Annotated in this window: 31 protein-coding genes and 2 tRNA genes; 15 read left to right on the top strand and 18 right to left on the bottom strand. The window is 52.5% G+C overall.

Features of this window, described 5'->3' with window-relative positions; translation table 11 throughout:
- The 3 genes from Q1Q75_RS04890 to Q1Q75_RS04880 all read left to right on the top strand — a co-directional run.
- Positions 1 to 1031 (top strand): efflux RND transporter permease subunit (locus Q1Q75_RS04890; RefSeq protein ID WP_300667998.1); only part of this gene is annotated, 1031 nt, incomplete at its 5' end.
- 683 nt (positions 1032 to 1714) lie between these two features.
- Complete coding sequence (locus Q1Q75_RS04885; RefSeq protein ID WP_300667996.1) at positions 1715 to 3529, top strand: U32 family peptidase; 1815 nt, start codon at positions 1715 to 1717, stop codon at positions 3527 to 3529.
- Between the two features lie 626 nt (positions 3530 to 4155).
- Positions 4156 to 4692 (top strand): outer membrane beta-barrel protein, encoded by a 537-nt coding sequence (locus Q1Q75_RS04880; RefSeq protein WP_300667994.1) that lies wholly within the window; start codon positions 4156 to 4158, stop codon positions 4690 to 4692.
- A gap of 267 nt (positions 4693 to 4959) precedes the next feature.
- Here Q1Q75_RS04880 and Q1Q75_RS04875 read toward each other — a convergent pair whose 3' ends face one another.
- From Q1Q75_RS04875 to Q1Q75_RS04865, 3 genes are all read right to left on the bottom strand, one after another.
- Positions 4960 to 7032: an IPT/TIG domain-containing protein gene (locus Q1Q75_RS04875; protein WP_300667992.1), complete on the bottom strand. Its 2073-nt coding sequence runs from the start codon at positions 7030 to 7032 to the stop codon at positions 4960 to 4962.
- 1168 nt (positions 7033 to 8200) lie between these two features.
- Positions 8201 to 9022 (bottom strand): HesA/MoeB/ThiF family protein, encoded by an 822-nt coding sequence (locus Q1Q75_RS04870; protein ID WP_300667990.1) that lies wholly within the window; start codon positions 9020 to 9022, stop codon positions 8201 to 8203.
- Positions 9023 to 9633: 611 nt separating this feature from the next.
- Positions 9634 to 10368 carry an alpha/beta hydrolase gene (locus tag Q1Q75_RS04865; protein ID WP_300667988.1) on the bottom strand — a complete coding sequence of 245 codons (735 nt, stop codon included), beginning with the start codon at positions 10366 to 10368 and terminating at the stop codon, positions 9634 to 9636.
- A gap of 436 nt (positions 10369 to 10804) precedes the next feature.
- Between Q1Q75_RS04865 and Q1Q75_RS04860 the strand changes: the two genes are divergently transcribed.
- The 4 genes from Q1Q75_RS04860 (at position 10805) to Q1Q75_RS04845 (ending at position 16015) form a co-directional block, all read left to right on the top strand.
- Positions 10805 to 12808, top strand: a complete 2004-nt coding sequence (locus Q1Q75_RS04860; RefSeq protein ID WP_300667986.1) for an LTA synthase family protein — start codon at positions 10805 to 10807, stop codon at positions 12806 to 12808.
- A gap of 2 nt (positions 12809 to 12810) precedes the next feature.
- Positions 12811 to 13524 carry a phosphatase PAP2 family protein gene (locus Q1Q75_RS04855; RefSeq protein ID WP_300667984.1) on the top strand — a complete coding sequence of 238 codons (714 nt, stop codon included), beginning with the start codon at positions 12811 to 12813 and terminating at the stop codon, positions 13522 to 13524.
- Positions 13525 to 13948: 424 nt separating this feature from the next.
- Complete coding sequence (locus Q1Q75_RS04850; protein ID WP_300667982.1) at positions 13949 to 14677, top strand: response regulator; 729 nt, start codon at positions 13949 to 13951, stop codon at positions 14675 to 14677.
- 36 nt (positions 14678 to 14713) lie between these two features.
- Positions 14714 to 16015, top strand: coding sequence for an ATP-binding protein (locus Q1Q75_RS04845; protein WP_300667980.1), 1302 nt, complete (start codon positions 14714 to 14716; stop codon positions 16013 to 16015).
- 698 nt (positions 16016 to 16713) lie between these two features.
- On the opposite strand, the gene Q1Q75_RS04840 is transcribed toward Q1Q75_RS04845, so the two are convergent.
- On the bottom strand, positions 16714 to 17553 hold the full coding sequence (locus Q1Q75_RS04840) for a pirin family protein (RefSeq protein ID WP_300667979.1): 840 nt from the start codon (positions 17551 to 17553) through the stop codon (positions 16714 to 16716).
- 333 nt (positions 17554 to 17886) lie between these two features.
- Here Q1Q75_RS04840 and Q1Q75_RS04835 point away from each other — a divergent pair, with 333 nt between their 5' ends.
- Complete coding sequence (locus Q1Q75_RS04835; RefSeq protein WP_300667977.1) at positions 17887 to 18537, top strand: LysE family translocator; 651 nt, start codon at positions 17887 to 17889, stop codon at positions 18535 to 18537.
- A 1056-nt stretch (positions 18538 to 19593) separates the two neighbouring features.
- On the opposite strand, the gene Q1Q75_RS04830 is transcribed toward Q1Q75_RS04835, so the two are convergent.
- Positions 19594 to 20640: a hypothetical protein gene (locus tag Q1Q75_RS04830; RefSeq protein WP_300667976.1), complete on the bottom strand. Its 1047-nt coding sequence runs from the start codon at positions 20638 to 20640 to the stop codon at positions 19594 to 19596.
- Positions 20641 to 22187: 1547 nt separating this feature from the next.
- Between Q1Q75_RS04830 and Q1Q75_RS04825 the strand changes: the two genes are divergently transcribed.
- Positions 22188 to 23240 carry a CsgG/HfaB family protein gene (locus Q1Q75_RS04825; protein WP_300667975.1) on the top strand — a complete coding sequence of 351 codons (1053 nt, stop codon included), beginning with the start codon at positions 22188 to 22190 and terminating at the stop codon, positions 23238 to 23240.
- A gap of 15 nt (positions 23241 to 23255) precedes the next feature.
- Positions 23256 to 24377 (top strand): hypothetical protein, encoded by a 1122-nt coding sequence (locus Q1Q75_RS04820; protein ID WP_300667973.1) that lies wholly within the window; start codon positions 23256 to 23258, stop codon positions 24375 to 24377.
- Between the two features lie 1006 nt (positions 24378 to 25383).
- Here Q1Q75_RS04820 and Q1Q75_RS04815 read toward each other — a convergent pair.
- The 10 genes from Q1Q75_RS04815 to Q1Q75_RS04765 all read right to left on the bottom strand — a co-directional run bounded on the left by Q1Q75_RS04815 (position 25384) and on the right by Q1Q75_RS04765 (position 34448).
- Positions 25384 to 25470: transfer RNA gene (locus tag Q1Q75_RS04815), tRNA-Leu, on the bottom strand.
- A gap of 51 nt (positions 25471 to 25521) precedes the next feature.
- Positions 25522 to 26157 (bottom strand): L-threonylcarbamoyladenylate synthase, encoded by a 636-nt coding sequence (locus Q1Q75_RS04810; RefSeq protein WP_300667971.1) that lies wholly within the window; start codon positions 26155 to 26157, stop codon positions 25522 to 25524.
- A gap of 125 nt (positions 26158 to 26282) precedes the next feature.
- Positions 26283 to 28064 (bottom strand): phosphoribosylamine--glycine ligase, encoded by a 1782-nt coding sequence (gene purD / locus Q1Q75_RS04800; RefSeq protein ID WP_366945157.1) that lies wholly within the window; start codon positions 28062 to 28064, stop codon positions 26283 to 26285.
- Positions 28065 to 28159: 95 nt separating this feature from the next.
- The gene (locus tag Q1Q75_RS04795; protein WP_300667969.1) at positions 28160 to 29095 is read right to left on the bottom strand and encodes a D-alanine--D-alanine ligase; all 936 of its coding nucleotides are present in this window, start codon (positions 29093 to 29095) and stop codon (positions 28160 to 28162) included.
- Between the two features lie 34 nt (positions 29096 to 29129).
- On the bottom strand, positions 29130 to 29513 hold the full coding sequence (locus Q1Q75_RS04790) for a DnaJ family domain-containing protein (RefSeq protein WP_300667967.1): 384 nt from the start codon (positions 29511 to 29513) through the stop codon (positions 29130 to 29132).
- Positions 29514 to 29901: 388 nt separating this feature from the next.
- Positions 29902 to 30384: a hypothetical protein gene (locus Q1Q75_RS04785; protein WP_300667966.1), complete on the bottom strand. Its 483-nt coding sequence runs from the start codon at positions 30382 to 30384 to the stop codon at positions 29902 to 29904.
- A 249-nt stretch (positions 30385 to 30633) separates the two neighbouring features.
- Positions 30634 to 30710, bottom strand: a tRNA-Met gene (locus Q1Q75_RS04780).
- Positions 30711 to 31161: 451 nt separating this feature from the next.
- Positions 31162 to 32487 (bottom strand): 4Fe-4S dicluster domain-containing protein, encoded by a 1326-nt coding sequence (locus Q1Q75_RS04775; protein WP_300667965.1) that lies wholly within the window; start codon positions 32485 to 32487, stop codon positions 31162 to 31164.
- Between the two features lie 567 nt (positions 32488 to 33054).
- Positions 33055 to 33414 (bottom strand): VanZ family protein, encoded by a 360-nt coding sequence (locus tag Q1Q75_RS04770; RefSeq protein WP_300667964.1) that lies wholly within the window; start codon positions 33412 to 33414, stop codon positions 33055 to 33057.
- A gap of 311 nt (positions 33415 to 33725) precedes the next feature.
- Positions 33726 to 34448 carry an enoyl-CoA hydratase/isomerase family protein gene (locus Q1Q75_RS04765; protein WP_300667963.1) on the bottom strand — a complete coding sequence of 241 codons (723 nt, stop codon included), beginning with the start codon at positions 34446 to 34448 and terminating at the stop codon, positions 33726 to 33728.
- A 671-nt stretch (positions 34449 to 35119) separates the two neighbouring features.
- Between Q1Q75_RS04765 and Q1Q75_RS04760 the strand changes: the two genes are divergently transcribed.
- The 5 genes from Q1Q75_RS04760 (at position 35120) to Q1Q75_RS04740 (ending at position 42254) form a co-directional block, all read left to right on the top strand.
- Positions 35120 to 36787: a hydantoinase/oxoprolinase family protein gene (locus Q1Q75_RS04760; protein ID WP_300667961.1), complete on the top strand. Its 1668-nt coding sequence runs from the start codon at positions 35120 to 35122 to the stop codon at positions 36785 to 36787.
- 15 nt (positions 36788 to 36802) lie between these two features.
- A complete protein-coding gene (locus Q1Q75_RS04755) occupies positions 36803 to 38113 on the top strand; it encodes a histone deacetylase (protein WP_300667959.1) in 1311 nt (436 codons plus the stop codon).
- A 445-nt stretch (positions 38114 to 38558) separates the two neighbouring features.
- Positions 38559 to 39464 (top strand): EF-P lysine aminoacylase EpmA, encoded by a 906-nt coding sequence (epmA, locus tag Q1Q75_RS04750; protein ID WP_300667957.1) that lies wholly within the window; start codon positions 38559 to 38561, stop codon positions 39462 to 39464.
- A gap of 459 nt (positions 39465 to 39923) precedes the next feature.
- The gene (locus Q1Q75_RS04745; protein ID WP_300667956.1) at positions 39924 to 41765 is read left to right on the top strand and encodes a glycerophosphodiester phosphodiesterase; all 1842 of its coding nucleotides are present in this window, start codon (positions 39924 to 39926) and stop codon (positions 41763 to 41765) included.
- 114 nt (positions 41766 to 41879) lie between these two features.
- Positions 41880 to 42254, top strand: a complete 375-nt coding sequence (locus tag Q1Q75_RS04740; protein WP_300667954.1) for a translation initiation factor Sui1 — start codon at positions 41880 to 41882, stop codon at positions 42252 to 42254.
- A 72-nt stretch (positions 42255 to 42326) separates the two neighbouring features.
- On the opposite strand, the gene Q1Q75_RS04735 is transcribed toward Q1Q75_RS04740, so the two are convergent.
- The 3 genes from Q1Q75_RS04735 to Q1Q75_RS04725 form a co-directional block, all read right to left on the bottom strand.
- Positions 42327 to 43178: a metal ABC transporter permease gene (locus Q1Q75_RS04735; protein WP_300667952.1), complete on the bottom strand. Its 852-nt coding sequence runs from the start codon at positions 43176 to 43178 to the stop codon at positions 42327 to 42329.
- On the bottom strand, positions 43175 to 43975 hold the full coding sequence (locus tag Q1Q75_RS04730; RefSeq protein WP_300667950.1) for an ABC transporter ATP-binding protein: 801 nt from the start codon (positions 43973 to 43975) through the stop codon (positions 43175 to 43177). Before Q1Q75_RS04730 ends, Q1Q75_RS04735 begins: the two co-directional genes overlap by 4 nt.
- A gap of 212 nt (positions 43976 to 44187) precedes the next feature.
- Complete coding sequence (locus Q1Q75_RS04725; protein WP_300667948.1) at positions 44188 to 44586, bottom strand: YkgJ family cysteine cluster protein; 399 nt, start codon at positions 44584 to 44586, stop codon at positions 44188 to 44190.
- Positions 44587 to 44612 lie beyond the last annotated feature (26 nt).

Raw genomic sequence — 44612 nt, 5'->3', positions numbered from 1 at the left:
AGGCCTTGTCCCGGATTGCCGAAGAGGTTAAGACACAGCTGGCCACCATCCCCGGGGCCACCAACATCTCCGACGACTGGGGCATGCTCTCCAAAAAAATCGTGGTGGAAATCGATCCCATCAAGGCGCAGCTGGCAGGGCTCACCAACCAGGACATTGCCGTGGCCCTGGAAGCAGAACTCTCGGGTTCCCGTACCGGCTCTTATCGCGAAGGGGTGGATGTGATTCCCATTGTCATGCGGGAGGTTCGATCCGGGGCACTCACGGTTGAGGAGCTGGAAGGGCTCTCCATCACCTCGCACAGTACCGGGCTCAGTATTCCCCTGACCCAGGTGGCGACCATTGTCATCGGGTGGCAGGCGGGCAAGGTGATACGTCGTGACCTGGATCTCACCTTGAGTATCACCAGTGATGTTCAGGCCAGTACAACCGCCAACCAGGTGTTTAAGGCCATTGTTCCCTGGCTGGATAAGGCCAGTCTTCAATGGCCCTCCGGCTACAGCTATGAGCTGGGTGGTGACGCGGAAGGCAGCTCCAAGGCCATGGGGGCGGTGGTGGAAAAATTGCCCTGGTCCGGGGTGATTATTCTTCTGCTCCTCATCTGGCAGTTCAATTCCCTGAAGAAGCCCCTGATTATTTTGTTGACCATTCCATTGGGTCTTATCGGGGTGATCATCGGGATGCTTATCACCGGGTCTTACTTCGGGTTTATGGCCTTTCTTGGGGTGATCTCCCTTGCGGGGATCGTCATTAACAATGCCATTGTGCTCCTCGATCGCATACGAATCGAAGAGGAAGAATTGAACAAAGAACCGGCTCAAGCCATCGTGGATGCGGCCTGCCAGAGGTTCCGGCCCATCCTGCTCACAACGGCCACCACCTCCTTTGGGCTTTTGCCCCTCTGGCTCGGTGGGGGGCTGATGTGGGAGCCCATGGCCATCTCGATCCTCTTCGGGCTGCTTTTCTCCACGGTGTTGACCCTGGTCTTCGTGCCCGTGGTCTACTCGCGGTTTTACGGGGTGCGGTTTTAACGCCTGGATTTGGTTTTATCCCTTGTTCTTCGGGGTGAGAACCTGTGGAAGGTTTGGGGATGCCCTTCTGACAGGATGGCGATAAAAGAATAAAAAAAGGCCCGCTGAAATAGCGGGCCTTTTTTGTTGGGTGAGAAAGGAGGTATGTGCCAGGCAATGGCTATAATCTATCGAAGAGTTAGGGGATCTTCGCTGGATTATTGTAAAACATGGTTTCCCCGGCCCCGTTTGGGTGACGACTCACGGATACCGGCGATACCAGCAGATGAACCAGGGTGAGTTGGCCATCTGTTAAAGACACTATAGCGATGAGTATTTATGGGGTCAAGGAAAAATATGGAATGCACAAATAAAGTTTGGCGACCCAAGAATTTGGTCGCGAAGCGCTCCGTGGATTTACGGCAGTGGAAAGGAGGGGAGGCATCTGATAACGTAGGGGGATGAAGGGATGGTAAGGAGAAAAATGCAATGGATGTGTCATCCGTGGGTTACAGGCGTGACTGTCGACAGGCAGAATCACGTGGATGAACCGGAGCTCTTTACTATTTGATACTTCCCGTTGTAAGTTACCCGGTTTACACCCTGAAAAACCGTTGTGCCAGGGTCGTTATTGTCCGGACGCACTGCGGATCACCCCCCATGTAATGATGAGAGACGAATCAGTGAGCATAAAAACGAGTCGAATGGAATTGTTGAGCCCCGCAAAGAACCTGGCCTGTGGCATGGAGGCCATCAATCACGGCGCTGACGCCGTTTATATTGGGGCCTCTCGGTTCGGGGCCAGAGCAGCGGCCGGCAATTCACTGGCAGATATAGAGGCCCTGTGCCGCCACGCCAGGCTTTATGGGGCAAGCGTGCACGTCACCATGAACACCCTGTTGTTCGATTCGGAGCTGGAGGAGGCCCGGGATCAGGTCGTGGCCCTCTGGAATGCCGGAGTGGATGCCCTGATCATTCAGGACATGGCTTTTTTGGAGATGGATTTGCCGCCGATTCCCCTCCATGCCTCCACCCAGACCGACAATTGCACCCCGGAAAGGGCGCAGTTTCTGGCAGGCTCCGGGTTTGAACGGGTGATTCTTGCCCGGGAGCTCTCCCTCGATCAGATTCGTGCCATCTCCGATGCCACCCCCATTCCGTTGGAGGCCTTTGTCCACGGGGCGCTCTGCGTGAGCTACAGCGGGAGGTGCTGGATGAGCGCGGCCCTGGGGGGACGAAGCGCCAACCGGGGTACCTGCGGTCAGCCCTGCCGACTTGCCTGGAACCTGAAGGAGGAGAGTGGAAAGGTGCTGTCTCAAGACCGGCATCTTCTCTCCCTGAAAGACATGAACCGCTCCGCTCATCTGGGGGCCATGATGGATGCCGGGATCTCCTCGTTTAAGATTGAAGGCCGACTCAAGTCCATGGACTACGTGAAAAACGTCACGGCGTTTTATCGTCAGGCCCTGGACCGGGAACTGGACCGTCGCGCCGGGGCCACCCGCGCCTCCTTTGGTGCGGTCACGCATCACTTTACCCCTCATCTGGAGAAGAGCTTTTTTCGGGGTGGTACGGACTATTATTTATCGGGGAAACGGGGGCGCGTCGCCTCAATCGATACCCCCAAGGCCATGGGCGAGCGCATGGGCACGGTGGTTCACCTGGAAAAGGATCACTTCACCCTTAAAGTGGAAAAGGGCCGCACACCCATTGTAAATGGCGACGGCTTTTGCTTTCTGGATGAACAGAAGACTTTGAAAGGGGTCAAGGCGAATCGTGTGGAGGGCGGGCTGATCCGACCCAATGTGCCGGTATTTAAAACCGGGCTGTTCAAGGGCGCGGTGCTCTATCGAAATCACGATCATGCCTTTGCCAAGCAGCTGGAAAAGGAGAGCTCCGAGAGGCGCCTTGCCCTGGATCTCAACATTAAAGAGGTTCACGACGGCCTCTGGATTGCGGCCACCGATGAAACCGGCCGCTCCATTACCCATTGGTTCGGCGTGGACCCCATGCCCGCCCGGGACAAAGAGAAGGCTCGAAAAACCCTGGAAACCCAGCTCGCCAAGTTAGGGGGAACCCCCTTTTATCTGAATAACCTGACTCTCAAGATGTCGCCCCTCTTTGTTCCCGTCTCAGAGATCAACCGGCTGCGGCGTGAGGTGGTGGAGCTGCTTCTGGAGGTAGCGGAAGCGTTGCCTGAACGAGAGACCACACCCGTTGAACGGCCCGTGATTCCTTTTTATGAAACCCGCGTCAGCTATAAGGCCAATGTGGCCAATGCCCTGGCTGAGCGTTTTTACACACGGCGCGGCGTGACCACCATCGATCCCGCCTTTGAAACCAAAGAGCCGGAAGGGGACATCACCGTCATGGAGACCCGCCATTGCATCCGCGAAACCCTCGGGCTTTGTCCTGGTAAAACGAACCAGGCCGAGCCTCTGATTCTCGAAAACGAGAAGGGGCGCTTCACCGTGCATTTTCTCTGCGGGGCCTGCGGGATGCGGATTGAGCGCCAATAAGGACGAAAATTTGCCTCCGGTGGCAAGGTGGCGCCACCTTGAAAGCGGGTTTGCGGATGCGAGATGGCCGTCGGCATTTCAGGCTGAAAGGCGTCCGCATTCGCGTGAAGGGTAGGGCGTGCACGTGTCGCGGCGAAGCCGGAGGTGAAGAATGATCGTACGTCGCAAGTGCCTGAGCCGTAATAACATCTTATTGGCTTGGGCTGGTCGTTTTCTCATGAAACATCCGGGCTAAGTGGCTTCGCTGTCCTTGCCGCCGGAGGCCTTTTTTGGCTGTGCTCAATAGTATCCTGTCCCTTATATAATTCCCCCTCAAAAATATGTGACCCTTGTCTCCCATGCCTTAAGGGCGTGGGGTTATCTATACACCTCAAAGCGGGATCATTCTGTTCGGGATGTGTTGGATGTGAGGACAAAGGGGATCTGTGCAAGGTCCGGTACGGTGTTTTGGTATGCAGTACAGCGTATTGTTATTGCAGATGATTGTGCCCTGGTGTATGACTGCCTCCGTTTGATTTTATCAAGCCGATTGTCAGGCGAACCATGCTTGGATGTGTTGCCGATTGGCAGGGAAAAAAACCATAAAAAGGCCCATAGAAGGGCTTTTCATAGTTAAGGACAATGTAATGAAACGCGTTATTTTTGCAGTAACCGCCATTCTCATGATGCTGGGGCAGACCGCCCTGGCCAGTGAGGGAAATAATATCCGTATCGCCGCAGGCCCCAGCCTGTTTTACGATTCCATGAACCAGGAGGCCGGGGCCGGTGGTTACCTGGACCTGGGTTATCGATTGACCCCTTCGGTTGCGATTGAACTTCATGGCGCGATGAGCGACTCGTTTGGGGTGGATAACGATCTGACCCGCGGAGATGCCTCGGTCAGGCTGTTGACCCTGGGGGGGCGCTATATGTCCGATATGGGCGATGCGAGCTCCGGTTATATTTCGATGGGTGTCGGGGTCTTGGAGATTGAGGCGGAAGAGATGCCGTCAGGATCTGACGACACGCGTTCGGGGGGTGTGGCTCGGTTTGGTGTCGGGGTCGATTTTCCCATCACCTCTCAGTTCGGGGTGACCTGTGGAGCTGGTTTTAACCGAGGGTTCGGGGCCACAGATGAGGTGATTCTCTTTGATTTTACCACCGGACTTTTCTGCACGTTTTAACGTGGTTTAATGCCTGCCGCCGGTTTCACCGAGGGTTTATGCGTTGGCCGAGCTCAAATTTTACCCACAAAAAAGGGCCACATCTCTTTCGAGTTGAGGCCCTTTTTTCATTGCGCTTGCGTCCCCACCTGTCTTTTTCATCGGGTCGAGTCATTATCCGCATTTTTCCATGTGCAGCCAGGGCACATGAAAAAGGCAAGGTGCGCCATTTTTTAAAGATCGATCATGTTTGTGATGTCAAAAAAAAGACAGGTCAGATTGAGAGCATCAGCATCGGTCGCAGCGGGTATAATTTTTCCCCGTAATCCGCACCGCCATGAAAAAACAGAAGAGAGCGGCCAGGGTAGCCCAGAGTTTTCCCGCACCCCCTGATGCACTGGATGCACCAATAAAACAGGACCCATCGCTGTTATTGGACTCAGACTCTACACCCGCGGCATACGTGGACATATGATCGAGGAGTACACCGATGGTGTAGGTCGTATACCCCGCTTCAGGGACATCCTGTCGGGTATCCAGAACCGTCCCGCCTTTTTCGTAACTCTGGCCGTCTTTTTCTCCGTCGATACCCGCAAGTTCTGCCTCACCGGTGGGGGGGAGATAGTAAATGGACGGCTCTGAGGTTCCATTGGGCATCCGGACTTTAATTTTTACAAGAACGGTTTTACCATCCTTGAAACGAAGGAGATTTTTTCCCCCAAGGGTAAACACAACCGCCTCATCGCCCAGTGCTTCTGAGATATCATCCGGAGTAGGAACCTGCCTGGGCGGATTGATTGCCCCCGCATAATCATTCCAGGTGCCCTGGTTTTCTTCCATGCTCAATCCTTTTTCGAACAAGGCCTCTATATCAAGTACACAGTCATGGACAGCGTAATCCGTCGAATCATCGGTTGTCAGGGTCACATTCGTCGGAATCCTTGTGTCGGAAGGCAACTGGACAATGCCTGTGGAACTAAAATTTTCAATTATTCCCGTTAGGTCTTTTACCGGTAATACCTCGAAACGTACGGCACTGACATCATTAAAAAGGTCATCACCGTTTTTCACACGAATGCTATAAACACCTTTCGCGCAACCTGCTGGGATCTCTGCCGTTACCTCGGTGCTGCTGACAAAGGTCACCCCTGCCAGCTCAACCGTTTTTCCCGGTAAAAACAACTCAGCCCCGATGAGATCTGGGTTAAATCCCGTGCCTGTAATGGTAATGGTGGTGCTTTTACCCTGCTGCCCGGTAACAGGGGATACATCCGTTACTTCTGGAAGGGGGAGGGCCGATTGGCTTACCTCATAGGTGTCGTCACTCAACACGGAGGTTCCATTTACATTAATCACACGTAAATGGTAGACATCGATCGGAGCGCCCTTGGGAACCTCAACCACCATCTGAGTCTCACTGGCCCCAGCCAGGTTCCAGGTATCAAATACACGGTTGGTGCTTACAAATCGTACGGTATTGCCTTTGGCAGAGGGACTGAAATTTTCTCCAGAAAGGATCAGCTGGCGTTTCTGTCCGTTATCGCCTTCAGTCGCATCAATTCCTGTCAGAACCGGGTGCACCACGGGTGCCATGGTTATCTGAACATTATCCGAATTGCTTACCGTTGGCACTGCTGTGGACGTGGCGGTCAAGGTTAATGTATCGGTCTGGGCGGTCTCGTCGGCAGGCAATGCGACCGCCACAGTTACCCTCGCTGATGAGTTTCCGTCAATTTCAATGCTTTCTGGACACACCGTCTCCCATCCTTTGGCGGAGATCGCTTTCAGGGTAAAAGTACCGGCCTCCAGAAAATTCTGAACGTAAAAAGAACACTCCACCTCTTTACCGGGGTTGCTCGAAATATCTCCGGGGGCTATCACCTGAACATCGGCGGCCTCTGTCCATTTTTCGTAACTCTTTATTTCCCAGACTTCACCGGGACCCATCTCATTTCGATTCCACTGAAGATAATATCCCGCATCATCATACGCCGATGTGGTTTCATTAGGGAGTTGCCCGTATAACGAAAGCGTATCACCTCGGTCATAGTCCCCGGCGGCATATCCATCCGGTTTGTACCCGGGTGCCCCGTAAAAGCCCATGAGCCCGCTGATGCCATCATTCTTCAAATAGACCATGCCCAGATCCTGATTCCAGTAACTTCGTGCCTCGTCAGCACCCGCAAAATAGGTATCCCCACCATGCATGAATCGCATCTCGGTGAACGTTTTATCTTTCGTATTTTCAATACGCCAATTTTTGCTGATGTACCGCGCTCCATTGACGTAATGTATCGTCCGGGTAATCTGTAATCCACTGCCACCCGCATCAAAAACGGTCTTTATGGTCCAGTCATCCACTTTTTCGTGACTGACTGGCGTGAAAACAGTGCTTTTATAATTTGACGTTTCGTCTTTCAATCCAGGATAGAGGCATATCACAGCATCAATCACTTGCTGCTGTTCTTCAGGCGAACATGCATCAAACTCAAAATTATCAGCAGAAGCCTTTTCAGGGAATAGCTTTATTGCGTGAGATTCTAAAAGGTTCTTATAAATATGAGACGGATCCAGGCCATCCTCCCCCGCAGTATAGGCAAGATAAGGACCTGAAAATATGTTATGCGCGGCATGGTCTTTAAAGTGGAGCGCAGACCCCCAATAGTACCCACCGTAATATTGTTCTACCCAATATTGACCCGTAGACGCATCGGAGGGACTGTCAGAGTTATTACCCTCTTTCCAGTCCTCAGGGGGAACCATCGACACCCAAACCCCCATGAGGCCCTGTGCCCCCGCTTTGATTTTGAGGGGCATCCCCTCAATAACAAGCAGATCACTCATGACAAGGTCATCATCATCGTCCCCCATCACAGCGGGAACATTTACGGCTGCAAAAAAAAATAGCAAGAGCAAAAAACAAGCAACAGCTCGGGATTTCTCTCTCGGCACACGTTCACTACGGGGCAAACAACTTGATATATTTTTTACCACTCCACTCAAATCAACATCTCCTCTTTTTATTCAGGGGAATACGTATTCATGCAAGAAATAAACTAATAACTGTAAAAACAGTTATACTTATATTAAGTAAATTTAAATTCCTATGAAAAACAGGTTGATGGTGATACTTGGGATTGGTGTAACCTATTGAGGTTGGCTATTATATAGTGTAAAAACAATCTACTATGGCGTAGGTAAAAAAATAAATACACGAATTTCATGAAAATGCTGGTGTGCTTAGACGCGAGGAATCCGCCTTCGCCTTAACCCGGCTCGCCCGAAGGGTGAGAAAATCAAACAGAATACCGTGGATTACATTTTGCATTTTTGGAACGACTGAAAATATTACAGCAAAGAACTGTAATTACGAATTATTTCTTAGCCATGATTGTTTTCTCATGAAATATCCGGGTTAGAACGCTCATCATGACTCAACAACCTCGACGGGCTACGGTGCGATACGTGAGGGTGAAAGCTTTGCGGCAACAGGGGGTTAAGGTGGCTCCCTTGCCGCCGGGGGGTGCTTTTAGAAAAAGTAGGATTCCGTGCTCATCTCGGCAAGGTCCATATGAACCATCACCGAGTTTCCGAACCGGAGTCTGCCGGTCAGGACGCGCACAATCTGGGTGCACTGAAGCCCTGCAGCTACGGCCGGGGTGACCGCCGGTGTACCCAGGGTCTCTTCGGCGGTGGTTTCGGCCTCGGCTCCGAACAGTTCCCCGAAGGAGGGGCCGTCGGGCCAGAGCACCATCACCCGGGCTTCAAAACCCGAGAGCGCGGCGTGTACCATGGGAACCCCCAGCTCGCGAGACAGGTTGGAAAGCCTGGCCCGATCCTGGAGGGTGTCCAGGCCGTCGGCGATGAGGTCCACTCCCGCCAGATGGGTTTGGGCTTCTTTTCCGGTGACGTCCAGTTTGTAGGCCATGACCGAGGTGGAGGTGTTGATGACTTGGATCGCCTGCATCGTTGTTTCGGCTTTGGCCCTGCCGAGGGTTTTGCTTGAGGCGAACACCTGTCGGTTAAGATTGCTCGCCTCATACGTATCGGGGTCAAACAGGAGAAGATGGCCCACCCCCATCCGGGCAAGAAGCTGGGCAATGTATCCTCCCAGTCCTCCGCATCCCGCCACGCACACCTTTTTCCCCAGAAGCGCTCTCTGCTCAGCGCATGAAAAACTCCCGGCGTTTCTCACGTACCGCTCCGGCCAGGTCTCCAGGGCCAGGGTGGCCTTGTAAATCTCCCCTAATTGTTTCCCCTCCTTAATGGAAATCCTTTCCGCATCCACTTCGGAGAGCATGGGATGCCCCTTTGCGTTGGGCCGCATCGCCTGTTGAATCGATTTTTTCATTTTTTTCTCTTTTCTTCTTGCTGTGACCGTTTGGGTCAAAGGTGACTGTAGCTTGCAGTGTCGGGTGCAAGGCGGAGCCTTGCCGGTATGAAACCCCGTAGCGCAGGGGTTAAATTCACAGGCTGCGGGGTTTCAAGCTTGGAGGCAGAGCCTCCGTGAAGCATTCCCAGGCGGAGCCTGGGAACGAGAGACGTCGGTACACCTTACCACCGAAGTTATTCCGGTGAATGGCAACCCATGAATTCACACGGAAACACTGGCAGCCCATGCCCTTGCGACAACCGTGGCCACCCCTCAGCCGTCACGCGAATGCGGACGCAAGGTGCCTCGGGTACCCTCAGCTGCATAGCATTCGCCAACCCGCTTTCAAGGTGGCTCACCTTGCCGCCGGAGTTATTCCGGTGAATGGCAACCCATGAATTGACACGGAAACACCGGCAGCCCATGCCCTTGCGACAACCGTGTCCACCCCTCAGCCGTCACGCGAATGCGGACGCAAGGTGCCTCGGGTACCCTCAGCCGCATAGCATTCGCCAACCCGCTTTCAAGGTGGCGCCACCTTGCCGCCGGAGGCACGTTTTTGCCCCATACTTTAACCAGAGAAGGCTATTTTATTCCCCCAGGAGTGCCCTTTGCAGCCAGGCTGTGGCGCGGGTGAAGAAGCGGGCCTGGTGGGCGGGGTCGCTCATGCGGTGGTCGCCGCCTTCGTTGACGATGAGCTCTTTGGGGCCTTGGGCCAGCTCCATGATGTTGTGGGCGTTGTGAATGGGGACGATCTCATCGTTGTCTCCGTGGACCACGAGGATGTGGTGGATATCGGAGAGCTCCTCGGTGAGATCAAAGCCCATGTTCTTTTGGTAGTAGGAGAGGGGCACATCATGGAGCTCTTCCTGGGCGGCGATGGCCGCCTCGGTCATGCCTATGCCAGCCACGGGAGCGGCGAGGCTTACCATGGCTTTTAAGGGGAACCCTTCGGCCAGGAGGGGATTCCAGGCGGCGAGGCAGGTGGCGCCGCCCATGCTGCTGCCGAAGAGGGCGAGACCGTTTTTTGTGAGCCCGAATCCTTTTAGAACTCCTGCGGCGGCCAGAAGGTCTTCCACCCGGGTGGTCAGGGTGGTGTCGAGAAAATGGCCTTGGCTCTCTCCGCAGCCCCGGTGATCAAGTCTCAGGTAGGCGATGCCCAGGGCGTTGCAGCGCTTGGCCAGGGTAAGCTGTTTTCCGGACTCTTTGGTGGAGAGAAGGCCGTGGGAGCCGACAATTACCGGCGGGTTTGGCGTCTCTGGCAGGTGAAGCACAGCGCTGAGGTGAAGGCCGGAAACGGGGATGTCGAGTTTTTTCTGCGTCATGATATGCGCCTTTCTTAAAACCCTTTGAACAAGGGGGCGATTCGGGTTGGAAGAGAGTGACTTTTTGTGAATGTATCGTGTCAACCTGACGAATTCAAGGGGGCGTGGTCCCTGTGTACATTTTGCGACAAATAGAGAACCCCCTGTCACGATACGTCATCCCGTCGGGTTTTTGTCTTTTGTTCTCTTCCGCTTCAAGCCGCTTGCAACAGACCGTTACACTTACCCAACAGACAGTTTCAAGACGATCCGGCATCTTACTCAGGCAGCGAATGAGTCCGAATGGTTCGGACAGACTTTCCGATCCAGAGAGCGTTCCCCTGCTCAGGCGCTCACACGTATGTGACGCCTGACGTATTGAAGGCGGCAGGGGCTCTTTGGTGTCGAGGTTCGCGCTGAGATGAATCATCCTGACTCTTTTTATTTGGGTATTATTATGACAGACCAATCTCTGGCTTTGCCTCAGCCTTCCCGCCTTTCTCCTTTTCCTCTCCGATGGTTTCGCGTCGTGTTTGCTTCTCTGTTCACCGGTCGGTTCTCCATCATCGGTCTTTTTGTTCTCACCTTTCTCGGGGTGAATGCCGTCACCCGGACCCTTCTCATGATTCAATCCATCTCCCAGGTGGACCTGGGGCTGGTGCAGATCGGCGCCATTTATGGTATGGGCCTCTTTTATGACACGGTGACGGCATTGTATTTTATTATCCCGGCGGTCCTTTACTTCACCCTGGTGCCGGATCGCATCTTTCGGCACCGTTTTCACAGGCCGTTGGTGTACAGTTTTTTATTTATCGGTATTTATATCCTCTGTTACGGGGTGGTGGCCGAGTGGCTTTTCTGGGATGAGTTCGGCAAGCGGTTTAACTTTATCGCGGTCGATTATCTTGTGTATACCACCGAGGTGATCGGAAATATCATGGAGTCTTATCCGGTCTATCCTCTTCTGGCCTTTCTCCTGCTGCCGACAGCCCTTTTGTTTTTCTTATCCATTCGAATGCCGAGTTTTAAACTTGCTCTGGAGATTCCTTGTCGACTCAAGGCTCGGGCCATTTCGGGATTTATGTTTTTGATGTTCCCCGTGGTCTTCTTTTTCGGTGTGAACAGCTCCATGGTGCGGGTTTCGGAGAATACCTTTAATAATGAGCTGGCTAAAAACGGGTTGTATGAGCTGTTTGCCGCTTTTCGGAACAACGACCTGGATTATGCCACCTTTTACGAGCAGCGGGACACGATCGAGATGTTTGGGCGATTGCGTGACCTGGTTACGTCAGATGACGCCACTTTTTTAAGCGAGGATCCCACGGATATTACCCGCAAAATCGTCAACCCGGGTGATGAAAAACGCCTGAATGTGATGATCGTGACCATCGAGAGCATGAGCGCTCAGTACATGGGGATCTTCGGCAACAGGGCGGGGCTGACACCCAACCTGGATAAGATGGCCGGTGAGGGGCTCTTTTTTGATAACCTTTATGCCACCGGTACCCGGTCGGTGAGAGGTCTTGAGGCCGTGACCCTCTCCACGGTTCCCACTGCGGGACGCAGCATTGTGAAACGCCCCGGTAATGAGGAAATGTTCTCCCTGGGGTATCTCTTTAAGGATCGGGGCTATGACACCAAGTGGGTCTACGGGGGGTACGGCTATTTCGATAACATGAACGACTACTACGCACATAACGGGTTCTCGGTGGTGGACCGAACGGATATGGCGGCAGAAGAGAAAACTTTTGCCAATGTCTGGGGGGTGTGCGACGGAGATCTTTTTTCCCGGACCCTGAAAGAGGCCGATGCCTCCTTTGCCGCGGGAAAGCCGTTTATGAACTTTGCCTTTACCACCTCCAACCACCGCCCGTACACCTATCCGGATGGGCAGATCGATATTCCTCCCAAGACGGGTCGGAACGGGGGCGTGAAATACACCGATCATGCCATTGGCGAGTTCATGAAATCCGCCCGAAAGAGGCCCTGGTTTGACGATACCCTCTTCGTGTTTGTGGCGGATCATTGCGGAAGCAGCGCCGGTCGCACCAGCCTGCCCGTGAAAAAATATGAAATCCCTTTGATCATCTACAGCCCCAAACAGATCCACCCGGAGCGCATCAGCAAGCTCAGCTCTCAGATCGATGTGGCACCCACCCTTCTGGCGCTTCTGAACTGGAATTATGAGAGCAAGTTCCTGGGCCGGAATATTTTGACCATGAAGCCCGAAGAGGAGCGCGCCTTTGTGGGGACCTATCAGAAGCTGGGGTACCTGAAAGGGGACCGGTTGACCGTGCTTAGTCCCGGTGGGAACGAGGAATCATTTCTCTATGACCGGGTGACCAAGGATCAGGTAAAGGTGGAGATTGAGCCGGAGGCTTTGACCGATACCATCGCCTTTTATCAGTCGGCCTCCTGGCTTTATAAACAGGGCCTTATGCGTCGTATTAACGAGGATTAGGGATGGGACGCACCAAACAGTTGGCTTTTTGGGCATTGGTCCTGGTGGCCCTCACGGCCTTATTTGAACTGACTGACCTGGACCTTTCGGTCCAGGATCATCTGTTTCATTTTGAAACCGGACGATGGCTGGTGGATCGGAACGCGCCCGTCCTGAAATTTCTTTTTTATACCGGCATAAAAGGGGCGCTTATCGCCTTTGGGGTGAGCCTTCTCTGGCAGTATGGGCGCTCCCTGGTGACCCGGAACAGAGACGGGGCCGGGGAGCAACTCGCACGGCAGCGGTACCTGATGGTGATCCTCTCTCTGATGTTTATTCCCGGCACGATTGCCGGGCTGAAGGCGGTCACCCACATGTACTGTCCGTCTCAGATTGAGCGCTACGGCGGGGACAAGCCTTATATAAAACTCTTCGACGCGTATCCCGAAACCTGTGCACGGTGCAATTCAGGGCGTTGTTATCCCGCCGGGCATGCATCCGGGGGTTTTTCCCTTCTTGTGCTGGCCCATGTGTTTCGGAAGAGATCGTACAAACTCGCCGGCCTGGGTGTCGGCCTGGGACTGGGGTGGGCCATGGGGGGCTATCAGATGATGAAAGGGGCCCATTTCCTGAGTCACACCCTGGTGACCATGATCATCGCCTGGATGATGAGTTTATGCCTTGTTGAGGTGGCACGGAGGGTTCACCCGGCCCCTGACACAGGGGCGACACCTTAAACGCGCGCTTCTTCTTCCCTCCAAAGGCGGGGACCCATGGCCGATTTTACATGACCCTCCAAGGTCATTGTCGGTTCGTTGCCCTGTGTTTTCTCTGGCTCTGTGATATGAAAAGGAACAGACGATGATGCTAACCCGGATATTTCATGAGAAAACAATCAGGACAACGGAATAATTCCTAATTACAGTTCTTTGCAGTAATATTTTCAGCCGTTTCAAAAATGCAAAATGTAATCCACGGTATTCTGTTTGATTTTCTAACCCTTCGGGCGAGCCGGGTGCACTCATCTGCTGCGTTATCAGAGCCTTGAGGTAAACCACTACATCTTCAGCTCTGATGCCTTGCATATGAGTGCACCCAACTCGTGAAATATCCGGGCTAAGATCCACGCTTGCATTTCAAGGTGCATGGGAGAGATACAGGATGAAAACAAAAGAAATTTTGCTGGTGGAGGATGATCTTCCCCTGGCCGGGTTGATACGTGACTATCTGATACAGAACGGATTTGGTGTTGAGGTGGTGAGTGCCGGGGACGAGGCGGTCTCCGTGATTATAGAGTCTCGGCCGGACTTGGTGATTCTGGACCTGATGCTGCCCGGCTTGGATGGCCTGTCCGTCTGCCGCGAGGTGAGGCCCCATTATCCCGGCCCTATTTTAATGCTCACCGCTCGGGAAGACGACATGGATCAGGTGGCGGGACTTGAGATGGGGGCTGATGATTATGTGAAGAAGCCGGTGGAACCCAGGGTCCTGCTGGCTCGGATTCGGGCCCTTCTGCGGCGCACGGATGTTTCCGTTTCGAACTCGGAAGGTCATGCGTCGACGCGGGACCTTCGGTTCGGGGCCCTTGATATTAATTTTGCCACACGTTCGGTGACGTTTCATGAAAAAGAGGTCAATCTCTCCACGACTGAGTTCGATACCCTCTGGGTGCTGGCCTCCCAAAGCGGTGAGGTTCTCAGCCGGGATGCGTTGAGCCATGAAGTGAAGGGACGGGAATACGACGGGTTTGACCGTTCCATCGACATCTGCATCTCTCGGCTTCGCAGGAAACTGGAGGAGAACCCCGAAAAACCGGAGCGGATCAAGACGGTGTGGGGGAGCGGGTATCTTTTTGTTGCCGATGCCTGGGGGGGACCGAACCGTGGCTGATCAAGAAATCTGTCTGTGTGGAGGAGGCCTCCGCCCGTGAAACGTATTTTTTTTACTATTTATGTGCTGATTGCGTGTTTTGTGCTGTTTATCGCCCTTGGGGTGGTCCCCCTGGTGGATCATCTGATGATGGGGGTCGAGTTTGAAGAGGAGCGGTCTGAGTTTCGGGGGATTTTTACCTTGATTATTGAGGACCTCCAATCCATACCGGAGAGCTCCTGGAGCGGTTATCTGGAGGGGATCAACCACTCGTTTGATTACCCCATCAAGGTGGTGAGGAACAGCACCTTGGACCTGCCGGAGGTGTATCGAGGGCAATACCTCGATGGCTTCATCGTTCCAATCAGTGATGAGGTGGTGGTGCTGCTGCAGAAAATTCCAGGCACCGCCTACAGCCTGTCCCTGGGGCCTTTGCCGGAGATTAAGAATATTGCGGTCATCGAGTTCCTCATGGTGATTCTGGTCTTTGTGGTGCTGGCCATCCCTGTGTTTGCCTGGTCTTTTTTTCTCTGGCGGGACCTCCTGCGGATGGAGGAGGCCGCACGGAGTTTTGGGAAGGGCAACCTCACCATTCGGGCCAGCGTTTCCGGATTCTCGGGTATTGGGGACCTTAAAGGCACCTTTAACGCCATGGCGGATCGTATTGAAAAATTGATCGCCTCCCACAAAGAGCTGACCAACGCGGTCTCCCATGAACTGAGAACCCCCCTGTCCCGAATTCGCTTCGGCATGGAGATGGTGAAAACCGGAAAGACGAAAGATGATCAGGAACGCTATTTTCAGGGGATTGAGCGCGATGTCGGGGAGATTGAAGGCCTGGTGGATGAGATGCTCACCTATGCCCGATTCGATCGGGAGCCTGGCCAGGTGGAACCCGATGCCCATGAGGTGGTGGCCTGGCTTCGCTACCTTGTCTCCTGTGAAGGCCAGGATGAGGGGGCTCGGCTGGAGCTGACGACACCGGAAGAAACCTTCGAATCCTGGTTTGATCCTCAGTATATGTCTTGGGCGGTGAGGAACCTGATTCGAAACGCCTTGTGTCATGCCACCTCAAGGGTCTGTGTCTCCCTGGTCTGCCGGGAGAACAACATGATCCTTTATGTCGATGATGACGGCACGGGCATCCCCGAAGCCCACCGTGTCCGAATCTTTGAACCCTTTGCCCGCTTAGATGACAGCCGAAACCGAAAGTCCGGGGGGTATGGCCTGGGCCTATCCATCGTGAAGCGGATCGCCATCGCCCACAAGGGGACGGTTACCGTGGATGATTCGCCCCTGGGCGGTGCCCGTTTTGCCCTCACCTGGCCTAAAAACGTGTCTCCGGCGGGCAGGGGTTGAGCCCCTGGTCCCAGGTTACGAAGGTCCTCTTCCCTTGCTTGTCGCGCCGGAGGCTTTTGCAAAGGCGGATTCCTCGGGGAGAGGGCCTTTGCGAAGATTTTCATGAACAAAATTCAAGGCCTGTTTGTCAGATTCAGTTCATAGAACGAGGGGCTGCACGCTAACCCGGATATTTCATGAGAAAACAATCAGGACTAAGGAATAATTCGTAATGACAGGTCTTCGCAGTCATATTTTCAGTCGTTTCAAAACTGCAAAATGTAATCCACGGTATTCTGTCTGATTTTCTCACCCTTCGGGCGAGCCGGGTGCACTCATCTGCCGCGTTATCATAGCTTTGAGGTAAACCACTACATCTTCAGCTCTGATGCCTTGCATATGAGCACACCCAACTCGTGATATATCCGGGCTAAGGCGGCGAAATCAGTTTTTCAAAGCGAAGCTGAACGCGTAGACCGATCGTGCGTCATAAGCGCATGAGTCTTGCTTTTGACGAGAGTTGTTTTAAATGGTTGATCTTCATGGAAATCCATGAAATCCCTTGACACAGAAGTGCTCCCGTCGTTTGTTCCCTTTAGCCTTTAGCCTTTAGCCTTTAGCCTTTAGCCTTTAGCCTTTAGCCTTTAGCCTTTAGCCTTTAGCCTTTAGCCTTTAGCCTTTAGCCTTTAGCCTTTAGCCTTTAGCCTTTAGCCATCCCCTCATATTTTCACAAACTTTCCGCTTTGATACTCAATAAAAGCCAAGTCCAGCTCCTCCTGGGTGTTCATGACGATGGGACCTTTCCAGGCGATGGGCTCACCGATGGGCTTTCCCATGACAAGCAGAAAACGAAAGGGTATTTCCGTGGCTTCTACAGTGATCTCCGTCCCTTGTGAGAGGTGGGCGAGCTGTCCGTTTTCAATGACAGCGTCTCCAATGCGTCCCTTGCCCCCAATGCCATAGACAAGGGCCGTGTGATTGTCCGGGGAGGGGTGGTGAAAATGGGCCGTTGGGGGAAGGGTACAGTCGATGTAAACGGGGGCAATGACAACGTCGGTGACCGGGCCGGTGATCCCATTGATCGTTCCAGCAATGATTTTTATGCGGCAGCCATCGGGTGTCTGGACCTCTGGAATCCCGGACGCAGTGAACTCCTGATACCTTGGCGGCATCATCTTGTAGGAGGCAGGCAGGTTGGTCCAAAGCTGAAATCCGTGCATGGCCCCGTTTTTGTCCCCCTTGGGCATCTCCTGATGGATGATCCCGGACCCCGCCGTCATCCATTGCACCTCCCCATCTGAAATTACCCCGTTGTTGCCCAGGCTGTCGCCGTGCTCCACATCCCCTTTAAGAACATACGTGATCGTCTCGATGCCCCGGTGGGGATGCCAGGGGAACCCTTTCAAGTAATCCTCCGGCGTGTCGGACCGGAAATCATCCAAAAGCAGAAAGGGATCAAAGGCCGGTGCTTCATGAAATCCAAAGACTCGGTGAAGAAGGACACCTGCGCCTTCGGTGACGGTATTGCCTTTAATCAGAGTGTCTACGATGCGTTGCATGGTTCTCCTCCAGTAAAAAGGTCTGTGGGTGTTTTTTCTTTTTTTGTGCGTGTGGCGTGAAGGGGGGCGAACAGGCGTGTCGCCCGTGAGACGGGATGAGCGGGGCCGCGGAAAAGGGGAATGTCGTCAGTATAGCCAATCCCCACGAAAAGGGGAATAAAAGGACGAGGTGGAAAGGGGGGCGGCTTTTGCGTGATGCAATGGCAAGGAAGGGATGGTAAAGAGGTCCAGTGAATCAAGCGCGAGTGTTAGGGTGGTCCATGGATTGCTTTCATGTATTCTGTCCATGTCTGGATAGATACCTGCCCATCCATGTGTACAAAGGGAGAAAGTATGAATATGGAATTAATTCAAGCTCTGCCATATTTACCGGAATTGATGTCTGTCAGTGTCATCGCTCTGTTTATGGCCATCAGCCCTGGAGCGGATTTTGTCATGGTAACAAGAAACAGTATTTTCTTCAGTCGTTCCGCAGGTCTTTTCTCGGCCCTGGGGGTTGGGTGTGCCATCTGGATTCATGTGACGTATTCTATTGCCGGATTGGCGCTCATCATTTCACGATCCATCGTTTTGTTTTCAATCCTCAAGTACGTTGGCGCAGCCTATTTAATCTACATAGGTTGGAAGACGTTTACATCAAAAGAACTGATCGACATAGATGAGCCATCTGCGGGTCATGAATTATCTAACGGGGCTGCTTTTAAAGTCGGTTTTATGACAAATGCTTTAAATCCCAAGACAACCATTTTTTTCTTGAGTATTTTCACCCAGGTCGTAAACCCGGAAACGCCCCTATGGATGCAACTTATTTATGGGCTGATCATCTCCCTTTCTCATCTTGTGTGGTTCAGCAGCGTTGCGATTTTTCTAAGCCACCCCATCTTGTTGCAACGCTTCCAAAATTCGAAGAAAATCATCGAAAAAGTGGTTGGGGGTGTTTTGATTGGCTTTGGTTGCAAGGTTGCAGCACTGAGCCATAGCTGATGATTATCTGTGACCACTATTCAGCTTGCCTTCGCCAAGTCGTTCGAGGCAAATGACAGAAAGATTCAAATGCCAATACGTCACGTTTTTTCATCACCGCGTAGGGTGCGGCTCCCGCACCTTCTACCGTAGAGAGGACCATCGGCCTCGCAAGTTAACGATGACCACGAGTCTTAGTTCAACATGCGGTGTTTCCGGTTTACGATACGCCTGACGGTGCGCACGGCGCACCCTACGCATCCACCCGGTACTTCATTGTAAAAATGAGGACGATACGGATTTTCATACATGGATTCCCGCCTGCGCGGGGAAGACGAAAAGCGCAGGGTACCGTCAAACCGGCCGGGCCCACAAAGACAGATACAGGTGCGTATCAAAAAGGCCGCTATGCTCCATGGAATCGTCTTCCCCGGCTCTCCGGGGAGTCGTTGCATACGGCCTGATCGAAATCTGAAACACCCTGCAACGCAGGATCAACCGGATGACCGGGGATCCATGCTCGGGTCAGGTCACCATAAAAAGACACAACGCATACGCTTTCTCACAACTACCATGGGTCCCCGCCTGCGCGGGGAAGACGAAAAGCGTAAGGTGCTGTCAGACCGGGGCATAAAGAAAAAATGGGTAGCTGAATAGTTACCAATTTTTATTGACAGCCTGAACGGCTATTGGTGACATATATGTCACTAATTAAAAGGAGGGTGTGTTGGTTATAAAAGTATACTTAACTGACACAGGTAAAAGTCTTATTAGAGACTATCTTAATGCCACAGAGGCCTTTCCAGTCGTTGCGGCCCAGTTACAAAAAGACGAAAAGAGCATTCGACGTATGCTTGGCCCGAGCGGCAACCCAACCCTCAAAAATTTCATTGGAATATTAAACGCTTGCAGTGTCGCGGAACACCTGTCTCTGAGAATATGCCAACAACAGGAGGCCTGTTAACAAAAAAAGCCCGCCCCCATTTAAAAAAAGTAAAACGACTATCTCCAAAACCTATAAGTTCAAAGTCCCCATGGTTCTTAATACCGTGGGGACTTTTTTGTTCATATTCACTGTTAAAAGATATTATCCAGTATCCCTTTGATGACCTGTTTGCCTACTTCCTGCCCGAGTTCACTGGCAAGTGTTTTTCCAGGGCTGGAAGAGGATGTTGCAGAGGCTTGCTGCTCGTTTTGCGCAAAGGCTCGTTGGGATACGAGAAACTTCCGCTGCTTTTCATCGCGTGCCATCTCTTTTTCTATCTCTGTGGTGACCTCTAACATCGCTGCAATCAGGGTATCACTGATGTTGTACTCTTGAAGCATGACAATCTCTTCCATGCTGAACTGCCTGTACGGTGTCTTAGAGCTTCTGATTTTCGCAGCAAGAAGCAGGTCACTCATATTTTTCTTTTTATAGTTGATGATATCACCGACCTGGAATTTTTCGGGGCCGATAAAGAGAAGGCGCAACTTATAATCGGGGATGTAGCGGGATGCACCGGGGGTTTGGTTCACGTACGTTTTAAGGCCGGCGTAGTCTTTTTTATTGATGTAGCCTGCAATGGTTTCTTGATACTTTAAAATCACGGCCTGCTCTTCCATCTCTTGCTTTTTGTTTTCAACCACCTCGGTATGATGAACTTCCGCTGTATGAACGGTTCTAATCAGCGGGTTCTTCGGTTCATAAGCGGTCATGGCATGAAGTGGGAACCCAGGATCCGCTTCCTTCAGCTTGCCTTTGGGTGCATCAAACAAAACAATCGTCTGACGCTTTTTTTGGGTGTCTACAATAAGCTCGTTTCCATGCCGTCCCCACGCATTTCCGTCATAATCGGTTATTTTTACCTTGATGAGGTGCTTGCCTGATTTGACATTGAAATAAGCACATCCGCTTCTGAAGACGACGGCGGGGGTGTCATTGATAAGGAATGCAGAATAAACACCGCCACTCGTAAATTTCCATGGTCGGCAGATGACCAATCGGTCAAACCCATCCGGGGGTGGGTTCAGATGAAGGGCCTGGGCACCTTGCATGACTGTACCTGAAGGAGACTTGGGGCCGCATCCGGAGAATACAACTGCCATAACCAATGCAATACAGACGACAACACCTTTTTTCATACATTCCCCCATCAGTAAAAAAACGCAGATTGCTGATCCCGATTGACGTAAAAAATTAGGATCAAAATAATCAGTCCTTGTTTGTCAGTCAATCTATTTCTTGCTGGGGAAACAAACCATCTATCATGGATTAATAGAGATAGTGCTTTTCCTTGATGTCTCGTTGATTTTTTGAGACGGGTTTCTGCTCACGCGTGACCTCCGGTGTGGGGGATGTGAGGTAGGGTGTGCTTGCGCACCGCAGAAGCGCGGCAGCGATTGTCAAAGCCGATGAGGTTGGACGTATAAAGAAGGAGAAGACTTTTGGGCGGGATGGAAGGGTTTTTGTTTATAAAAAAGGCGAAAAGGATGAGAGTCATCCCACGCCCTAAAACGCAAAAATCCACAACACCCTGAGATTCTGCGGATCGTATTGGCTTTTGGGCCGCTGGCAAAGGGCCTGAGGCAACGGAAGTCGAGCAGGTGCAATACGTGGGGCAAAAAAAACGTGTCTACCCAGCAAGGGGAAGCACGGCGTTAAAAGCAAACGATGGCGGACAAAGAGAGATTCGAGCTCTCGATGGGCGTTACCCCATACACCCTTAGCAGGGGCGCGCCTCTCCGCAACCTGACTGTGTTTTTTCTTTTGCTTGGAAACACTCCGTTTTTGTACAAAGAGTTGTGCCATCCGTCAAGCAGGGGGCTCCTGCGTTGGGCCCAAGCTTTTGGCATAAAAATTTGAAAGGGTATTAAGGTCTTCCTCCCCCTTCAGCCAGCCCTTCACCTCAGAATTCAGTTTCCTTCCGGCTTCTTCCTATGTCTGCATCATCATAACACTCTTTTAATGTATCCCCAGTTGAATAGTTCATTGAAAAGTCTGTCTGCCTTAAAATCGGGGTAGCCCTGTCTTGAGGGGCGACCGTTGTGCTGGGTGAACTGCTCTGAAAAACAGGGGTTTAAAAATGTGAGAGAGACACTCGGGTATGTGATTATTAAGTTTATTGAGAAGGGGAGGGGTTTCATACTAAACTTAGATGTGTCGAGTTTTTCAATGACGCTATGAAGGGCGATGCTATTCTTTCTGAAACCCCAGAAGTATTGATCGCCCGTAGTAAACCGAAATATTCTGTCAAGCTTGTAGACTATTATTACTATAATTCTTTGAACCGGATCATATTTGGGGTCGTCAGAATTTAAGGATAGTTCATGTTCTTATCAGATAATCTATTGTCGGTAATTATATTAGAATTAAATAAACTAAGAGAACACAAAGCTACCTCTATATTGTTATGAATAGTTAGGCATGCATATAATACTTTTTGCAAATTTCAACTGTTGACAAAGAGAATATTTCCATGCAATTAATGTAATTATTTAATCGTAATTTATAGTATTGTTAATGTTACTACAAGGCTCACCTTGATTTCTAAAGTCGTTAGAAATCATCAGCGGCGCTTTTTATAACATTTTTTAAGTAAACAGAGCTTTTTCTCTCTCAGCTCAAAAGCAATAATACTGTTCTGTAATATTGTGACTTTTCAACTTTTAACAACTATGTTGGGGCTAAAATGAAAAATCTGAAAATTCCGAATCTACTGCCTTTATCTTTTATTTTTTTAATTCTTTTATCAGGATGTTCAACAGTAAAGGTTCCAATTACTGTTACGCATCCTGCAGAAATCAATATGAAAGGCTATGAGCAAATTGCGATAGCTGAAATCAGCGGTAACTTAGGTAATGATTTCGCTAATAATTTAAAGCATATGCTTGTTGAAAGTGGACGATTTAAAGTTGTTGATCGCAACAGAATGAAAACTATCTTAAGAGAATTGAAGCTTTCTCAATCTGATTTAATGAACCCTAAAAAGAGAGCTAAATTAGGGAAATTAATGAATGCTTCCGCACTTATTACTGGACGTACAGATGGGAAGTACAGGGAAGATGTATCTTCCGAAAAAAAATATTATAAAGATAAACATGGGAATACGTATGAGTCCACTATTTATACAAGAAAAGGCATTTATTCGACAACAGGCGGCATAGATGTAATAGATGTTCAAACAGGAGAACTGATACGAAGTAAATCATTAAAAGCATCTCGAATAGCTCTTAAAAGTGAATCGAACGCTAAGCCGGAAATGATAGACAAAGAAGCTATGCTCGCATCAGCAGTTAACGAGAATGCCAGTGATATTATCAAAGCCATTACTCCATGGAACGAAACTATAGATGCAGAATTTATAAAAGTTAAAGAAATTCCTGCATTAGAAAAAGGGATCAATTGTGCCAGATTGGGAAAAATGGACAGAGCTATAAACATATTCAGAACTGCCTGTAAAGATTCTGAAATGAATAGTGAACTTAAACCTAAAGAAATTTCAGAGACATATTGGAATTTAGGGGTAGCCTTGGAGTATACAGAACAATTTGATGAGGCTATCATGTGTTTTGAAAAAGGTTTCGAAATTTATCCAAACAAGCCTCTAATAACTGCAAATGCTATTAGTTCTGTCATAAATTTAAGAGATATGGGCTTGAATTCTGAAAGCAAATTCATCACACAAATAGTACATGTTAAGTTGCTGAAGAAAGAAAAAAGTAAACTTGAAGAGCAATTATAAGGGATAGTACTATATATGCTGAAAACAAAGCAAAAGTCGGAAGTATTATTTGCCTTCGGCTTTTCCTTCAAAATATTGTTACAATTGGTATGCATACTTTTGGTTATATGCATTTTATCTTGTATTTCTAAAAAAGCGAAAATATTTACGGTTGCTTCTACAGAGAAGAGCCCTAATTGGATCCTAAACCTGCCTCATAATCCTGACAAATTATATTTTTTAGGGTTGGCATCACATGCTGACAGTTTAAATAAAGGTTCTGAGATTGCCCGAAAAGATGCACTTTCTCAAATAGCTGACTATTTAGGGGTTTCTATAACATCCTCATTTAGTAGCCGTACTACTAATTCAGGATGCTCTTCGGAATTAAATCTCAAATCTAATAGCTCTTCGAACATTATTGGCGCAGAACTGGAGGATACATATTATGTGAAAAAGGTTCGCCAAAGCGAGGTTTTAACAATAGAAAAGTTTGACGTATATTGTCTTTTTAGCTTCTCCAAAAAGCGTGCTGATTCAGAGATAGAACGCAAAAAGCTGGAAAAAATAAACAAGCTGTCATTAGCTTATAGCTATTATAAAAATGGTGAAGCGGCAAAAAGCAAATCAGAGTATAATTTAGCTGTTGTTAACTTCAAAAAGGTCGGCTCTCTGTTACGAAACATTGATGCTGTTTCAACAAGAATCGGAACTAAAAACATTAACAGCACAACCCTTAAGACTGATGCCAGGACTCAAGTCTCTGATGTAAAAAACATCCTTTCGAGAGTTAGCATCACTGCTCATATTAACGGGAGCGGCAAAAAGGAAAATGCATTTTTATCCAACTTTATTTCAACATTGAACTCAGAGAATTTTTCTATTGGAACGAAAAAACCCTACTATAAAATTAGCGCCAATATCAATACTGTACAAGTTGGTTACACGCTGAACAATTATGTCTATAAAGCCTCAGGTAAAGTATGTGTCACAGACTGTAGAACCGGTTTAATTGTGGCCTCTGTAACTGTTTCCAATAAAGGTTTTCATTTAAATCAAAACCAATCCGATCTTAATGCGCTTGAGGAAGCAGGTATTATTTCAGCTAAAGAAATCGTACAGAGAATAAAAAACATAGATCCGTGGCCATTATTTTGATTAGGGTGAATGTTTGCATTTAGATAAGACACAACATTCGCAAATCGGCGGTAACCTGGTGGTGACAACAACCCTGACACAGGGGGCTATGCCGAAACCGCCGGGTTTAAGTTAAGCCTGCAGACCACCCCATTTAAGTTACGCACCAAACGACAAAGGCCCGCCTGCTATTTAGAGCAAGCGGGCCTTTTGTTTTTGATGCTATTTTTGCCTTTATCGCCGAAAATGTCATATCTTGGATGCCGGAGATTTCACGAGTTGGCTGCGCTTATCTGCAAGGCGTCAGGGCTGCAGGTGTAGTGGCTTACCTCAAAGTTCTGATAAAGCAGCCGATGAGTGCGCCCGTTTCGTTCCTGTAGGCATTCAGGCTGGGGTGGCCCCCGACAAAAAAGCCGCGACAGAGCACTGTTTGTGCCAGAGGGTGTACGCTTGCCTCGTTGTCAAATCCTTGTGGGGGGGGGGGGGGGCTTTTAAATGGGGCTGACGCTTTTCAACGACTCGAAGGCAGTGATTTTTGGGCGCGCCGTGCTCCGTCGCGGCATTTACGTGATACCGATGGGAGGGCGTCTTCCCTTGGGATGTGATCACGCCCCTATAATCTGGATCCTGGAATTCAATTTGTCCTTATTCAGCGTCTGTGAAATCTCAAAAAGGTGCCGGTGGCAAGGGGGACAAGGGTGCAATCACCCCCTTACAGTGTGACGCGTGACTGTCGGTGTGGGGAACATGAGGTAGGGTGCGCTTGCGCACAGCAGAAGCGCCGCACCGGTTATCGAAGCCGATGAGGTTGGAGGCCGCTTACGCCGGATAAAAAGGGTGAAGACTTCTGGGCGAGATGGAAGGTTAAAGACGTCGAGTGAATAAAAAGCGAGCGTTATGATGATCCATGGATCGCTTTCAGGTGTTCTGCTTATAAAACAGGCGAAAAGGAGGAAATCCCTCCCACGCCCTGAAACGCAAAAATCCGCAGCATCCTGAGATACTGCGAATCGTATTGTTTTTTTAATGGTACCGGAGGTCGGAATCGAACCGACAAGGGGTCTCCCCCGGCGGATTTTGAGTCCGCTGCGTTTACCAATTTCACCACTCCGGCACACGAGAAGCGTTTTATGTAAATTTGATTCGGTTGTCAATCAAAATGACGTCATTTTTGAAGAATGTTGTGAATAAAGGCTGCGGGGGTGGACCCTTCCCTTAAAATTTTAAAGGGCGTGGTGGTGACATCCACCACGGTGGAGCCGGATCCGCCGTGGAGGGGGCCGGCATCCAGGACGAGATCTACGCCGTTTATAATGCGCGGATCCATCTTCTGGATGTCTGAGACACCGCCTTCACATGAAATATTGGCGCTGGTTCCTGTGATGGGAAAGGAGACGGCTTGTGTGAGGGCTCGGGCCACGGGATGGGAGGGGACGCGTAAGCCTACTTTTCCGGTTCCGGCGGTGATGTCGGTCGGGATGGAGGGGTGGGCGTTGAAGATAAGGGTCAGGTTCCCGGGCCAGAGGCTGTTCATCAGGGCGTCGGCCATTGGAGGAATCTCGGTGACCAGGGCATCCACGGCCTTTCGGTCTTTGATGAGCAGGAGGATGGGGTTGGTCAGGGGGCGCTCTTTAATGGCAAAGATCCGCTTGACGGCGGCTTCATCAAAGGCGTTGGCCGCCATGCCATAAAGGCAGAAGGTGGGGATGACCACGCAGCCGCCGGCGGTAAGAACGTTTGCTGCTCTGCTCAAGACATCAGGGTTTGGGGCATTCGTTTTAACGGGGCATAGGGTGCCCATAGGCTTGTACTTCCTGGTGGGGGCTGTGATTTACCCCTTATGGTTCCCGGGGTAAATCACAGCCACAACCTGCTTTAAAGGGGGCACACCGTGCCGCCTGTGGCTATTTCTTTGCGTTTGAGTCGTTACCCGAACTTCAGCTTCATCTTCAGCTTTTCGGCTTTGGCATCCACTTCGGCGGCCAGTTCCTTTTTGTAATCAGCCATAAGATCAGCCAGGGAGGAATCGGCGATGGAGAGGATCTGGACGGCCAGGATGCCGGCGTTTTTGGCACCAGGCTTGCCGATGGCCACGGTGGCCACAGGAACGCCTGGAGGCATCTGAACGGTGGAGAGCAGGGCGTCCATGCCGGAAAGGGCCGAAGAGTCCACAGGCACCCCGATAACCGGCAGGGTGGTGTGAGCGGCCATGACACCGGCCAGGTGAGCCGCATGGCCAGCTGCGGCGATGATCACCTGCAGTCCGCGTTCACGGGCCTTAATGGCGAAATCTGCCGCCACAAAGGGGGTGCGGTGGGCCGAGGCCACAGTGAATTCGTAAGGCACGCCAAATTTACGCAGAATTTCGGTGGCGACTTTCATGGTTTCGTAGTCGGAGTCGCTGCCCATGATGATGCCCACGCGGGGCTTGGTGGTCAGGTGGGCCAGGGCGCGTCCGCCGATGTCGTTGCGATGAAAGGCTTTGGTCCAGGAGATCTGGTCGACGGCTTTATACGCTTTGTTGATGGCACGCTTGATGTCGCTTCCCATGGCGGTGACGCCGAGGACGCGGCCGCCTGAGGAGACGACCTTGTTGCCTCTCAGGGCGGTGCCGGCGTGGAAGACCTCCAGGTCGTTGATGGTGGAGGTCTCTTCAAGCCCTTTGATCACGTTGCCCTTGCGGTAGCGGCCGGGATATCCGCCGGAGGCCATGACCACGCAGACGGCGGCGCGGTCATCGATCTCAATGGTATGCTGGTCCAGGGTGCCGTTGGTCGTGGCTTCCATGAGGTCGATGATGTCATTTTGGACGCGCATCATCAGGGGCTGGCACTCGGGGTCGCCGAAGCGGGCGTTGAATTCGAGTACTTTTATACGATCCCGGTCGATCATGAGTCCTGCGTAGAGCACCCCTTTAAACGGAATGCCCTCTTTGGCCATCCCTTCCACGGTGGGGAGCATCACCTCTTTCATGATCTTGTCGTGCATGTATTTATCGATGATCGGGGCCGGAGAGTAGGCACCCATCCCGCCGGTGTTGGGGCCCTGATCGCCGTCAAAGGCGCGTTTGTGGTCCTGGGAGGTGGGCAGGGGGAGAACGGTCTTTCCATCGGTGAGGGCGAGGAATGAGACCTCTTCTCCTTCGAGTCGCTCTTCGATGACCACGCGGGCGCCGGCATCGCCAAAGGCCTTGTCTTTCATGATCTCTTTGAGAGCGGCCTCTGCCTCTTTGGGGGTGGAGCAGACAATGACGCCTTTTCCTGCGGCCAGGCCGTCGGCTTTGACCACCACGTTGCCATTGAATTCGGCCATGTATTTAGCGGCCGTGTCATACGTCGTGAAGCTTCGTCCTGTGGCGGTGGGAACCCCGTAGCGGTTCATGATCTTTTTGGAGAAGGTTTTGCTGGCTTCAAGCTGGGCCGCCTTCTTGGAGGCGCCGAAGACCCTTAAGCCTTTCTTTTCAAAGATGTCCACGATGCCTTCGGCAAGGGGGGCCTCGGGACCGACCACGGTAAAATCGATGGCGTTTTCCTGGGCGAAGGCCAGGAGAGCGGGGATGTCATCGGATGCAATGTCTACGCAGGTGGCCAGATCGGCGATGCCTGCATTGCCCGGTGCGCAAAATACTTCATCCACTTTGACGCTTTGGGTGATCTTCCAGACCAGGGAGTGCTCACGGCCTCCGCTGCCTACAACCAGTACCTTCATGTCCATATCCTTTTGTTTCACGGGTTTACATAAATGACACGTCTTCTCTATGAAAGCCCTTTGGATTGAGGGCTGATTGGTGTGTCCCAGGGTGCTTATTGTTTCGACTCCAGGGCCAGCTCAATGAGTCGGTCCAGGAGGGCTGAAAAGGAGTAGCCAGCCACCTTGGCGGAGCGGGGCAGCAGGCTGGTCCGGGTCATGCCCGGAATGGTGTTGGTCTCAAGGAGAAAGACCTCTTCTCCCCTGATCATCATGTCGGTGCGGCTGTACCCTTTGAGGTGCAGAGCCCGGTGTGCTCTTTCAGCCAGGTCCATGACCCGGGTGGTGAGGGCGTCACTGATGCGGGCCGGGCAGATCTCGGTGGTGGCACCGGGGGTGTATTTGGCCTCGTAATCAAAATAAGCACGGTTCCCCTCGGGGATGATCTCAATGACGGGCAGGGCTTTGGGGGATTCGTTTCCAAGGACGGCGCAGGTGACCTCGGGGCCGTCGATGAAGGCTTCGATTACCACCTTCTCGTCGTAGGTCAGGCTTTGGGTCACCGCGGCGGCGAGGCTCTCTTCTTCGGAAACCCGGAACATGCCGAGGCTGGAGCCCCCGCAGGCGGGTTTGACAAAGAGAGGCAGCCCCAGCTTTGCCACGGTGGCTGCCGCGTCAAAGAGCTCTCCTCTTCGGACGTTTACGGCGTCTGGGGTGGGGAGGCCTGCGTCGGTGTAGAGCTGTTTGGAGAGATGTTTGTCCATGGCGATGGCACTTCCCAGGACGCCGGACCCCTGGTAGGGGATCTCAAGCAGGTCGAGAAGGCCCTGGATGGTGCCATCTTCGCCTGGGGATCCGTGAAGAAGGATCAGGGCGACATCGAGTTTTTCGGCGTCGTTGACCAGGGCGTTCAGGTCGGTCTTCGGGTCGTATTCAAACAGGGTGTATCGATCGGGGTCCAAGGCGGTCACGGCCTCTTTCCCGCTTATCAGGGAAACGTCTCGTTCGGGAGAGGTGCCTCCGTAGATTACTGCAAGGTTCAACTTCTTCATGGTGTATATGTCCTGACGGGGCGAAATTGCCGCGTTAACCGTTCTGTTTCTTGTCGAGTCTGTTGAGCACGCCCTCTTGATAGGCTTCCGGAATGTTGAAGATGGCGGAAGAGCGGCCATCACGGAGGAGTTTGGTCTTGAGAAATCGGATGCGTTTCATGGCGCGGTAGGTTCCGGTGAGGTCGTCGCTCTCCCGGAGCAGGTCTTCCGTGCGCCGGATCTCTGCATGCTCTGCAATTTCCTGTGGAACGCACCCGGCGTTTTTGAGGATTTTGTGGGCAAGACGCAGGTCTTCGGGGACCCGGCTGTCATCTTCAATCTCCAGGGGTTTTCCGTGGCCGGGAAGGTTGTCGAGCTTGCCTTCCTTGAGGGCGGTGAGAATCTTCTCTTCAATGATGCGATCAAATCCGATGCTCATGGTATTCCGGAATTCCTGAAAATAGTGAGGGCTGCGCTCCGAAGCGTCGGAGCAGGGCGGTTCAATAATGAGATAATGCACAAATCGCGTGCCATCTATGGTTAAAAATGTGTTCTGTTTAAACGTTAATACCCGCATCTCTATCATATTGCATGGATAAACTGAAGTGGGTTTACACCCGCCAGGCCCCATCTGCACCGTATTTATTCCCTCAGGGGGGAAGACCCTTGCTTTCTTTGCCCGGGCATGGATTGTCGAACGATGTCAGCGTGTAAGGCCTGGGGCACCTGCCAAGGGCTCTTCCCTGATAAAGGGTACAGCTGGTGTCAAGGCTGACGCAGGGAAAGCAAAAAACCTCGCCTGAAGTCGAGATTTTTCCCTTGAGACATTAGCGGATGGACGCTTTGGCGGCCTCTTGGCCGCTGGCGTAGAGTTCATCCAGTTCGGGCGAGTCTGTCTCGGTTCCGATTTTGGTCACATCGTCGATCGCCTGCTCCACGGCAGAGGCCTCATCCACCTGAAGATCCGTTGACTCCGGGTTGGCAAGGGTCTCTTCAATCCATTTTAACTCCTTGGCTTCGCGGGGAGGGACCTGGTCCTGAAACCGGTAAGAGAGGTCGTCTATGCTGTAAGAGAGGTCGATGCCCCGTTTTTTAGCCAACAGGTCTCCGTTGGTCAGGGGTTGCACTGTCAGGGCAATTTTTTTGATGGTCTCGGCGTGCTTCTTGAGTGCCTCGATGGGCGTGATGCGATGGTGCCTGGCAAGCTCGTCGATGATTCCTGTGAGGCAGGCTTCCACCATTCTTTTGGCGTACTTCCGTTCGTACGCGTCCTCTTCTATCTGGTCCAGATGCTCTTCGTAATCTTCCATGGGTGAACTCCCGTTATGGCTGATGTCATGTTGATTTCTTATATAAAAACCTGAATATTATCACAATTAAAAGAGAAGTATTCAGCTTTATTCGTGCAAAAGACAGTCGGCCGTCCGGGTGTGGGCGGGTGCACGGCCCTTTGTGTCTCTTTATTGTTGATTTTGCAGTTTGTGTAAAATGGAGGGGAGAGGCAGTAAAACACAAAAAGCCGCTGTATTCTGTAAAGAATCCAGCGGCTTCTATATGTGTGGTAGCGATGCACGGAATTGAACCGCGGACACTGCGGATATGAGCCGCATGCTCTAACCAACTGAGCTACATCGCCATAATTTTTCATTTGTTCGGCTCGCTGCGGTCGTTGTCCGTTCCGCGTTGAGACAAAAAGCTTTTAATCTATTTTGAGGCAGATGGTCAAGGGGTTTTTCAAGAAAATGTGGAAAAAAAAGGTGGGAGGGGGGACGCTGAAGGGCGTGGCTCCGGGATGGGTTGGAAATTAAACGAAATACGGTGATGAGCCTTGTGTCCAGGTTTCTTTGACGTTTTGGAAGGAGGGGGAACCTTTGGGTTGGTGACGGTGAGAGGAAGGATCGGTTCCCTCCGTGTTTTTTGGGGGGGCAAAGCGCATCCGTAACCTGCTTGCAAGGTGGCACACCTTGCAGCTGGAGGCTTGTTTTTGCTGAATAGTCAGGGGAAAAACCTTGAATAAAAAAAGGCCGCCCAAGTGGGCGGCCTTTTCTATCGATTCTGCGATGGTTCCCCCTTAAAGAGGGGTTCCATTAAAACTCGGGTTCGATGTATTCAGGAACGAGGACGTCCTGAAGCTCGGGGCCGAGGTAGGTTCTCTCGTTGGGGGCGAGAATGCCCATAGAGAGGCAGATCAGGCTCCAGAGGTGAACCACGTGGTAGTGGCCGCCGTAGTGCTCGCTCAGTTCATGGATCTGGGCGTGGCAGTTGTGACAGGCGGCGATGCAGTAAGTGGCGCCTGTTTTCTGGATCTGGTTGTCTTTAATCTTGCCGTAGGCGAGACGTTCTTCCTTGAAACCGGACTGAAGGAAGCCGCCGCCGCCGCCACAACAAAAGTTGTTGCTCTTGTTGGGGTACATGTCGACAAAGTTTTCTTTGCCGACAATTGACTCGACAACGAATCGCAGGTTGTCGGCCGTCTTGTCACCGTAAGATTTACGGATGATCTGGCAGGGATCCTGGACAGTAAACTTGAGGCCAAGTTCTTTGTTCCAGTCAGAGTTGACGGGAAGTTTGCCTTCCCTGATCCACTGTGCATAAAGGTTATAAATGCTCTCGACGTTGAAATCGTGTTCGATGTTGAATTTTTTCAGTCCTGCCAGGACTGAGAAGGTAACGTGCCCTCATTCGGTGTTGAGGAACGTCTTGCACCCCAACTCTGTACACTTTTCAGCGCTTGTTCGGGTGATCTTGTCCCATCCTTCATCATCGGAGAGGAACATGCAGTAGTTCTCACCGGTCCAGCCTTTGCTGCCGTAAGTCCAGTCGGCACCCACAATGTTGAGGATCTTCCAGAGGGGAACCATCTCCTCTGGCTCGGTCATGGGCTCGCGGGAGTTCTGGTTGAGGAAGAATTCGGCGCCCTGTTTGTCGATGGGGGCCTGAAGATCTTTCTCTTCCCACATGGGTTGGGATTCTTTCACTTCGTCAAGGACGTCCCCACAGACGAACTCAAAGTCTTCCTGGGTGCAACCCATGGCGCTGCAGGTGTCGTTTTTCAGAGCCAGGTCGCAGGAACCGATGAGGCCTTTGGGGCGCTCTTCTCTGGGAGTCAGCTGCCGGGCGTTGAACACCAGCTGGGGGATGTCGATCTCCATGGGGCAAATGCGCACGCAGCGTTGACACATGGTGCACATCCAAACCCAGTCATGTTTAGCGATCTCTTCGTCCATGCCCAGGGCGGCCATGCGTAGGAATTTTCGGGGGTCCATGTCGGCCAGTCCGGTCGCAGGACAGCCCGAGGCACAGAGCCCGCAGGTTAGACAGGCGTTGAGGTTCCCACCTTCGGGCAGAATCTCCATTACCTTGTCTTTGAAGGCGCTTTTAGTGCCTCCGCCGATTTTGATTGCCTCAGCCATACTACATTATCCTCCGTGTCATTTTCCCACCCTTAGATCGCGGTCGTTTTTTACCGTCACTTTAAGCAGAAAAGGATGATGTGCTCCCACAACACAAAAGAGCAAATCAGTCATTATATGAATGGTATAATCAGTGAAAACCTTATGCATACAACAATTACAAAAAAAAATTTATACCATAGTGTCCTTTACACGACAATAGTGTTTCTACTCTTAAAGATTAAGACGTGTCAATAAGAATAAACAAAACATATCGAGTAAATACCCCTCAGTACCCGGGGGATAGAGACCCTTATCCGACGGTGGTTCCGTAGGCCAGTCGGGGCAGTTTTTCACATGATTTCAGCCGGAAGAGGGGAGAAATCATTGGGCGTGTCTGATGTTGCAGGTTGCGCGCGACGGCGGGTGGCCGATGGGCTCTTTGGGCGGTCTGTCGAACGCGATTTTGAAAAGTCCAACGAAAGCGGTGGGTTGTATAACTTTTTCGCATCTCTGTTAAAACGCGATTATTGATCATAAGCATCAAAAATACTGATGGTCGATGGCGGTTGAGGGAGGCCGATATTCTCATTTTCTGTTCTTCAGTGATGCCATGCCCTGAAGGATGGCCCCTCCCATCGCAATTCCCGAGGCATTTGCCACCATATCCAAGAGGGAAAAGCTCCGCCAGGGAAGGCCGGCCTGGAGCACTTCGATTCCTATGCCGTAGACCATCAGCAGCAGGGCATGACGACCGGTGAGGCGCCGTGGTAAGGAGGCTCCCCAAACCAGCAGGGAGAGGTAGAGGTAGGCTCCGGCGTGTTGGGCTTTGTCCCAGATGTTGACGGCAAAGCTCTCTTGGATCGGAATCAGCGAGAGTATCGTGATGCCGCAAAAAGAGAAGACGAGAAGAACTCGGGTTGTCAGGGTGAAGCTGGGGGTTCGCATGATCGCTGTCCGGCCCCGAAGGGCCGGCTCCTGTCTGTGTGCCCCCTAACCCGGATATTTCATGAGAAAACAATCAGGACTAAGGAATAGTTCGTAATTACAATTTTTTGCGGTAATATTTTTAGTCGTTTCAAAAATGCAAAATTTAATCCACGTTATTCTGTTTGATTTTCTCACCCTTCGGGCGAGCCGGGTGCGCTCATCTGCTGCGTTATCAGAGCCTTGAGGCAAATCACTACATCTTCAGCTCTGATGCCTTGCATATGATCACACCCAACTCGTGAAATATCCGGGCTAAGGCGGGGGTGTGATCAGTCGGTGACGAAGAGGACCAGGGATTCGATGACCTCTTTGTCTTCGTTTTTCATGATGTCCAGGATGTGCTTGTGGTCACGTGCCTTGTGGATTCCAAAAATGCTGCGTTTTTTTGCAAAGGTAGCGGCAAAGGCCAGGGCGTCTTCCTGGAGGGCTTCAGGGCTATCGCTTGCCTTGACGAGCATCTTACGCTCTGCCAGTTCGGCGGCTCCTGCCCGGCGTCCGGTGAGATACAGATCATGGAATTGATCGTAGGCAAAGGCTTTTTTAACAAAAGCGAGCATGCCGGGAAGGAAGGGGATGCCCAGGTCTACTTCGGGGAAACAGAAATACCCCCGGTCGGCACGCATGAGCCGGAAGTCGCAGGCGCAGGAGAGGATGGCACCGTTGCCGAAGGCGTGGCCGTTGATGGCGGCGATGGTGGGGACGGGAAGGGTCAGCAGTTTGGTGAAGACCTCGTTCATGCCGTACATGAAGCCTTTGATATCATCTAATTTGCCGTCGGCAAAAGCGCCTCCCATCCACTGGACGTCGACCCCCTGGGAAAAGGATTTTGGGTCTGTGGAGGTGAGGATGATGGCTGTGACGTCGGCATCGGCCACGGCCTCATCAAGGCAACGGTTCAATTCTTGAGCAAAGATCAGGTTCTGGGTATTGGCCCCGTTGTCCATCCAGACAACAGCCGTACGGTCTTTTTTTTCCCATTTAACAACAGACATGATAACCCCCGTTATGCAGTGTAAGTTCATCAGAAAAAACCGATTCATTGTGCGCCGGAGCGTTTTTGTCAGCCCCGAAGGCCCTGGACGGAAGAGGTCGGAGGGGATGTAAGATCGGGTATGATTGTCTGCGCATCAATGATTGCGGGATAAAACTTAATTTATTATTTGATAATGGAAATGGTGGAAAAAAGAAAGAGAGAAAGTTCTTACGTGTACGAATAAAGGACGGGTTTCCTGTGGCGGCCTGAGCTGGGTTTGATGATAACTTATTGATAGTCAAATCAAAATATTGTGATGGTACCGCTGTGGGTACCTTGCTGTTGATATAGTTTGTGTTCATTGCAAAATAGGGGGGTTGGCCGGGGGCTCTGCTCTCTCGAGAGATATCCTGAGCTGCAAAGCCTTCCTGGGGTGTGGTCGGTTCCTCTGAGGGTGATGGCCTCGAAATGTTCCGTTATCAGTGGGTTATCGGCGATTGAGTCTGTGTTGACACCGTGATAATATTCCTATAGAAACTGAGTATTCAGTTTTAATTACAGGGAGCTTCATCATCACCACAGAGCAGGTAATTGTCTCTTTTTCAGGTGGGTGCTATCCTCCCATATTCTGATGAATCCGTTGAAAGTATAGGATATTTCAGATTAAATCTCCAAACGAACGAGGTAGTCATGATTATCGGCCTGGATGTGGGTGGAACCCACACGGATGTTGTGCTCATCGGGGAAGAGGGGCTGATGCGTCAAGCCAAAGTTCCTACCGATCCCGAGAATCTTTTTGAATCCATCCTTTCCGGCCTGGAGAGTGTGATCCGGGATATCGATACCGCTTTGGTGGAACGCATCGTACTCAGCACCACCCTGACCACCAATGCTGTGGTGACTGGCAAACTTGAGAAGGTGGGGATGGTGGTTGCGGGAGGGCCCGGGCTCAATCCCAAGCTCTTTGCCTGTGGAGAGGACTATCACACCGTGGCCGGTGCCGTGGATCATCGGGGCCGGGTGGTGGAGGGGCTTGATCGTGATGCCGTGGAGGCCCTGGCTGATTCGTTCCTGGCCAAAGGCATCCGTACCGTGGGGGTCGTGGGTAAGTTTTCTACCCGCAACCCGACCCATGAGCAGCGTATGGAAGAGATCCTTATAAAAAAGGGGATCGAACATGTGTTCACCGGGCACACCGTCTCCGGAAATCTCAATTTTCCCCGCCGGATTTATACCACTTTTATCAATGCCTCGGTCTATGCCATCCATCGCCATTTTTACGAGTCGGTACGTGATAGTCTCAAGCAACAAGGCATCGATATCCCCATTTACATCCTGAAGGCCGACGGCGGCACCATGGAGATGGTCACGTCCATGGCTTATCCGGGGGAGGCGGTGATGTCCGGTCCTTCGGCGAGTGTGATGGGGGCTATTCCATGGGCCCCTGAGTCGGTGGACAGCCTGGTTCTGGATGTGGGGGGCACCACCACCGATATTGCGGTTTTTGTGAAACGCGCTCCGGTGCTTGAGCCCCTGGGAATTACCATTGGCCCCTGGCAGACGTTGATCCGTTCGTTAAAGAGCTCCTCGGTGGGGCTTGGGGGCGACAGCCTGGTGCAGGTGACGGACGGGGTCGTGGTCATCGGCCCGCAGCGCTTGGGGCCGGCCATGGCCTTTGGCGGGTCAGAACCCACGCCCACCGATGCCATGGTGGTTCTGGATCCTGGGGAGCGTGATGGGGATCTTGCGCGGGCGGAAGAGGGCATGCGTCGTGTGGGGGATGCCTTGGGCCTTGATGCCCGGGAGGCGGCGCAAAAGGTCATGGAGACCATGTGCCTGGCTATTTTAGAGCACGCCCGCAAGGTGGTGGCGGAGATCAACGCCAAGCCAGTCTACACCATTCATGAAATGATGGACGGCTATCGCGTGGTCCCCGAAGAAATTCTCCTTTTGGGGGGGCCGGCCAATACCCTGGCAGGTTACCTTTCGGCATATACCTCACAAAAGGTTCGCCCCGTGCCCCATTGGGGCGTGGCCAATGCCATTGGAGCGGCCCTTGCCCGAACCACCTGCGAGGTGACCCTTTTTGCAGATACGGAAAAAGGGGTGATTCTGATTCCGGAGGAAAATTACTCCAAAACCATGGATCGCCACTATACCCTGGCCGATGCAGAAAAGATGGCTAAAAATTTCCTGGTTGAAAAAGCCAGGCAGGCCGGGAGCCGGACGGACAACCCGGAGACCGAAATTGTGGAGAGCATGGCCTTTAACATGGTTCGGGGCTTTCGCACCACCGGTAAGAACATCCGGGTGCGGGCTCAGATCAAGCCGGGGCTTATTGAAGGCTATAAACTATAATTAAGGACTTGCACGATGATCAAAGCGGACAGAAAAACAGGGCTGGTCTTTTTTCCGGCGTTTGACTGGGCCATCGATCCCACCCACCCAGAGCGAGAAGAACGCCTTCTTTATACCCAGGATCAGGTGTTTGAAGAGGGGCTCTTTGATATCGATGGCATCACCGAGTTCAAGCCCGATCTCGTGACTCATGAGGACATCCGGCGGGTTCACTTCTGCGCCCCGGATATCGAAAGTGTCACCACCGAGTCCCACCTCATCAGCGCGGGTGGAGCCGTTACCGTGGCCAAGGCTGTCATGGAAGGGACTGTGGAGAAGGGCTTTGCCCTGGTGCGTCCTCCCGGTCATCACGCCATGCGTGTGGTCCATGGGAACCGGGGCTTTTGCAATATCAACATCGAAGCCATCATGATTGAATACATCCGGGCCAAGCACGGGGTGCGTCGCGTGGCCGTCGTGGATACCGATTGCCATCACGGCGACGGCAGCCAGGATATCTTCTGGCACGATCCCGACACCCTGTTTATCTCCATCCACCAGGATGGCCGCACCCTCTATCCGGGAACCGGCTTCATCGAAGAGCTGGGTGGCCCCAACGCTCTGGGCACCACGGTGAACATCCCCTTGCCTCCCCTCACCTCGGATGAGGGGTATCTCTGGATTATTGAAAACGTGGTGATGCCGATCCTGAACGACTTTCAGCCAGAGATCATCGTCAACTCGGCAGGCCAGGACAACCACTTTTCGGATCCCTTGACCAATATGAACTTTTCGGCCCAGGGGTATGCTGACCTGACAACGATGTTGAATCCGGACATCGCCGTCCTCGAAGGAGGCTACTCCATCGAAGGCGCCCTGCCTTACGTGAATACCGGCATCATCCTCGCCCTGGCCGGTGTCGATTATTCCGGGATCAAAGAGCCCGGTTACGACGCCGCCCGCATCGCTCAGCCTGCCGAGGTGACCCGCGAGGTCCGACAGGTGGGGCAGGCTGTCCTCTCCACCTGGCGTGAAAGGGAAGCCCTTCAAGCCAAATTGGTGGGCGGGCACACCTCCGTCTCCAGGCGTCGAAATATCATGTACGATACCGACATGATCTACGAAATGCAGATCGATGAAATCACCGTCTGCAAGAACTGCAAAGGGGCCCTTAAAGTCGATTCATCTTCCGATACCGGTCACCATCTCTTTGGCGTTCATATCCCGCACGGCGTCTGCCCCTCCTGCAGAGCCAAAGCCGAACAATGGTTTGACGAGGCCAAAAAAGGACCGTATACCCTGCGCACCATGCAGGACCTGGATCGGCAGGAGTTTTTTGACGAGTAGGGAAAAGATAAAGATCAGGGCAAGGGAAAAGCGTTCTTCGTTCTTCGTTCGAGGAGTCGCTGCGCTCAATCAATGATGAAAAAAATGTAACTATTCAGCTTGTGCCCCCAGCGGCCCTGTCGGGGGCCAAACGTTTGCCTGATTAAATAAAGACGGGTTAACAAACAGGTTTTAAAAATTGTTTTTGATCAAATTTTATCTTAAAGGCGGATGTGTGATTTGACCCGACAAGTTCGCCTACGCCCATGTCTATGCGTCACCATTCGACCAACGTCAACGGGCTCCGGCGCGACAAGCGACGGGAGAGGGCATTCGCAAACCCGCTTTCAAGGTGGCGCCACCTTGCCGCCGGAGGCGTCGCTTTTGCAGATTGAATCCCTTGAACGAAGAACGAGGAACCAAGCACCAGGAACGAGTTACAAAGAATGTTTTTTGGAAGTAGTATATGAAGATTAACTTGGACAATCTCAGGCGACGGGCGGAGGTGACGGCTTCGGTCCGTCGTTTTTTTATGGCGAGGGGGTATTTAGAGGTGGAGACGCCGCTGTGTGTCCCCGCGCCGATTCCCGAGGCTCATATCGATCCGCTGGAGGCCGGTAGCGGTTACCTTCAGGCCTCGCCTGAGCTTTGCATGAAGCGGCTCCTGGCCGCTGGAGCCGGGCCGATCTTTCAGATCACCAAGGCCTTTCGCAAAGGGGAGCGGGGGGCAAAGCATATCCCGGAGATGACCCTTCTGGAGTGGTACACTCCCTTCGCAGACTACGAGTCTCTGATGGAGGATTGCCGGGGCCTCTTTCTCGCCATCGCCCGGGATCTGGGGCTGGGGGAGAGCCTCGACGTGAAGGGCAAAACCATCCATCTGGATCGTCCGTGGCGTCGTCTGACGGTGAAAGAGGCTTATGCCTTGTATGGCTCCCTTCCTGTGGAGGAGGCCCTGGCCCAGGATCATTTTGACGAGGTGATGGGTCTTGAGGTGGAGCCCCGCCTTTGCGGGGATACCCCGGTCTTGCTCTGCGATTACCCGACCCCCATGGCGGCGCTGGCCAAACGAAAAAGCTCCGACCCGTCCGTGGCCGAGCGATTTGAGCTTTACGTCGAAGGGCTGGAGCTGGCCAACGGTTTTACCGAGCTCACCGACGCCGTGGAGCAGCGTCAGCGGTTTGAAGACGAGGTGGCGCTGCGAAAAAACCTCAGGAAATCCACCTGGCCCCTCCCAGAGAAATTTCTCACCGATCTCTCCCAGATGCCCCCTGCAGCCGGTATCGCCCTCGGTATGGACCGCCTCGCCATGCTCTTTTGCGGCACCGATACCATTGATGATGTTCTCGCCTTTCCTCCGGAATGTTTGTAATGGCTTAGCCATTCGGGACATGTCGATAAATTGAACCCATTGTTTCTCCGGCCAGGGGGCCTTTATGCCCCCTGGTTGGACGGACGCCCCCCCCCCTCTCTCTCTCCCTCTCTATAATGGCTGTGGTGGTTAACCACCCAGAATTGCAGCTTATCATTTCATGGCGATGCCATTTTATGTTTGAACCCATGGACGTTGTTATGTGATAGTTAACACTGATATTTAATAAGAAACCAATAAGATCCGAACAGCACGTCCATACGTTTGGCATAGGGCCGGTGCCTCTCTTTCATTTCTTGTCACTATTCAGATTAGGTATCCGGCGGTCCTGCCGGGGGCTAAACGTTTGCCTGGTTTTCAAAGGGTGGGTTTTAATAAGCAGCTTTCAAGGTGGCACACCTTGCCGCCGGAGGCTTTTTGGGGAGCTCAATAATAACGTTTTTTTTCACAGGGGGGTAAATGATGATCATGCGGAAAGGTTTTTTCGTCTTATTGATGGTACTGGTTTCCCTGGGCGTCATGGGGTGTGATTCCGACCTGACACCGGAGAATACGGTCATTGTGGTCTCTGATGCGGTGACCGGCGGCCCGGAAGATGCCGGTGAGGTGCTGCCCAACGCCATGGTGTACAAGGTGGCAGATGCAGGCAGCACCACCTTTTCTGATCTCCTGTTTGCTGAGAAGGTAGAAGGGGCCTCTGTGGGTTTTGCCGTGAAGGCATTGGATGAGACGGACTGGTTCCTCCTGATGGACAATGTCATTCAGACAGACGCTAAGGGCCGCGCCCGGCTGGCTTCCCTTAAAGAGAGGCTGCCGCTAAAGTATCTCGATGCCGCCCCGGTGACCCTTCAGCTTCAGGCACGGGTTTATTTCAGTCAGACCGAGTACACATCAGACGATCTGGGGATGGTTCGCATCCTTTCGGCCAATCCTGCTGAGAACCCAGGCATGATCGCTGCCGATCACGACAACACCCTTCACGCCACCGGTGGGCTTAACGCCCTTCAGGACTGGGTGGATTTCTTGAATGTGTTCCAGGACGATTGGCCCTATGTGGATGGCGATGTGGAGACCGTTGTGCCCCTGTTGATGAGTGAGGGCAACGATCTCGTGGTGGTGACGGGCATGTCTCCGGAGATTCGCTACGCCTGCCGGGCTCAGATGGTGCGCCACTTTGACAAGGGGCTCCATCGCACTATTCCCATCATCGTCAAAGAAGACATGACCTTTGAGCACAGCAACACCTTTAAAAAAGAGTGTTTGACGATTTTAAAAGATCTCTATGGCGCGGACAATGCCCGGGCCATGGTAGGCGATACCGTTCGGCAGGACGGGTACGGTGCCATTGGAAGCGGTATTTATTATATCCCTTATCAGGTGAACTGCGAGCCCGCTTTCTGGCTTCTGGATACCGAAGGCTTCGGCTGGATTCATCCTGACACCATCGTCAGGACCTGGGGGGCGGTGGAAGAAAAGCTTATCAGCGGACCGGCAGTTCCCGATAACTATTTTATGAAGCCGCACACCGGTTTTAAAAACATCGCCCATCGGGGCGGGGGTGAGCTGGCACCGGAAAACACCCTTGAGGCCTATCAGCACTCTCTGGCCGTGGGGGCTGATACCCTTGAAGCCGATGTGCACATGACCTCAGACGGGGTGGTGGTGGTGTCCCATGATGACACTGTGGACCGCTGCACCGACGGGTCTGGAGCCATCGCGGAGATGACCCTTGCCCAGCTTAAAGAACTGGATGCAGGGTTTTGGTTTAAAGCAGATGAGGGGGACACCTACCCCTGGCGTGGAAAGGGGCTTGAAATTCCTACGTTGGCCCAGGTTTTTGACGATGAGGCACTGAATGGGGCTCCCATGGTCCTTGAGATTAAGCAGGAGGGCGGCGAGATTGTAGACAAGGTGCTTGACCTGATTGAGACGTTTGGGATGCAGCACAAGCTGATTGTGGGAGGCTTTGATGAATCGACCCTGGGACTTATCAAGGCGAAGGCCGTCGAGAGGCATCTGGAGCTCAAGACGATCTTTGCCACTGAAGGGGTTCTTGCCTTTGCCCTCACCCCTCTTTCCATCATGCAGGCAGACGACTACGAAATGCCAGCCGATGTCCTTTGCCTGCCCAACGCCATGATGACCCAGGCGCTCATGGCCAAGATCCGTCTTCTCGGGATGAGGTGTTACGTCTGGACCGTCAATACAGAGATTGAGATGAAACGCCAGATGAACTGGCTTAAAGTCGACGGCATCATGACCGACAACCCCCGGCGGCTCGAAAATCTGATCGGACAGTGACGGGGCACCCTTTCGCCTTTCATCTGATTTTATGCTATGACCCCAAGGTGGCCCGGCAGGCTATCTCTGCAGGGCCGGGTTGGAGATGGATAGATAATGGGGGAGAAAAAGACGATGAGAGAAGATTCCAACAGCCGCCTGGTGTATTCGACGGAGACGGGCAGGCTTTGTCCCTCTTGTGGTAAGCCGGTCAAGGGGTGTACCTGCAAAAAGAAGAAGGGTGGCTCCGCCGTCCCAGCCGCAAAGCCGGACGGTATCGTGCGGGTTCTGCGTGAGACCAAGGGGCGCAAGGGCAAGGGGATGAGTTTGGTGACAGGGGTTCCCGGCAGCGAGGCGGACCTGAAAGGGCTGGCAAAAGAGCTCAAGCAGCTTTGCGGAACCGGGGGGAGTGTGAAGAACGGGATCATTGAAATTCAGGGAGACCACCGTGATAAGCTGGTAGAAGCGCTGAAGGCCAGGGGGTTTTCCGTTAAGAAGGCGGGGGGCTAAACCCGGTGAGTGGCGGGCATATTGAAACGGGAAGGGCAGGGTGCCTCTTCCCGTTTTTTTTTGGGGGGGGCACTATGTTTGCCGGGCAGGAAGCCATCGACGCAGCATTAAAAGCCCCAGGTAAACGAGGCCTGCCACGGAGATGATGACGGGTCCTGCAGAGAGGTCCAGGGTGTAGCTCAGGGCCAGGCCGCTCCAGTTGAAAAAGAGAGAAAAGGCGATGGACAGAACCATGATGGTGGAGAGCCGGCGGCTGAGGGTCGATGCGGCGGCAGCGGGCAGGGTCAACATGGCGATGACCATGATCACGCCCACCAGGCGCACGAGAAGCACCACGGTAACGGCTGTCATGACCAGAAGCAGTATATAGAAGAAGGAGGTGTTGATGCCCCGCAGGGTGGCGAACTCTTCATCAAAGCAGATCGCCTGAAAGGTGGGGTGAAAGACGATGGCCAGGGTAATGATCACAAGATCGAGCACAGCCACCAGGATAATATCCTGTCGGGCAATGAGGAGAATGTCCCCGAAGAGGTAGCTGGTGAGTTCGAAATATCCGGGGGTGAGGTCAATGAAGATCAGGCCTGCGGCCATGCCCACGGCCCAGAGGGCCCCTATGATGGAGTCTTCCCGTTCTCCGGCTTTCATGCTGACCAGGCCGATGATAATCGCGGCGATGACGGCGCTTGCCAGGGCTCCGTACATGGGGTCAAGCCAGAGGACTCCCCATCGGTTTTTGAGGTAGAGGGCAGCGCCGATTCCTCCGAAGGCGCAGTGTGCAATGGCACCGGCCAGGTAGCCGATACGACGGGTCACCACGTAGGTTCCCATGATGCCGAAGGAAAAGCTGGCCAGGGTGCCTGCCGCAAGGGCCAGGCGCAGAAAGCCACTGTTGGGGTCGAGAAGTGCAAGAAAGAAATCAGTCATGGCTCTTTTCGATGGGGTAGGAAGGGGGTTGGAAATTTGAGGGTGTCGTTGATGCAATGCCCTTCGTGGCTGCAACGGTGATCGTGACGCACCATGCGCAGATCTCCGCCGTAGATCTGGTTAATCAGGGTGCCGTCCAGATTGCTTGTGGGATGAACCTGGACTTTTTTATTGACGCAGATAACGCTCTTGACCACCTTGGACACGAAGCCCAGGTCATGGGAGACCACAAGGATGGTCATGCGGTTGTTCAACTTGGAGAGGAGTTCAAAAAGGGAGGCTTCCGCCGCCGGGTCCACGTTGGCTGTGGGTTCATCCATGAGCAGAAGGGAGGGGTTTCCACAGAGCGCCCTGGCGATCAGAACCCGTTGCCTCTGACCACCGGAGAGGTTGCTGAACGGAATTTTTGCCTTTTCGATGAGCGCCACCTCTGACAGGGCCTGGGAGGCTGCTTCCCGATCATTTTTTGTGTAACGCCAGCGTCGGCCATTTTGAAGTCGACCCATGAGAACCACATCCATGACTGAAACGGGGAAGGCCATGTCCACGTGGGTGTATTGGGGCATGTAGCCGACCTGGTTCCAGGCGGCGTTGGGCTTTTTACCGAAGATACGGACCTGACCGGTTGTGGGGGTCAGGAGACCCAAAATCAGCTTGATAAGAGTGGTCTTTCCCCCGCCATTGGGTCCCACCACCATGGCAAAGTCTCCTTTGGGAACAGTGAGGGTGACCCCGTCAAGGATGGAATGACGGGTGTAGGAAAAGGAGACGTTTTCAAGGGCAATGGCGGTTTCCATGGGATGCACCGGTGCATGATTTTAATGTGCGGACGTGACCGGATCGGTCATGACTCCGCAGCGGGTAAGTGGAGTGGGCCTCCACGGGGAACATTGCTGGCGTTTATTCTCAGCGATATTTCCGTATGCATACTCCTTTCCTTTCCGGAATGCAACGGCAAGGGAGAAAGGGGCTATGAACTCCGCTGAGAACCGGTGGTGAGCTTTTCGGCTCAATGGGCCGGTGACCAGGGACAGTATCCCAGGCGAGGAGAGAGCCGGGTCGGATGCTGTCGGCACACCTCGGGTCGGTCCTCGTAGACGCTGCATCGGTTTTCAGCGTCCAGAAAGCAGCATCCCCCGGTTTTACGTGTGGCCAGAGTGAATTTGCCTTTGGAGATGTTGCAGCGTGTGATGAGCCCCTCTTTTTTCAGTCGTTTCACGAGGTTTTTCATATCAAAGGCCACTTCGTCTTCATCGGTGATGCCGAGGCGGATAAGATCCTCTGCGGTCACCTCGACGATGAGATAGCAGCAGAGAGCCTTGCAGTCTGTGCAGAGTTTTGGGGTAAAACGTTTCCAGGTTGCGGGGCGTTCGATATCGCAGCCCGCCGATTCCATATGTCGTGCCATTCCATGCTCCGATGGGTCCAGTATTT

Origin of the sequence: Desulfoluna sp., from assembly GCF_030145185.1 — a bacterium.
Taxonomy (GTDB): Bacteria; Desulfobacterota; Desulfobacteria; order Desulfobacterales; family Desulfolunaceae; genus Desulfoluna.
This window is presented reverse-complemented; position numbering and strand designations above follow the sequence as displayed.

Bases quoted from the DNA above. Each gene is read 5' to 3' on its own strand.
- Q1Q75_RS04725 (WP_300667948.1), bottom strand. From the start codon at position 44,586: ATGGCACGACATATGGAATCGGCGGGCTGCGATATCGAACGCCCCGCA.
- Q1Q75_RS04790 (WP_300667967.1), bottom strand. From the start codon at position 29,513: ATGAGCATCGGATTTGATCGCATCATTGAAGAGAAGATTCTCACCGCC.
- epmA (WP_300667957.1), top strand. From the start codon at position 38,559: ATGAAGATTAACTTGGACAATCTCAGGCGACGGGCGGAGGTGACGGCT.
- purD (WP_366945157.1), bottom strand. From the start codon at position 28,064: ATGAAGGTACTGGTTGTAGGCAGCGGAGGCCGTGAGCACTCCCTGGTC.
- Q1Q75_RS04755 (WP_300667959.1), top strand. From the start codon at position 36,803: ATGATCAAAGCGGACAGAAAAACAGGGCTGGTCTTTTTTCCGGCGTTT.
- Q1Q75_RS04820 (WP_300667973.1), top strand. From the start codon at position 23,256: ATGCTGAAAACAAAGCAAAAGTCGGAAGTATTATTTGCCTTCGGCTTT.
- Q1Q75_RS04860 (WP_300667986.1), top strand. From the start codon at position 10,805: ATGACAGACCAATCTCTGGCTTTGCCTCAGCCTTCCCGCCTTTCTCCT.
- Q1Q75_RS04730 (WP_300667950.1), bottom strand. From the start codon at position 43,975: ATGGAAACCGCCATTGCCCTTGAAAACGTCTCCTTTTCCTACACCCGT.
- Q1Q75_RS04795 (WP_300667969.1), bottom strand. From the start codon at position 29,095: ATGAAGAAGTTGAACCTTGCAGTAATCTACGGAGGCACCTCTCCCGAA.
- Q1Q75_RS04825 (WP_300667975.1), top strand. From the start codon at position 22,188: ATGAAAAATCTGAAAATTCCGAATCTACTGCCTTTATCTTTTATTTTT.
- Q1Q75_RS04740 (WP_300667954.1), top strand. From the start codon at position 41,880: ATGAGAGAAGATTCCAACAGCCGCCTGGTGTATTCGACGGAGACGGGC.
- Q1Q75_RS04760 (WP_300667961.1), top strand. From the start codon at position 35,120: ATGATTATCGGCCTGGATGTGGGTGGAACCCACACGGATGTTGTGCTC.
- Q1Q75_RS04855 (WP_300667984.1), top strand. From the start codon at position 12,811: ATGGGACGCACCAAACAGTTGGCTTTTTGGGCATTGGTCCTGGTGGCC.
- Q1Q75_RS04765 (WP_300667963.1), bottom strand. From the start codon at position 34,448: ATGTCTGTTGTTAAATGGGAAAAAAAAGACCGTACGGCTGTTGTCTGG.
- Q1Q75_RS04885 (WP_300667996.1), top strand. From the start codon at position 1,715: ATGGAATTGTTGAGCCCCGCAAAGAACCTGGCCTGTGGCATGGAGGCC.
- Q1Q75_RS04745 (WP_300667956.1), top strand. From the start codon at position 39,924: ATGATGATCATGCGGAAAGGTTTTTTCGTCTTATTGATGGTACTGGTT.
- Q1Q75_RS04735 (WP_300667952.1), bottom strand. From the start codon at position 43,178: ATGACTGATTTCTTTCTTGCACTTCTCGACCCCAACAGTGGCTTTCTG.
- Q1Q75_RS04870 (WP_300667990.1), bottom strand. From the start codon at position 9,022: ATGAAAAAATCGATTCAACAGGCGATGCGGCCCAACGCAAAGGGGCAT.
- Q1Q75_RS04840 (WP_300667979.1), bottom strand. From the start codon at position 17,553: ATGCAACGCATCGTAGACACTCTGATTAAAGGCAATACCGTCACCGAA.
- Q1Q75_RS04785 (WP_300667966.1), bottom strand. From the start codon at position 30,384: ATGGAAGATTACGAAGAGCATCTGGACCAGATAGAAGAGGACGCGTAC.
- Q1Q75_RS04830 (WP_300667976.1), bottom strand. From the start codon at position 20,640: ATGAAAAAAGGTGTTGTCGTCTGTATTGCATTGGTTATGGCAGTTGTA.
- Q1Q75_RS04865 (WP_300667988.1), bottom strand. From the start codon at position 10,368: ATGACGCAGAAAAAACTCGACATCCCCGTTTCCGGCCTTCACCTCAGC.
- Q1Q75_RS04880 (WP_300667994.1), top strand. From the start codon at position 4,156: ATGAAACGCGTTATTTTTGCAGTAACCGCCATTCTCATGATGCTGGGG.
- Q1Q75_RS04835 (WP_300667977.1), top strand. From the start codon at position 17,887: ATGAATATGGAATTAATTCAAGCTCTGCCATATTTACCGGAATTGATG.
- Q1Q75_RS04850 (WP_300667982.1), top strand. From the start codon at position 13,949: ATGAAAACAAAAGAAATTTTGCTGGTGGAGGATGATCTTCCCCTGGCC.
- Q1Q75_RS04810 (WP_300667971.1), bottom strand. From the start codon at position 26,157: ATGGGCACCCTATGCCCCGTTAAAACGAATGCCCCAAACCCTGATGTC.
- Q1Q75_RS04770 (WP_300667964.1), bottom strand. From the start codon at position 33,414: ATGCGAACCCCCAGCTTCACCCTGACAACCCGAGTTCTTCTCGTCTTC.